This window comes from Kocuria tytonis (assembly GCF_003226895.2).
Classification (GTDB): domain Bacteria; phylum Actinomycetota; class Actinomycetes; order Actinomycetales; family Micrococcaceae; genus Kocuria; species Kocuria tytonis.
Map to the genome: position 1 here is coordinate 284,573 of NZ_PNJG02000002.1, position 56,255 is coordinate 340,827.

Consider the following 56,255-nt stretch of genomic DNA (forward strand, 5'->3'; position numbering starts at 1 on the left):
TACGGCCGGCGACCCAGCCAGACCTTCCTCACCGCCGCCGAGCAGATCCTTGTGGACCACGGCGGCCGCCCCCACTGGGGCACACTGCACACCCGCACCGCCGAGGAACTCGCGCCCCTCTACACACAGTGGAACGAGTTCCTCACTCTGCGCGCCGCCATGGACCCCCAGGGCACCCTGCTCAACCCCCACCTCCGGAGGCTGCTGGGACTCTAATGCCCGCTCGTTCCGCCCCTGCGCGGAGCCTGCACTGCTCAGAGCAGACCGTCGGCTTCGAGGAGGGGACGGACGCCTTCCCCGAACCAGTAGGCCTCTTCGAGGCACGGATATCCAGAGAGCACGAACTCGTCGATGCCCGCGGCAACATACTCCGCCATGAGGTCGGCCACCTCCCGGTGGGACCCCACCATGGCCGTCCCCGCTCCACCACGCAGTAGGCCCACTCCTGCCCACAGGCCGGGGTGGACCTGCAACTTGGTCGCGGAACCACCGTGCAGATCCAGCATCCGGCGCTGCCCCTCGGACTCGGAACGGCGCAGCGCTTCCTGCTGCTCCTGGATCATCCGTTCGTCCACGCCCGCGAGCATGCCCTCGGCCACCGCCCATGCCTGAGCCGACGTCTCCCGCGAAATGGTGTGCAGACGGATGCCAAAGCGCACGCCGCGTCCGCGTGCCCTGGCGAGTTCACGGATCCGGTCGATCTTCTCCTTTGCCTGTTGCGGTGGTTCGCCCCACGTGAGGAAGACATCCGCGTGCTCCGCAGCCACGGTGGCCGCAGCTGCGGAGGAACCCCCGAAGTACACCTGCGGACGGGGCGCAGGCGGGAAGTCCAGCCTGGCCTGCTCCACGGCGAGGTGCTCACCTCGGTAGTCGAAGGGTGGCTCGTGATCCCACAGACGGGACACGATGTCCAGGAACTCTCCGGTCCGTGCGTAGCGACCGTCTTTGTCCAAGAAGTCCCCGAAGGCGCGCTGCTCGGTGGACTCCCCGCCGGCCACCACGTTGACGTTGAGCCGTCCCCCCGTGAGGTCCTGGTACGTGGCCGCCATCTGGGCCGCCAGGGTGGGGGACATGGCTCCGGGACGCAACGCCACGAGGAACTTGAGTCTTTCCGTGTGCTGCGAGATGGCGGCCGTGGTCAACCAGGCATCCTGGCACCACAGGCCCGTGGGCGAGAGCACGGATTCGAAACCGTTGTATTCCGCCGCCTGCGCCACCTGCACCAAATAGGGCAGACGCGGTCCACGCAGGGTCTCCGTGGCCTGAATGCTCGCCCCGTGGCCTCCGCCCACAATGCCGCGGGAATCCGACGCGGTGGGGAGGAACCAGTGGAGGGAAATCGGGGCCATGGGAAACGCTCCTGTCGTAACTGTTCGGTCCAGGCCACGCTACGACTGACGGAGCTGAGGCTCACGCGTCACGTCACTCAAGGACACACAACCGATCCCACCCCGCGCCTGGGCAAGCGTCGGCCCAAGGGCGTGCAGGGGAGGGGAGGACGACCCGATGGGCGCTACTGCTGGACAGCTCCGCGGGAGACCGAGATCATCTCGTCCCGCTCCACCACCTTGACGCGCTCGCGGGGGTTGCCCTCGGCGTCGTGGGAGGACTGCCCCAGGTTCTGCTCGTACTCATCCAGGGCGAGCCAGCCGTCCCACGTGGTGTACTGCACGCCCTTGTCCTCGAGCAGCTCGATCACGGCCTGGGGATCCGGCTGGTCCGGGTCCGCGAGCGCGGCACGGTCCTCGACCAGGTGGTTCACCGTCTCCAGGGCGTCGGACTTGGTGGCTCCGATCAGGCCCACGGGCCCGCGCTTGATCCACCCGGTGGCGTACACCCCGGGGACGGGAGCGCCGTCGGCGTCCACCACGCGGCCCTCCCGGTTGAGGATCACACCGCGCTCCGGGTCGAAGGGCAGCTCGGGAAGCGGCGATCCCAGGTAGCCGATCGCGTGGTAGACGGCCTGCACGGGGTACTCGGTGTACTCGCCCGTGCCCGTGACGGAGGCGTCCCCGTTGAGGCGCGTGCGCTCCATGCGGATTGCACGGACCCTGCCGTTCTCGTCCCCGAGGATCTCGTCCGGGGTCTGCAGGAAGTGCAGGTGCAGCCGGCGGGAGGAGGTCTTGGGGGAGTCGTCCTCGCGCCATTTCTGCAGCGTCTTCATCATGACCTTGGTCTGGTTGTTCTCGGCCATGGCCTTCTCGGAGGCCTCGTCGAACTGGAAGTCCTCGTCGTAGACCACGATGTCCACGTCACGGGACTTGGCGAGCTCACGCAGTTCGAGCGGCGTGAACTTGATCTGAGCGGGACCGCGGCGGCCGAAGATGTGCACGTCCGTGACCGGTGATTCCCGCAGCCCCTGGTACACGTTGCCCGGGATCTCGGTCACGAGCATGTCGTCGGCGTGCTTGGACAGCACCCGCGCCACGTCCAGGGCCACGTTGCCGTTGCCGATCACCGCGATCTCCTTGGCGGTGAGCGGCCACGTGCGGGGGTAGTCCGGGTGGCCGTCGTACCAGGCCACGAAGCGGGCGGCACCGTAGGAGCCGTCCAGGTCCACGCCGGGGATGTCCAGGGGGGCGTCGTTGACCGCGCCCGTGGCGAAGATGACGGCGTCGTAGTGGGTGAGGAACTCCCCCAGCGTGATGTCCCTGCCGTACTCCACGTTGCCGAAGAACCGGATGTCGCCGCGGCCCAGGATGGAGCGCAGCGCGGTGATGATGCCCTTGATGCGCGGGTGGTCCGGGGCCACGCCGTAGCGGATCAGTCCGAACGGGGTGGGGTAGCGGTCGAACAGGTCCACGCTGACCTCGAGCTCACCCTCACGGACCGCATCGGTCTTGGTGAGCATGTCCGCGGCGTAGATGCCGGCCGGCCCGGCACCGATCACGGCCACGCGCATCGGACGCCGGGAGTTGGGGGTTGTCACGGTGGTGATTCCTTTCGACGCGCACGCGGATCTCGCGTGCTTGCGGGTCCGGGATCAACGGTAGTGACCTCGGGTCAGTCTTGCCTAACCACGGGTGGACGCCGGGGACGGCCGCGTTCCCCGCGGTGCCGGGGCCGCCGGGCCGGGGACGACGGCCACGCGGTCGCCGCGGCGCGCTGGCCCCGCGCGGGCGGGAGGCGGCGTCGGCGTAGTATTTCTACACAATCACCCCACCTGTTCCGCGCCGTCCCCGCGCGCACCCACCCGTGAGGATCTCCATGTCGTCATCCACCCCGCCCGCCACCCGCAGCGAGCCCCGAGGCGGGCTGGACCGCTTCTTCGCCATCACCCGGCGCGGCTCCACGGTGGGGCGCGAGATCCGCGGCGGCGTGGCCACGTTCATCGCCATGAGCTACATCGTGGTGCTGAACCCGCTGGTGCTGGGCTACGGCCCGGACGGCGCGGGCAACATCCTGGGCGGCGAGCGCGTGGCCGCCATGACGGCCCTGGTGGCCGGTGTGCTGACCATCCTCATGGGCGTGTGGGCCAAGTCCCCCTTCGGTGTGGCCACGGGGCTGGGCGTGAACGCGTTCCTGGCCGTGACCATCGCCACGACCCCTGGGCTCACATGGCCCGAGGTCATGGGCCTGGTGATCTGGGCCGGTGTGATCATGGTGGTCCTGGTTCTCACCGGGTTCCGCACCGCCGTGTTCAACGCCGTGCCGGACTCGCTGAAGACGGCCATCGTGGTGGGGATCGGGCTGTTCATCGCGCTCATCGGGTTTGTGAACGCGGGGTTCGTGCGCCGGATGCCGGACGCCGCCCACACCACCGTTCCCGTGCAGCTGGGCGCCGGTGGCGAGCTGTTCGGCTGGCCCACCCTCACGTTCGTGGTGGGGCTGCTGCTGACCGTCGCGTTCATGGTGCGCAACGTCAGGGGCGGGATCCTGATCGCGGTGGTGCTCACCACCGTCCTGGCGCACGTCCTGGAGGCGGTGGCGCCCGCGGGCTCCTCGGTGGAGAACTCCCACGGCTGGTCCCTGGTGGTCCCCACCACCCCCTCGGGTCTCTTCGCCGTCCCGGACCTGTCCCTGCTGGGCTCCGCCGCTCCCGTCGACGCGTTCAGGCAACTCGGTGTGATCGCGTGCGCGCTGCTGATCTTCACCATCCTGCTGTCCATCTTCTTCGACGCCATGGGCACCATGGTGGGGCTCTCCCAGCAGGCCGGACTGGTGCACGAGGACGGCCGGATCGAGAACGTGGACCGGGTGCTGCTCGTGGACGCCCTGGGTGCGGTGGCCGGCGGCGTGGGCTCCACGTCCTCCAACCAGATCTTCGTGGAGTCCTCCACGGGCATTGCCGACGGCGCCCGCACCGGCCTGGCCAACGTGGTCACCGGCGTGTTGTTCCTGGCCGCCATGTTCCTCACCCCGCTGGTCAACGTGGTGCCCTTCGAGGCCGTGGCTCCCGCCATGGTGGTGGTGGGCTTCCTCATGGCCAAGAACGTGGTGAACATCGACTGGGAGGACTGGGGCGTCTCCATCCCCGCGTTCCTCACCTTCGCGGTCATGCCGTTCACGTACTCGATCGCCAACGGCATCGGCGCCGGGTTCGTCTCCTACGTGTTCATCCGCCTGGTGCAGGGCCGCGCCAGGGACGTGCACCCGCTCATGTACGTGGTGGCGCTGGCCTTCGTGGCCTTTTTCGGGATCGGCGTGATCGAGGGCTGGGCGGGCTGACCCACCGCTCCTGACGACGCCGCTCGCCGCCTCCCCCGGGTCCGTTCCGTGAGGCGCGGGCGGCGTTCTTCGCGCGGTTCAGTGTGCTGATTGCTTCCGAGCAGCGGCCCGGTTCCACCACCCCTCGCGTCAGACCGGGTTCCTGTCCTGCGGGGCCGCAGCCTCCCCCGCCGGTGCCCCTGCGTCCGGACCCTCGGGAATCGGGTCCGCGGGCTTGTCGTGCCACGGGGCGGTGTCCGCCGCGAGCTCCCGGCACCACGCGGTGTCCTTGTACTGGGCCGGCAGGGAGCCGCCGAGCAGCTCGCGGGCCAGCGCGGCGGCGTCGGCGGAACCGGCCACGGGAAGCGGTGCGTGGGACGCGGCGAGCACCACGTTGCCGTAGCGGCGGCCCTTGAGCATCGCGGCGTCCGCGACCGCGGCAACGTGCTCGAAGACCTCCAGCAGCGCCGCGATCTCCGCGCGGGTGCCCTTGAGGTTGCGGGTGTCCCCCACGTTCAGCAGGTACAGCCCGCTCGGGGCGAGCACCCGGTCCACGTGCCGCGCGAACTCCAGTGTGCGCAGGTGGCCCGGGGTCTGCTCCCTGGCGAAGACGTCCCGGATCACCACGTCCCGCGAGGCCTGCGTGAGCGACTCCGTGACCGCGCGCGCCTCCCCCGGGCGGATCCGCAGTAGCGGCGCGCGGGGCAGGTCCAGCCACTCGCGCACCAGGGTGGCCAGGGCGGCGTCGAGCTCCACGACCACCTGGCGCGCCTGCGGGTAGCGCCACGCGAGGTAGCGGGCCATGGTGCACGCGCCGCCGCCCAGGTGCAGCACGCGCAGCGCGGTGGGGTCCAGGTGCGAGGAGACGTGCTCCTCCAGCACCGTGGAGAACCAGCGCATGTACTCGAACTCCAGCTGGTCCGGGCGGTCCGGCACGATGTGCGAGGACGGCACCCCGTTCACCCGCAGCACCCACGCGCCCGGCACGTAGCTGTCCTGCTGCAGCTCCACGGTGCCGGTGTCCGTGACCCAGGTGCGCTCCACGAGCCCCGGCGCGTCCGACGACGCCGCCCGCGAGGGTTCCGCGGCCTGCTTCCGGTTCTTTTTCTGGCCCTTCCTGCTCACGGAGCGCAGGGAGGGGTCACTGCTGGCCGCCCGCGGACGGCTCGTTGCGCGCGGCGGTGTCCCGGTCGGCCGCCTGTCCACCGCGCTGCCCTGCGGCGTCGTCGGACGCGCCGGACGTGATGCCGCGGCGCTCCTGCGAACGGCCGAGCTCGTGGTGGGACAGCGCGGACTCCAGACGCTCGAGCTTCCCGGTCAGCTCACCGGTGTGACCCGGGCGGATGTCCGCCTTGAGCACCAGGGACACGCGCGGACCGTACTCGGCCACCGCGGCGGTGGCCTCCTTGACCACGGCCATGCACTCGTCCCACTCACCCTCGATGGTGGTGAACATGGAATCGGTGCGGTTGGGCAGCCCGGACTCGCGCACCACGTGAACGGCGGCGGCCACGGCGTCGTGGACGGAGGCATCGGGATTGTCCCCACCGCTGGGGGAGACTGAGAAGGCGACCAGCATGTGACCAGTGTGGCACCGATCCCCGGTGTGCGTTACCCCTCATCCCCGACCGTGCGGGGAGTCCATAGACTTGGAGGCGCCACCGGTCGACCACGCAAGGGAGCACGTTCCATGACGCAGGGCATCTACATCTCCGCCATGACACCGCTGAGCGGCAAGACGCTGGTGGCCCTGGGGCTCACGGACACCATGTTCAAGCGCACGGACGCCCTGGGCTTCTTCCGCCCGGTGTTCGACGGCGCCACCCCCGAGGACGATTCCGTCCTGCAGCTCATGAAGCGCACCTTCGACCTCCCGGACTCCCGGTGCCGGGGTGCGGTGTCCCTGGAGCGCACCCGCGAGATCCTGGCCTCCGGTGAGCACGACGAGCTCGACTCCGCGGCCATGGCCGTGTACTCGGAGATGGCGCGGGAGTGCGACGTGATCCTGGTGGACGGCACGGATCTGGTGGCCCACAACGCGGTCACCGCGGAGTTCGACCTCAACGCCCGGCTGGCCAACAACATGGGCTGCTCCGTGGCCGCCGTGATCAGCGCCCACGACACCGGGCAGGTCAAGGACGTGCTGAACGCCATCGACGTGACCCGCACGGAGCTGCGCCAGGCCGGCTGCGACATCTACGCCGTGATCGTGAACCGTGCGGACCCGGAGCAGGTGGCGCAGATCCGGCGGGAGGCCAAGCCCGGCAACCACAACCTCCCCGCCTACGTGATCCCGGAGATCCCCGCAATCTCCAACCCCACCGTGGCCGAGCTGGTGGACGCCCAGGACTACGGCACGGACTTCAACTCCAGCTCCCTGGACCGCGACATCAAGGCCGTGAAGGTGGCCGCGATGACCGCGGGGAACTTCCTGGACCAGATCGCGGACGGGGACCTGGTGATCACCCCCGGGGACCGGACGGACGTGGTCTCGGCGACCCTGGCGTCGTCGTTGGCGCCCACGCTGCCGGCGCCCGCGGGCATGCTGCTGACCGGGGGTTTCCGGCCCGCCGGCGCGGTGGGTTCACTGCTGGGCGCGGCCCCGTTCCCCGTGCTGATCACCGGGAAGGACACCTTCTCCACCGCGCAGGCCGTGGCCGGAACGCGCGGCACCCTGGCGGGCGCGCACTCCCGCAAGATCGCCGCGGCGCGCGGCGCGTGGGCCGAGTACGTGGACAGCGAGGAGCTCTCCGGCCGCCTCACCCTGCCGCGGCCCGTCAAGCGCACACCGCTGCGCTTTCTTCACGAGCTCGTGGAGACCGCGCGCGGGGACCGCAAGCACATCGTGCTGCCCGAGGGGGACGACCCCCGCATCCTGCGCGCCGCCGAGCTCATCCACCGCCGCAACTTCTGCGACCTCACCGTGCTGGGCGAGCGCGAGGCCGTGCGTGCGCTCGCCCAGGCAGAGGGCATCGACCTCGACTTCGACGCCGACGGCCTGCACCTCGTGGACTTCCAGCACGACGACGCCCTGCGCGAGAAGTACGCGGACGAGTACGTCCGGCTGCGCGCCCACAAGAACGTGAGCAGGGGCCAGGCGCTGGAGCGCATGATGGACGGCTCATACTTCGGCACCATGATGGTGCAGCTGGGGGACGTGGACGGCATGGTCTCCGGCGCCGCACACACCACCGCGAACACCATCCGGCCCGCACTGGAGTTCGTGAAGACCCGCGAGGGCGTGAACATCGTCTCCTCAGTGTTCTTCATGCTGCTCGCGGACCGCGTGCTGGTCTACGGCGACTGCGCCGTGAACCCCAACCCGGACGAGCAGCAGCTCGCGGACATCGCCCTGGCCTCCGCGCAGACCGCCCGGGACTTCGGCGTGGACCCGCGCGTGGCCATGCTGTCCTACTCCACCGGCGGTTCCGGCTCCGGGGCGGACGTCGAGCGGGTGCGCGCCGCCACCGAGCTCGTGCGCTCCGCGGATCCGGACTTCGAGGTGGAGGGACCCATCCAGTACGACGCCGCCGTGGACGCCTCGATCGCCAAGTCCAAGCTCCCGGGTTCCCACGTGGCGGGACAGGCCACCGTGTTCGTGTTCCCGGACCTGAATACCGGCAACAACACCTACAAGGCCGTGCAGCAGTCCGCGGGCGCGGTGGCCGTGGGTCCCGTGCTGCAGGGGCTGCGCAAGCCCGTGAACGACCTTTCCCGCGGCTGCACCGTGGACGACATCGTGAACACCGTGGCCATCACGGCCATTCAGGCGCAGACGCTCTGAGCCCCCTGGTCGGGACGGGAGCGGGCAGGGACCGCGAGTAGCGGGACATGGCCGCGAGCGCCGTCGCCGTCCACCCGCCCCGCCCGCCCGCATCGAACCGGCTCCTCCACAACCCGCGGCCATCGCGCCGCTGAAGGGACACCACCATGCTCGTCCTCGTCGTGAACTGCGGCTCCTCCTCCATCAAGTACCAGGTGCGGGAGGTCACCCCGGAGGGTTCCGAGCCCAGCACGTACACCTCCTCCATGCCCGCGATCGACGAGAACGTGCCCCTGGCCACGGCCACGGCGGGAATGGCCGGCGGCGAAGTGGTCACCAAGGGGCTGATCGAGAACATCGGCACCTCGAACGTCGCGGACCACACCCAGGCCCTCGAGATCCTGGCCCGGCGCCTGGACGAGGAGCTCGGCGGGCGCACCATCGACGCCGCCGGGCACCGCGTGGTGCACGGCGGCGAGCGGTTCTCCGCCCCCGTGCTGGTGAACAACGAGATCATCCGGGCCATCGAGCGCCTCGCCCCGCTGGCACCGCTGCACAACCCCGCCCACGCGCTGGGGCTGCGGGCCATCCAGAAGACCTATCCGGGGATGCCCCAGGTGTGCGTGTTCGACACCGCCTTCCACCGCACGATGCCCGAGAAGGCCTGGCGCTACGCCGTCCCCGAGCAGTGGTACGAGCTACACGGGATGCGCCGCTACGGGTTCCACGGCACCTCGCACGACTTCGTGACCGGCAGGGCCTGCGAGTTCCTGGGCATCCCGCGGGAGCAGTTCAACGCCGTGGTGGCCCACCTGGGCAACGGTGCCTCGGCCACCGCCATCCGCGAGGGCCGCTCCTACGACACCTCCATGGGCTACACCCCCCTGGCCGGACTGGTCATGGGCACCCGCAGCGGGGACCTGGACCCCTCCGTGGTCACCGCCATGCTGGAGCGCAACCCCGGGATGAGCGCCCAGGACATGAACCGGATCCTCAACAACGAGTCCGGGCTGCAGGGCATCTGCGGGGACTCGGACATGCGCGCCGTGCAGCAGCGTGCGGACTCCGGCGACGAGCGCGCCCGGCTGGCCCTGGACATGGCCGCCTACCGCCTGGCCAAGTACATCGGCGGGTACCACGTGGCGGTGGGCGGCGCGCAGGCACTCGTCTTCACCGCGGGCATCGGGGAGAACTCCCCCGCCTTCCGGGCCAGGGTGTGCGATCAGCTGGGCGCGCTCGGCATCACCCTGGACCCCGAGCGCAACGCGCACCCGGAGGGGGACGTGGCGCGCATCAGCACCGCGGACTCGGCCATCGAGGTGCTCGTGGTGGGCACGGACGAGGAGCGCGCCATCGCGGAAGCCACCGCGGCACTGGTGTGGGAGCGCGTGAAGAACTGACGCCCGCCCGCGCGGCGGTGCGCCCGGTCAGCGGGACCTGGTGACCGGCTCCTGCGCGGACCACGGGAACACGATCCACTCGTCCGTGGACTTCCAGGAGAAGTCGGGGCGCACCTCGGAGCGGGGCTTCTCGTAGATCACCGCGGAGCGGCACTCGGCGCCGTAGCCGCGCAGCAGCTCGAGGACGAGGGACAGGGTGCGCCCGGAGTCCACGACGTCGTCCACCACCAGGACCTTCTTGTCGCTGATGGACTCGGTGTCCAGCATGGGGGCCAGCAGCACGGGGTCCGGCAGGGTCTCGTGGACGTCCGTGTAGAACTCGACGTTCACGGCGTCGGAGAGCTTCACGCCCATGGCGTAGGAGAGCGAACCGGCGGGCAGCAGGCCCCCGCGGGCCACCGCGATGATGATGTCGGGAACGAATTCCGAGTCCACGATCTGCTGGGCGAGTTCCCGGGTGGCGGTCCCGAACCCTTCCCAGGTGAGGATTTCCTTGTTGTCCAGTTCGGTGGAGTCCGCGTGAAAGGCCATTCCCGTAGATTAGTCGCTTTTGCCGACCCTCAGGTGAACCCATGGCTCGTCCGTGACCGGACGCCGGCGCCCACCGTTCCGGGCCCACAGGCACCCGGCCCCGCCTACACTTTCTGACGTCCCCTGCGTTCCGCCCCGATCGAGGATCCCCATGTCCAGCAGCGCATCACCCGTCCTGTCCCACGAGCGAGACCTGCGCCCCGAGGACGAACGGCTGGGCGCCGGGCGCACGGTGGTCTACGCGGTCCAGCACATCCTGACCATGTACGGCGGGCTCATCGCGGTGCCCCTGGTGGTCTCCAGTGCCGCGGGGTACGACGCCGCCACCACCGCCCTGCTCGTGGCGGCCGCCCTGTTCGTGGGCGGTTTCGCAACGTTCCTGCAGGCGTGGGGGCTGCCGCGGATCGGATCGCAGCTGCCGCTGGTGCAGGGGGTGTCCTTCACGGGTATCGCCACGATGCTCTCGGTGCTGGCCACCGGCGGCGGGATCCAGTCTGTGATGGGCTCCATCATGGTGGCCTCCGTTTTCGGGTTCCTGGTGGCCCCGTTCTTCGCCCGGGTGCTGCGGTTCTTCCCGCCCGTGGTCACGGGATCCATCATCACGACCATCGGCATCACCCTGGTGCCCGTGGCGGCGTCGTGGTCCATGGGCGGGGACGAGAAGGCACCCGGTTACGGTTCGCTGGGCAACATCGCCCTGGCCGCGGTCACCCTGCTCGCGGTGCTGCTGCTGTCCAAGTTCGGCGGCGCGGTGCTGTCCCGGCTGGCCATCCTGGTGGCCATCGTCTTCGGCACCGTGGTGGCATGGGCCACCGGGGCGGCGGACTTCTCCCACGTGGGTGACGGCCCATGGGTGGCGCTGCCCTCCCCGTTCCACTTCGGCGCACCCACGTTCCACCTGGCGGCAATCGCGGCCATGGCGATCGTGATCCTGGTGAACATGGCGGAGACCACCGCGGACATCCTCGCGCTGTCCGAGGTCACGGGCTCGCGGATCGACTCCGCACGCATCGCGGACGGACTGCGCGCGGACATGCTCTCCTCCGCCGTGGCCCCGGTGTTCAACTCCTTCACCCAGACCGCGTTCGTGCAGAACGTGGGCCTCGTGGCCATCACCAAGGTCAAGAGCCGCTACGTGGTGGCCCTGGGCGGGGTGTTCATGGTGCTGCTGGGCATGCTGCCCGTGCTGGGCCGGGTGATCGCCGCCATCCCGCTGCCCGTGATGGGCGGCGCCGGATTCGTGCTGTTCGGAACGGTGATGTCCTCGGGCATCCGCACCCTGGCACGGGTGGACTACCGCGGGGGCATGAACCTGATCATCGTGGCGGTGTCCCTGTCCTTCGGGATGGTCCCGATCGTGGCGCCGGACTTCTACGCGGCGTTCCCCTCCTGGGTGGGCATCATCTTCTCCTCCGGGATCTCCTCCGCCGCCGTGGCCGCGCTGGTGATGAACTTCTTCTTCAACGAGCTCAGCGCCCACAAGCGCTCCACGGAGGCCATGGGCATGGGCACCGTGGGGCTGCGCGTGCTCTCCCCGCGGGAGGCCGGGGCCCTGCAGGACGGCGACCAGTTCGTGGACGGCCGGCTGCTGGACGCCCAGGGGCGGGAGATCCCGTTCGCGTCCTCCCAGGAGCAGTACGAGTCCGTGCGGGAACGGATCAACGCGGGCGAACTGACCTCACTGGACGAGATCCGGCGGGCGATCGTCGAGTAGCATGTGAAACGGCTCACTTGATTCACTTTCGCACACGCGGGTGGCGCCTCGCGGAACGGTGCTTCGGGCACCCGCCCCGCGGTGCGCACACCCCGAGGCATTGGCCCCACGGGGCGGGGGTGTCGGTGGGCCGTGCTGAGGGGTCCCCTCCAGCGCCTCCTCGTGACACCCGGAGTCCTCGTGAACACCTCCCTGTTCCCTCGCACCGCACTGCATGCGGCCACGGGGCTGGGCCTCGCCCTGCTTCTCGGCGTGGGCGGCGTGCTGGGCACGGCCACGCCGGCCGATGCGTACGATCCGGGTCTGCTGCGCGGTGGCATCGGCGCCCACTACCGTTCCAGTCCCGCGGTCCAGAGATCCGTGGGCGACCCCGTGGCCCCTCAGGACTGCCGCCACCCCGGGGTGCATGCGTGCAGCGCTTCCAGCGCGGGGTCATCACGGCCGAACCCGGGGTGGGCAGCTTCGTGGTGCGCGGCGGCATGCACGGCTACTGGGCCGGGCACGTGAAGCAGACGGGCTTCCCGGTGAGCAACGAAGCGGTGGACGTCAGCGGCGTCGGCGTGCAGCGCTTCCGCAACGAGACCCTGGTGTGGAGTGCCGCGACGGGCACCCACCCGGTGCGCGGCGCCATTCGGGGTGCCTACGTCGCTGCGGGCGGTCCCGCCAACGTCGGCGCTCCCAGCGGCCCCGAGTACACGGTCACGGGAGGGGCGGCGCAGGACTTCCTGATTCCCGCCACCGGGTCCCGCTACACGTTCACGTGGCACGCGGCCACGGGGAGGACGTTCATGGTCCGCGGCGGGATCCGCACCGGCTGGACTCTGAGCAAACGCATCGGGGCGGCGGTGAGCGCCGAGCGCGGTGGGCTGCTCCGCGGCGGCAGCTGGCAGAACTTCAGTGCGGGCCGGGCGTACTGGTCCCCGCAGACCGGGGGTCACACGATCCGCGGCGCCATCCTGGGTGCCTGGCAGCGCGAGGGCCACGAACGCGGTCTGGGCTATCCCGTGGCCGAGGAACGCTCCGTGACAGGTGGCGCGGAGCAGCGCTTCGAGCGGGGGATCATGCGGTACTCCGCGGCCACCCGCACGGTGACCACGGTCCGCGCGGCTCCTCCGGCCCCCGAACCGTCGGACACCACCGCCTTCGACGCCGAGGCCGCGCGGTTCGGGCTGGGCGCCCCCTCCGGCGGGAAGGTCTCCGTGGCCGGGACCTCTGCCAGGCGCTACGCCCACGGCACCGTGTACCACTCCGCGAGCCACGGCTACGTCCTGGCCACTGCGAACGTGGCGGCCGTGTGGGAGAGGTCCCCGGCCATGCACGGACTGCCCCGGGCGGCGGCGTGGACAGGTGGCGCCCTGAGCACCCGGTTCGAAAAGGACTCGCTGGTGCTCGACGGCGCGATGGGGAAGGTCGTGCGCAGTGACCTCGCGCTGGGCGCCGGGGACGCCCTGGTGATCGGCGACTCCCAGGTGGCGGACACCTCGTGGGTGGGCAAGGGGATCGCCGCGAACGGCTACCACCTCACGGCCTACCGCTCCGGCGGGATCGGCTACGTGGCCGACAACCAGGGCAACAGGTACGGCTCGTACGGCACGGGTGTGCTGGACAACCAGTGGGCGCTGCCCAGGGGCACCCCGGGCATGATCTTCGTGGGCGGCTCCGGCAACGACCGCGGGTCCTCCTCCGCCGTGATCACCAGCCGCTCCACCGCCGTGATCCGGGAGCTGCAGCGCCTGTACCCCACGTCCACCATCGTGATGACCGGCGTCATCTCGCGGTCCGACGTGCTCTACGCCGAACGGCAGCGCGTGGAGGAGGCGCTGCGCGTCACCGCCGAAACCACCGGCGCCCATTTCATCCCCCTGCGCGGCTGGATCGACACCTACAACGCGCGCGGCTACATGTACGACGCCTACCACTTCAACGAGGCCGGGCAGGTCCACATGGGCGCGATCTTCGCCCCCGAGCTCAAGCGGGCGCTCGCCCGCACCTCCTGACCGCGCGTCGCGAGGGCACGACGCCGCCCGGCACCCTCGGCCGCCCCGGTCGCCACAGCTCCGCCCGCCGGTGCCGCTGCTCCGCTGCAGATCTCGACCCCCGCATCTGCCACAACGGAGCAGGTGCACCGGGGATGGTGCCCCCGGGAGGGGCAGCCGCGGGTTCCCGTCAGCGCCGCACGCGGTGGTAGGCCGCCGCCACGTCCTGCGCGCGCGGCAGGGCGAGGTGGCCCGGGTGGCCGCGGTGGTGGGCCAGCGCGTCCAGGCCGTCACGGGCCACCCGGTCCAGCGCGGCGTCCACGAGCTCGGTGAGTGGTGTGCGGCCGTCCGCCGCGCGGTCGATCTCCTCCAGCAGCCGCGCCACGGCCTCCGTCTGGGAGGGATCCACGAGCTGGCTCAGGGCGGAGACGTCCACGTCCTCGCGGCCCAGCTGGATGGTCTCCAGCCCGCGGGCCCGCGCCGGCCTGTCCCGCCCGCCGCGCTCCGGCCCGCCCGGGTCACGACGCCCGCCGCGGTGGCTGTGCCCTCCGCCCGAATGGCGCCCGCCGCTGTGGTCGTCCCCTCCATCCAAATGGCGCCCACCTCCGTGGCCGCCCCCTCCGCCCGGGTCGCTCCCACCGGCGTGGTGCGTGGCCGTCGCCCGCTCCTCGGCGCGCGCCTCCGCCCGGGCCCCGCGGCCCCCGGAACGGGAGCGGGCGGCGTCGTACCCCGGGCTGCCGGCCACCGCGGGGGCCGACCCCGGGACGTGCGGGCGGATGCTCCCGAAGGTTTCCGCCGGGCGCATGTCCTCGCGGCGCGGGAACTGCCGCACCACCTGGGCGGCGCGGTCCGTGACGTCCAGGGCGCGGTAGGCATCCATGGCGATCACGAGGTCCGCGACGTCCAGGAACGCCCCGGAACCGCCCGTGACCAGGATCGAGGACACCCCACGCTCCGCGTAGAGGGCGCCCACCCGGTCCACGAACGGGGTGATGGGCTCGCGCTCGCCGGGGACCATGGCGCGCATCCGCTCGTCCCGGACCATGAGGTTGGTGGCGCACGTGTCCTCGTCCAGCAGCAGCACCCCGGTCCCGGCCTCGAACGCCTCCACCGTGGCCGCGGCCTGGGACGTGGAGCCGGACGCGTTGGACGTGCTGAAGTCGCGGGTGTCCGCGCCCGTGGGCAGGTTGGTGATGAACGGGGAGACGTCCGTGCGGGACACCGCCCGGCCGTCCTCCGCGCGCACGGACACCGCGCTCGGCAGGGTCACCACGTGCTCGCGCCCGTCTCCGGGAACGTGGCTGTACACCCCGCGTTCCAGCGCCTGCAGCAGCGTGGACTTGCCGTGGTAGCCGCCGCCCACGATCACCGTGACGCCCTCCGGGATGCCCATGCCGCTCACGGTGGAGCCGTCCTCGAGTTCGAGCTCCACGCGCAGGCTCGCAGGGGCCTCGAACGGGACGGCGCCGCGGGTGAGCGGCTCGTCCCGGTGACCGGAGGCGCGGGGCAGCACGGCGCCGTCGGCCACGAACGCCACGAGACCGCGCTGGGGCAGCTGCGCGCGCAGATGCTGGGCGTCCAGGTGGGCGGTGACGTGGGCCGCGAAGGCGCGGGCGTCCAGGTTCTCGTACCGCAGGGCGCACTCGACGACGCCCGGCAGCACCTCCGTGAGCAGCCGGTCCGCGGCGTGGCCCCTGATGCGCCGGCCCGCGGCGGGCAGGGCGATCTCGCAGCGCACCTCCACAGCGGCCTCCGACGACGCCGCACGGCCGACCCCGTGACGCCGGTCCCCCGTGACGACGTCCCCCGCCCCGTGCAGTCCGGACTCACGTGCCGGGGTCGGGCGCGCCACGTTCCCGGGGTCCGGGACGAGCACGGAGGAGCGCTCCAGGATCTCCTGCCCCGTGCGCTGGATGAAGATCCCGCCCGAGTCCTTGCCGCCGCGGGGGCCCAGCTCACGGGCGGCCCGGGCGAACTCCCGGGTGAGGAGGTCCCCGGCGGCCACGCGCCGGTCCTTGGTCGCCATCAGTTCCCGCGGGATCCCAGTGCGTTCCAGGGGGATCCGCACGCGCGCCAGCGAGGGCGGTGCGTACGGGTCCGACTGCACCCGGTCCAGGACAAGCTCTGCATCCCCGATCCGCCACGAGCCCTTGAGCTGCTTGTACGCGCCGTAGCTGCTGCCGTCCAGTCGGCGGAGGGTCTGGGAGAGGTCCGGGCGAGGTGTGCTCATGGGTCCATGGCATCACATGTGCAGGGCGGGTGGCACGGCGGGTGAACCGCGTGGAGGGTGCGGCCGGCCCTGGAAGGGGGGCGGGGCGCGGCGGCGCCTGGACCCGTGCCTGGCCGCCAGCGGGCAGTGATCGGGGCCATCGGGTCGGCTGCCCGGCGGGCAGGGGCCGGAACCCTCGGGGCGGCTGCCCGGCGGGCAGGGGCCGGAACCCTCGGGGCGGCTGCTCAGCGGACAGGAACCGGGGCCCTCGCGCCGTCGGGCCACGCACACGCCCGCCGGTTCAGGTCCCCCGGCGGCCCGACGCCTGCACCTGCCCCAGCACCACCGCCGCGCCGAAGCACAGCACGTAGGCGGCGGCCACGCCGCTCCACCCGGCGGTGAACGCGCCCGTGAGGTCCACCAGCTGGCCCACCACCACCGGGCCCAGCGCGAACCCCAGGTACATCCCGGTGGCCACCAGCCCGGAGGCCACACCGATCCGCTCCCGGGGCACCACGGCCACGATGCCCGAGTTGATCACCACGTTCGCCGCCAGCGGCAGCGCCGCGTGGAACGCGACCCCCAGCCACATGAGCCAGTGCTGCTGCGTGGTCTCCGCGAGCACCAGCAGCATGAGCCCCGCGATCCCGCCCAGGCTCATCACCTGGATCAGCGGCGCGGGCCTGCCCAGCCGCCCGGTGACACGGCCCCACCCGATCCGGCTCACGATCCCGATCACGCCCATCACCCCGAGCAGCAGCCCCGCCACGGTGATCGTGTACCCCATGGCGTGCACCGCGAACAGGGACGCGTACACGTTCACGCCCTGGGTGCCCACGGCATTGAGGAACGAGGTGATCGTGAACAGCCACACGGCCGCGGGCAGCCTGGTCTTCTCCGCCGGCGACGCCGCGGCGCCCTTTCCGGCCGATGCTCCCGCCGCCTCGGGGCGAACCCCGCCCGTGACCCCGGACGGGGCCGTGCGGGGCGGCGTCGTCGCGTCCCGGGCCTGCGCGCGGCGGCGCAGCCGCGTGATGACCAGCCACCCCACCAGCAGGGCGGGGACGCACAGTGCGGCGCCGAAGACCGCGGCCCCGCGCCAGCCGGACGCCGCGCCCACCACCGGGAACGTGAGCCCGGCGACCAGCAGACCCACCTGCACCCCGGACTGCTTCCACCCCATCCAGGCGGAGCGCTGGGCCAGCGGCACGCTCTGCGCCACGATCCGGTTGGTCACCGGGTTGGAGAAGGACTGCGCGAGACCCGCGATCAGCGCGGCGACCACCAGCGCGGTGTAGGACTGCCACGCGGCGCTGAGCAGGAACGCCGCCACGGTGCCGCCGAAGATCAGCACGAGCTGCACGCGGGTGTCCATGCGGTCCGCGAGCACCCCGAGCAGCGGCGCGGCCAGGCCCGCCATCACGAACACCGCCGTGATGATGAACCCGTACTGGCCCTCCGTGATCCCGTAGCTCGCCACGATCGTGGCGCTCAGCGCCCCCACCCCGTAGTTGAACACCGGGCCCGCCGCCATCGCGGCCATGAGGACCACCAGCAGGATGCCGGGGGCCCTGCGCGGGGACGCGGTCGTGGAGTGGGTCATAGCGGCTCACCCTAGCGGCGCGCCTGCCCCGCCACCCCTCGGAGACGTCCCACGACACTGCACCGGCGGCGCCTCCCACACCCCGACGGGTCCGGCCGGGGGGAGCGCCGCGGCGGTTCTTGACACCGCCCCGCCGTCGCCGCGGCACGCCCGTGGTGATGCCGCCGCGCCGTTACTGGGTGCCCGCGCGGACGACTCACGTAGGCTCGTGGCAGCGAACACGCACCACCACGGAAGGCGGCCGTCATGAGCGACTCACTGGATCCAGACCTCGCACGGGCACTGCAGCAACCCGCACGATCGGTGCGCGCGGACCCCGCACTGGTGGATGCCGTGCGCGCCGCCGGCGCCCCCGCGCAGTCCCGCCTGCTCGCCCTGACGTCGGACGCGGACACCCCGGAGGACCGCTACGCCGCGGCGGCCGTGCTCGCCGCCGCGTTCCACGACCGCGGCCCCCTGGACCAGGCCGCACGCGGGTACGGAAGCACCCCGCCGCTCGAGCTCTTGGCACTGGCCGATGTTCCCGCACTGCGTCCCGTGCTGCGGGGTGCCCTGTCCTCCCCGATCCGCACCGGGCTGCTCGAGTGGGCCACCACGGCGGACCCTTCGCGGCCGCCCCTCGAGCTCGCCATCGCCGCGCGGGACCTCGGGGTTTCCGACGCCGCCGTCCTGCGCTCCGTGGCCGACCGAGCAGACCGGGTGGCCCAGCAGGGCGCCGCGCGCGACCAGCAGAGCCCGCTGACGCGCTTCGCGCAGGTGCTGCGCCAGGCGGCGGACGCGGGGACGGGCGACGCGGCGTCGTCGTCCGCCGGTGCCTCCCGGCCCTCACCGCAGGAACCCGTGGGAACGGACGGGTTCGCGGTCACGACCACCGGCATCCCCGCGTCCGAGATGCTGAGCGAGGACGAACAGCGCGAGACCCGCCCCCCCGGCCAGACGTTCCCGGGAGACGGTGTGCCCGTGCGGGACTCGATCGCCGGCCCCCGCCCGGAGGCCCCGGAGGGCGAGCGGCGCGGCAGGGACAAGATCTTCGACGCGGACCGCTTCTGGCCCATGGGTCCCCGGCGGACCGACGGCCCGGCCGCACCCCGCGGGGACCACGACGACGCCGCCCGCCCCGGTGGTGCGCCGCGCGCCCCCGAGCAGGACGGCCCGCCCGCGGCCCCGCGCGAGCCCTCCACCACGGAGCTGTACTACGGGGTGGGCAGCGACCGGTACTCGGACCGGGACCCGAACAGCGAGGAGACCCGGTCCGAGGAACGCAGCGTGGCCAAGACGTGGGGCGTGGTGTTCGCGGTGATCGTGCTGATCATCGTGGTCCTGGTGCTGCTGCTGTAGGAGCCCGTGCCAGACCGAGGCCCGGGGAACTCACCGTTTGTCGGAAGAGTTCTTGCCCCCGCGGAATGCGGCTCCCGCACCCAGCGCCGCACCCACGGCGGTCCATGTCGGCAGCCATCCGACGGTGAAGTCGATGTCCTCCACGCCTCCCGACGGCGTCCGTTTGGACAGGGTGATGTTGAACTCGGCCCGCAGCCAGTACAGCAGGGCTCCGAGCAGCGCGAAGCCGATGATCAAGAGTGCTTTCCTCATCTGCGCACCCTCTCACACCCGCACCGGCCACCGGCCTGACCCCCGGCTTTCACGTGGGACTCGCCGGGTAGTGTGGCGGCGTGAGTATCGAGCAGACGGACAGCGGTTCCTGGCACGAGGGCGTCATCGTCAGGGGTGCCCGGCAGAACAACCTCAAGGACGTGTCCCTGGACCTGCCCCGGGACGCCATCGTGGTGTTCACGGGGGTGTCCGGATCGGGGAAGTCGTCCCTCGCGTTCGGCACGCTGTTCGCGGAGTCGCAGCGGCGCTACCTGGAGTCCGTGGCGCCGTACGCGCGGCGGCTCATCGACCAGGCGGGCGTCCCGGACGTGGACGTGATCGAGGGGCTGCCGCCTGCCGTCGCCCTCCAGCAGCAGCGCGGCGGGGGCGGAGCGCGCTCGGACGTGGCCACCGTGACCACGCTGTCGAGCCTGGTCCGGATGCTGTACTCGCGCGCCGGGTGGTACCCCCCGGGGCAGGGGATGCTCTACGCGGAGGACTTCTCCGCGAACACCGTGCAGGGCGCCTGCCCCACCTGCCACGGCATCGGGCAGGTGTACGAGGTCACCGAGGACTCCATGGTCCCGGACCCGTCCCTGACCATCCGCGAGCGCGCCGTCGCCTCCTGGCCCGTGGCGTGGGCGGGACAGAACCAGAGGGACATCCTCGTGTCCCTGGGCTACGACGTGGACACCCCCTGGAAGGACCTCCCGCAGAAGGACCGCGACTGGATCCTCTACACCGAAGAGCGCCCCACGGTGGGCGTGTACCGCGGGCTCAGCCCCAACCAGACGCGCAAGGCCCAGCAAGAGGGTGTGGAGCCCACCTACCAGGGCACGTTCATCGGGGCGCGGCGCTACGTGCTGGACACCTTCGCGAACGCCAAGAGCCCCAGCACCAAGAAGCGCGCGGCCCAGTACCTCACCAGCGAGCTGTGCCCGGAGTGCCACGGCAAGAAGATCAAGAAGGAGGCCCTGTCGGTCACGTTCGAGGGCCTGGACATCGCCGCGTTCTCGCACCTCCCACTCGCGCGCCTCGCGGAGATTGCACGCGCCGTGGCCGCGGACGGCTGGACCCCGAGCGAGGCCGGTCACCTGCCGGACCACGTGCTGGACACCGAGTCCCGCGCGGCCTCCACCGCCTCGCGGGTGGCGCAGGGAGGGGCCTCGCACGACGCCGCCCCGGACGTCCGGCGCACCCCGAACCTCTCGGTGGAGAAGCGTGCCGCCGCCCAGCGCCTGGCCGCGGACCTCGTGGCGCGGCTGGAGCCCATGATCGACCTGGGCCTGGGCTACCTCTCCCTGGACCGCACCACACCCACGCTCTCCGGGGGTGAGCGGCAGCGGCTGCGGCTGGCCACGCAGCTGTCCTCGCAGCTCTTCGGGGTGGTCTACGTCCTCGACGAGCCCTCCGCGGGCCTGCACCCCCGGGACCTGGACGCGCTCATCGGGATCCTGCACGGGCTCAAGGATCGCGGCAACAGTCTGTTCATCGTGGAGCACTCCCTGACCGTGATCCACGAGGCGGACTGGCTCGTGGACATTGGCCCGGACGCCGGCGAGCGCGGCGGGCGGGTGCTCTACAGCGGTAAGCCGAACGGTCTCGCGGACGTTCCCGAGTCCGCGACACGCCGCTACCTCTTCGCTGAGCATGCGCCGTCGGCCGAGGCGCGAGAGCCCCGCACGCCGCAGGGGTGGCTGCAGCTCGAAGGCGTCACGCGCAACAACCTGCGCGGCCTGGGCGTGAGCCTCCCCGCGGGGTGCCTCACCGCCGTCACCGGCATCTCCGGCTCGGGCAAGTCCAGCCTGGTCAGTCAGGCGCTGCCGGTGCTGGTGCGCGAGCGGCTGGGCCACGGCGGCCAGGAGGACACGGAGATCACCGGGGACCCGGAGGCGGATCTGTTGACCGCCGACGACGCCGCGGACGAGGTGCGCGGGCACGTCGTCTCCCTGCCGGGGAGCGTGCGGCGCGTCGTCGTGATCGACCAGAAGCCCATCGGGCGCACCCCGCGCTCCAACGTGGCCACCTACACCGGGCTGTTCGACGCCGTCCGCAAGCTCTACGCGGCAACCGACGAGGCGAAACGGCGCGGCTACAAGGCCGGGCGGTTCTCGTTCAACGTGGCCGGCGGTCGCTGCCCCACGTGCGAGGGCGAGGGCAGCGTGATGGTGGAGCTGCTGTTCCTGCCGAGCATCTACGCACCCTGCCCGGACTGCCACGGCACCCGCTACAAGGCCGAGACCCTGGAGGTGCTGTGGCGGGAGCGCTCCGTGGCGGATGTGCTGGCCATGAGCGTGGACGAGGCGCACACGTTCTTCGAGGGCGAGGACGCCGTCCACCACACCCTGGGCGTGCTGCAGGACGTGGGACTCGGCTACCTCCGGCTGGGCCAGCCCGCCACGGAGCTCTCCGGCGGTGAGGCGCAGCGGGTCAAGCTCGCCTCCGAGCTGCAGCGGGCCTCGCGCGGGGACACCCTCTACGTGCTGGACGAGCCCACCGCCGGGCTGCATCCCTCGGACAGCGACCGGCTCATGAACCATCTGCAGGGCCTGGCGGACGCCGGCAACACCGTGGTCATGGCCGAGTTGGACATGCGCGTGGTTGCCCAGGCGGACCACGTGGTGGACATGGGCCCCGGTGCGGGAGCCGACGGCGGCCATGTGGTCGCGGCGGGCACGCCGCACGACGTCGCCGCGCACGCGGACAGCGCCACGGCACCGTACCTGAAGGCCGTCATGGCCTGACGGAGACCTTCTCAAGCAGCGACGAGCCCCACCGTGAGTGCCGTACGGTGGGGCTCGTCGTCGTCCGCGGTTCCTCCGTCTGTCCGGACTCGGTCCGGTCAGACGGTGGCTGCTCAGGCCTTGATCATGCCGTGCGGGTCGATGATGAGCTTGTCATCCGAGCCGGCATCGAAGGCCGCGTAGGCCTCAGGCACCTCGTCGAGGCTGATGACCTTGGTGTTGAGCATCTTGCTCAGGTACGGCATGCGGTCCCAGAGGATCGACATCATGAGCTCACGGTTGTAGTGCATGATGGGCGCCTGGCCAGCAGAGATGCGCGGGGACTTGATCCATGCCTTGCCGAAGTCGATGGGGTACGTACCCTCCTGCTCCGCCTTCGAGGACGCCAGCGGATCCGGGCCGTAGACGCCGATGATACCCGTGGCACCGCCCGCGCGGGTGGCGTCCAGGACCTGGTTCACGGCGTACGCGGGATCCATGTTCTCCGCCTCGGAGCCGATGCCGTGGGCCTCGGTGCCCACGTAGTCCACCGCGCAGTCGACCATGGGCTCGCCCAGGATCGCCTCGATCTGCTCGGTCAGCGGGACGTCTTCGGAGAGGTCGATGGTCTCGCAGCCGTTCTGCCGCACGAGATCCAGCCGCTCCTTGCTGTAGTCGCCCACAATGATGCAGGACGCCCCGAGCAGCCGTGCCGCGGCGGCCCCGCAACGGCCCACGGGCCCGGCGCCCGCGATGTAGACCGTAGAACCGGGCTTGGCGCCCGCCTCCATGAGGCCGTGGAATGCGGTGGGCAGGATGTCGGAGAGCAGAGCGAGGTCCCGGATCTTCTCCATGGCCTGGTCCCGGTCCGGGAAGCGCAGCAGCTGGAAGTCCGCGTACGGCACGAACATGTACTCAGACTGTCCGCCGTCCCAGTTGCCCAGGTTGAACCCGTACGCGGCGCACGCGGTGTCCGGGTTGGTGGTCTCGCACACTTCGGTGCGTCCGGCACGACAGTTACGGCAACGGCCGCACGCCACGTTGAACGGCACGGAGACGAGGTCTCCCTCGCTCAAGAACTCGACGTCCGAGCCTACTTCCACGACCTCCCCGGTCATCTCGTGGCCCATGCGCATGCCCTCAGGCACGGGGAACGAGCCGCGGTAGATGTGCAGGTCGCTACCGCAAATGTTCGTGGCCACGATCCTGAGGATGACGCCGTGCGGGGCCTTCTTCCCGTTCGGCATGACGAGCTTTGGGTACTCCACCGTGTCCACCTGCATGTTGCCGGTGCCGTGGAAGACTACTGCGCGATTGCCGTCTGCCATCTTCACCACTCCTTCGGACCCGCCGCACGCGGGGCGCGGGGCCATGGGGACGGTGCCGTCGGTTGGCGGCACCGTGGCCCATCCTTGCCGATGTCCTGGGGAAATGCCAGAAATTTCCCTGAACTGGGCCTTGCTGAGAAACGTTCTCCGTTGCGCTGTGAACCGTTCTCATCTCCTCCGGCGGCACTCGCGACAGGCCCGGTTGCCGCTGCGGGCACAATGACCGCATGAGCCTCCAGCTGCGCCCCGAGCACCCCAACGACGCCGCGGCCGTCCACGCGCTAGCCGCCCGCGCCTTCGAGTCCGCCCCGTGGCCGTGGACCCGGCCCGGCAGGGCGAGGGCATCGGCTCACGGCTCATGACCGCCCTGGTCCAGCGCGCCGCCGAGGCCGGGCAGGCGGTCCTGGTGCTGCTGGGCGACCCGGAATTCTACTCACGCTTCGAGTTCGTCCCGGCCTCCCGGATCGGCATCACCGGGGAGCCCAAGTGGGGCGAGTTCTTCCAGGCCGCGCCGCTGGGGGACGGCGGCGTCGTCGACCCGGGCGAGTACCGCGGCCCGCGCGGCTGCTACGAGTACGCCGAACCGTTCGCACGTCTCGGCTGAGTCGGGCTCCGCCCGGTGTGACCTGCGACACCGTAGGGTGGATCCCGGAAGGGACGTCGGGGCGTGGCAGCACCCCGGCACGGGGGTCCTGCCACGGCTGCCGCGTGCGGGGGCGCGCCGGGGGTGACCGTTCGACGTCGTCCACCGGGGTCCCGCGCCGGACGGGGGAACACCGAGATGACCGAGCCCGAGAAGCAGCGCGGCCACGCCGCCCACCGAGCCGAGCGTCGAGGCCCGAGCAGGGCCCTGCTGTGGATCGCCCTCGCCGTGCTGGCGATCATCGGCTCCACCGTGTTCGCGCTCTCCCGCCTGGCCCCGGACGACGACGCCGCCCCCGGCGGTTCCGAGGCGAGCGGCCCCGCCGGTGCCGCGAGCGTGGGAGGCGAGGAGCCCGTCGTCGTGGGCCCGTCGAAGACCACGGCGGGAACGTGGGCCGCAGTGCTGCAGGACCCCGCCGTGGAGCTGGGCGCCCCGGGCGAGGACACCGGGACCCGCGAGCTGATCTCCCGTGCGCTGGGCGAGGCGCGGGACGGTCAGGCGGAGCGCGCGGCCACCGAGCAGGCCATGAAGCGGCGCGCCCGCACGGAGGGGGACGCCGCCCCCGTGCAGGACGCGGCGCGGCGCCTGCAGCAGGTCGCCGAGGACCCCGCACCGAGCACTGCGCCCGCGGCGGACCCGAGCGCCCCCGCGTATGCCGCGGGGGCGCAGCACCCCGCAGCCACCGTGGTCACGCGCGGCGAGTGGGAGGACTACCGCTCCCGGCACGCGGACACGACGCTCGTGGCCAGCACCCCGGGCAACCGCCCCGCCTCCGAGGCACCCACCGCGGACGACGCCGCCCTGACGCGGGCCCTCGGGCAGTGGCAGCACCTCGCGGAGCCGTTCCACGCGCTCGTGGCCATCGACGTCTCCGGGTCCATGGGCACGAAGGCCCTGCCGGACGGCTCCACGCGCATGGACCTCACCAAGGCGGCGGCCACCACTGCCGTGGGGCTGTTCCCCGAGCACGACGCCCTCGGGCTGTGGACGTTCGAGCGGCACCTGGACGGGGACAAGGACTACCGCAGCGTGACCCCGGTGCGCGAGCTCTCCGCTTCCGTGGACGGCGGCACCCAGCGGGACCAGCTCTCCCAGGACGTCCAGTCCCTGACGTTCTCCCCGGACGGCTACACAGGCCTGTACGACACCACCCTGGCCGCCTACCGCCAGGTGCTCCACGACGACGCCCCCGGTCACCTGCGCACGGTCATCGTGCTCTCCGACGGCATGAACCACGACCCCGACTCGATTGCGCTGGACGAGCTGCTCTCCATGCTGAAGGCCGAGCAGGACGCCGAGAACCCGGTGCGGATCATCACCGTGGGGGTCTCGAAAGACGCGGACGCCACGGTGCTGCGGCAGATCGCGGAGGCCACCGGCGGCTCGTCCCACGTGGCGCGCACGCCGCAGGACATCCAGAAGGTGTTCGTGGACGCGCTGACGGGGGCCTGAGGGGCGCCCGTCGCAGACGCGGGCGCGGTCTCGGGCGGCGACGCGTGAGGTGCGGTTCTGCCAAGGATTTTCGCGACGAGGCGGGCAGAAATGCACCTCACGCGCTTCGGGCACTGAGAACACCTCGGATCTAGCGGTAGACCTCCCGACGGTGTCCGATCCTCAGCACCAGGATCACCAGCTCCCCATCGAGGATCTCGTAGATGACGCGATGGTCGCCCACCCAGATACGCATCTCCCCCGCGCCGCCCTTCAACTGGATGAAGCCCGGTGGGCGTGGGGCCCGGGCAAGTTTCCCGATTGCTTCCCGAAGACGCCGCGCAGTGCCCTGGCCCAGCTTGCGCAGCGTCGTCGCCGCCGAGGCCGCATAGCTGATCGCGTAGGCCATGGCAGGGTCTCAGATGCCGAGTTCTCGCCGCAGGTCCTCGTGGGAGACCCGTGGCTCCTGCTCGGCGCGCGCTTCTGCCGCCGCCCGGGCATCGGCCACGTCCTCGAGGGCCGCCACCGCACGGTCGTAGAACTCGGGCGAGACCACGACGGCACGTCGTCCCGCGCCCCTCGAGGTGATCTCGACTGGCTCGCGTTGGGCAGTTGCGATGTAGTCGCTCTGCTGGTTGCGGAACTGGGAAAGCGTCACGGAGACCATATCGAAAGCGTGCAACTTGTACGTTTGTGCCGCTGCTGATGGGGGGGGTAGTGATGTGCGAACAGATATTCAATTGGTGCTTTGGCTTTGTCCCCACGGACTAGTATGCGGACATGATTGAGACCAGTCGTCTCCTACTTCGCCGACCCTTCCCCGCTGACATCGATGCCGTCTATGCATACCGGTCCCGAGCAGATGTCGCCCGCTACTTGAGTGCAGGAACGTGGACCCGCCAGAAAACTGGCGAGGAAATCGATACCTATGCCGATGCACAGCTGAATAGACCCGGCGACGAATTGGTGCTCCTGGCCGAGCTCCGCACCACCCGGGAAGTCGTCGGCGAGGTGGGACTGAAGTGGACCGACGCGGACAACGCCGCCGAAATCGGGTACGTGTTCAACCCTGCTTACATGGGGAGGGGCCTGGCCTCCGAAGCTGTCTCCGGTGTTCTCTCCGCAGCCCTCGGCGCATGGGCTTCACCCGGGTCAGTGCGCGAACCGATGCTGACGACCGGGCCTCCCGTTTGCTGTGTGAGCGGGTGGGAATGACGCTCGCCTCCCGCTCTCTGAGCGCAGATGGGCGCGACGTGGAAGAAGCAACCTACATCAAATCCCGCGCGTAGTGATCTCTGTACGGGATCAGGACACCATCAAGCCCCCGCAGCCACAAGTTCCGCTGTGAATCCTGCAGAATTCTCCAGCCAGCCAGCATAGTGCTCAGGGCCACCGGCACGGGGATAGCGCTCCTGGTACAGCGGGCACCAGCCATGCTCGGGGGCAGCTCGCATGATCTCATCCACACGTGCGGATCGGCCCGCGGTGAATGCGAGATGGTTTACCCCCGGGGCTCAACGGTCGTGGACAGCACCGGAAAGATTCGGCGACGTGGTCAGCGTGAGATAAGCGCCCCCTCCTGACCAGTACTCGCCCTCAACCTACTTACCCGACTGGCTGAACCCAAGTTCCTCGAGGAGCCAACCCCACTCGGACCGCGCCTGAGCCAGATCAGCCACCCATACTTCGACATGATGAAATCCCGTCATGGATCCCTGGTGCCACCCTCGAAAAGACTGGCCGTTCGACCATGGTGTCGCCTCCCCGGTCGCACCTACCGTGGTGGGATGGCTACCACCACTTCGTCCCGAGCCCCCTGGCTCCTCGTTCTCGGCGTCCTGCTGGCCGTCGCGGCCGCGGCACTGATCACGTTCACCGACCTCGCCTGGCGCGGCCTCATCGGCTGGCCGCTGCTGGTGGTGGCACTGCTCCTGGTGGTGACCGGCGGCATCCGTCGCGGTCAGCGGCGGAGGGACACCCACCGAGCCTGAGACCCTCGAAGCGGCCCGCGCTTCGCGGGGTCGCACCGCCCCACCGCACCCGGGCATGACACGAGCCGCGCCCCCGGTCTCCCGGGAGCGCGGCTCGCGTTCGCTCCGATCCCAGACCTCGAATGTCCGGGGCCAGCAGCCGGTCGGCCTGCGGGCGCCCGGCCCCCGGGACCCGCAGGCCGCCGAGCGCCGGGCGTCAGGCATGACGCCGCCGGGTCAGCGCACCAGCTCGTCCACCACCCGCTGCATGGACTGGCTGTGGTTGCCGAAGCGGTGCATGGTGATGGACACGGCCTGCTCGGCCAGCATGTACATCATCTCCACGCGCCCGGTGCCCACCACGTCCTCGGTGATCAGGGCGATGTCCGGGTGCTCGGCGCGCACCGCGTAGAGGTCCTTGAGGTCCTCCTCGGAGCTGCCCCACGGGGAGATCACGCGGACGCGGGCGCCGTGGCGGACGTCGAGGGCGTCGTCGTCCAGAGCGCGCAGGTCCGAGAGCTGACCCAGCGGGCCCAGGGAACCGGTGCCCAGGGCGTGCGCGAACCCGGCGTCGGACGCCGGGTTCAGTACCGTGGCGAACAGCCCGTTCACGGCTGCGGGCAGCGAGTCCGCGGCGCTGAGGACCACCTGCGAACCCGAGCGCACGGCCGCGAGGCCCACGCGCAGGACGTCCGTGAGGGACGCACCCTCCTGGGCGCGCACTACCACGGTGCGGGGGCGGTAGCGGAACAGGTTGGCCTCGCTGCGCAGGGCGGTGGGGTCCTTGACCTGGCCGAACTCGCGCTGCCACTCGGACTGGTCCGACTGCGCGGCGCGGCGCAGCCACACGAGGTCCTCGTCCGAGATCAGCGGGGTCACGGCGTCCAGCGCGCGGTGCACGCGCGGATCCAGGACCCACGCACCGGCCGCACCGCGGTCCGTGCTGGAGTCCGAGAACCCGGCGCGCTTCCAGCGGCCCAGCGATGCCAGGTAGTTGGGGCCGCCGGCCTTCGCACCCAGGCCCACGGAGGAGCGCTTCCAGCCGCCGAACGGCTGACGCTGCACGATCGCGCCGGTAATCCCGCGGTTCACGTAGAGGTTGCCGGCCTGCACGGAGTCCACCCAGCGCAGGATCTCGTCCGCGTCCAGGGAGTGGATGCCCGCGGTGAGCCCGTAGTCCGTGGCGTTCTGCAGCTCCACGGCCTCCTCGAGGCTGTCCGCGGCCATGAGTCCCAGGACGGGGCCGAAGCACTCGGTGAGGTGGAAGAAGGATCCGGGCTTCACGCCCGTGCGGATCCCGGGACGCCACAGCCGCCCGGAGTCGTCCAGCTGCTTCGGCTCGATGAGCCACTCCTCGCCCGGCTCCAGCTTGGTGAGCCCGCGCAGGAGCTTGTCCGAGGGCTGCTCCACGGTGGGGCCCACGGTGGCCTGCAGGTTCACGGGCCAGTCCACCACCATGGAGGAGGCGGCGTCCACGAGCTGGCGGCGGAACCTCTCGGACGTGGCCACGGAGCCCACCAGGATGCCGAGCGACGCCGCGGAGCACTTCTGCCCCGCGTGCCCGAAGGCGCTGGAGACGAGGTCCCACACCGCCTGGTCCCGGTCCGCGCTGGGGGTGATCACCAGGGCGTTCTTGCCGGAGGTCTCCGCGGTGAGCGGGCGCTGCGGATCCCACGAGGCGAACAGCTGCGCGGTCTCGTACGCGCCGGTGAGCACCACGCGCTCCACGTCCGGGTGGGAGATCAGCGTCTTGCCGGCCTCGCCCTCCACGGCGTCCACGAGCTGCAGCACGTCGCGCGGCACACCGGCCTCCCACAGCGCCTCGCACACCGCGGTGGAGCAGCGGCGGGACTCGGGGGACGGCTTGTGGATCACGGCCGAGCCGGTGGCCAGGGGCGCCACGGTGGTGCCCGTGGGGATGGCCAGCGGGAAGTTCCACGGCGGGGTCACCACGGTCACGGCGTGCGGCACGAAGTCGCCGCCGTCCACGAACTCCAGCTCCAGCGCGCGGCGGGCGTAGTAGCGGCAGAAGTCCACGGCCTCGGAGACCTCGGGGTCCGCCTGCTCCAGCACCTTGCCGGTCTCGGCACCCGCCACGGCCATGAGGTGGCCGCGGCGCGCGGCGAGGATGTCCGCGGCGCGGTTGAGGATCTCGGCGCGCTCACGGGCGGGGGTGTCCGCCCAGCGCTTGCCTGCGGCCTTGGCGGTGGCCACGACGTCGTTCACGGCCTGCACGGCCTCGTCCGAGTCCTGGTCCATGTCCTTCAGCAGCTCGGGCACGGCCACGGAGGCGTACCACTCGCTGCTGCCGATCTTCTCGGCCAGGGTCTCGGCCCAGCGCTGGTTGGCGGGCACGGAGACGTCCGTGTCCGGCTCGTTGCGGAACGGCTCGTCCAGCGGGATGGTGGGGGTCTCCCCCACGGTCTCCGCGCTGCGGTCCTGCACGCGGCGCGGTGAGGGCACCTGCGGGTCCTGCTCGAGGTCCGCGAGGGCGGCGCGGAAGCGGCCCTCCTCGCGCTGGAACACCCAGTTGTCCGGGCCCAGGTCGAAGATCCCGGACATGAAGTTCTCGCTCGCGGAGTTCTCCTCGAGCCGGCGCACCAGGTAGGACACGGCGACGTCGAACTCCGCGGGCTTCACGGCCGGAACGTAGAGCAGCAGCTGGCCCACGTCCGTAGCTACGGCCTCGCTCTGCGCGGTGGCCATGCCCTGCAGCATCTCGAACTCGATGCGGTCGGTCACGCCGCGCTGCTCCGCGAGCAGGTGCGCGAAGGCGATGTCGAACAGGTTGTGCCCGGCCACGCCCAGGCGCATGCCCTTCATGCGCTCAGGGTGGAACAGCCAGGCCAGCACCCGCTTGTAGTTGGTGTCCGTGGCCTGCTTGGACTCCATGGTGGCCAGCGGCCAGCCGTGCGTCTCGGCGTCCACGTTCTCCATGGCCAGGTTGGCGCCCTTGACCAGGCGCACCTTGATCTGGGCGCCTCCGTCCGCCACGCGCTGCGCGGACCACTCGGAGAGCCGCTCCACGGCGCTGAGCGCGTCCGGGAGGTAGGCCTGGACCACGATGCCGGCCTCGAGGTTCTTCAGCTGCGGCTTGTCGAGCAGCCGCTTGAACACCTCGATGGTCAGCTCCAGGTCCGAGTAGACCTCCATGTCCAGGTTGATGAACATCTTCCCGGTGCCCTTGGTGGCCGCGGTCTCGTACAGCGGCAGCAGCCGCTCCACCACGCGCTCGGCGGTGCGCTCGAAGCCCCAGTGGGACAGCTGCGGCACCACGGAGGAGACCTTCAGGGAGACGTAGTCCACGTCGTCGCGGCGCAGCAGGCCCTCGGCGTCCGCGAGGTGCTTCTTGGCCTCGTCCTCGCCCAGCACCTCCTCGCCCAGGAGGTTGATGTTGAGCCGGTGGCCCTGCTGCTTGATGTTCTTCACGGACTTGCCGAACGGCCCGGGGCGGGCGTCCACGACCATGTGGCCCACCATCTGGCGCAGCCGGGTGCGCGCGGCGGGGACCACCACGGAGGGCAGCGCTCCGGAGAGCACGGTGCCCGCCTGGATCTGCGCGCGGTCCGCCACGGACATGGACTGCGGGGTCAGCTTGGTGATGTCCTGCAGCGCCTTTGCCGCAGCCTTCGTGTCCTCCGTGCGGATCACGCGGTCCACGAAGCCCACCGTGAACTCCAGCCCGTTCGGGTCCTGGAGCACGGCGGCCAGACGGTCCTCCGCGGGGTTCTTCTGCTTGTTCCTGCGCTGATTCTCCTGCGCCCGCTGCAGCCAGGTGCGCACGAGTTCCACGGCGGAGTCGGCGAGGGCGTGGGGATCAGTCACGGTATTGACGGTGCGTGCCATTGCAGCGCCTCCAAGGTCTCGGCCCGGCGACGGTGCCGAGGCACTCCCTCGGCCACCAGCCGAGTCACACCGGGCCCGGCGTAGCTGGTGCGCTCACGCTACCGTGCGCCTCTGGGTCGCCAGTAATCGGTTCCGCCCCGAATCCGGCACATGACGCCCCGCACCGTCGTCCGCCTCGCACGGGGGTCACGACGACGCCGCACGGCCGCCTCCCGCGCGCCCCGCACCCGGCTGCCGGCGGCCGTGCACGGCTCCCCGGGCGGCGTCGTGGCCCGTTGCGTCAGGAGGCGTCCGGGGCGGTCTCCGCCTGCAGGATGTCGAGCACGCGGATCAGGCGAAGGTGCGCCTCCACCTGGGGGAAGTTGCCCGTGGCGCGGTGCTGGGTGGGCGAGTACGTGGAGGGCAGCAGACCCAGCTCGTTGGCGGTGCCCAGGGCCACGTCCGTGAGGCGCACCGCGTCCTGCGTGTGCCCGCACAGCGCGAGCTGCTCGGCCAGCTGCAGCGTGGCGGAGACGGACGGCGCGGACTGGCCCGCGAAGCCGTCCTGGCCGATCGAGGACGCGAACGCCTCGACGTCGTCCAGGTCCGTGAGCTGCGGCAGGTTGCGGTAGCGGTGCAGCAGCCCGGAGCTGTCCGTGAGCTCGGTACGGATGCGCTGGACGGTGCCGAGCATGCGCTCGTCGTCGTAGGCCACGAAGCCCACCATGGGCAGGTGCAGCAGGGAGGCGTCCACGTCCGTGGAGCCGTAGTACTGCACGAACGATCCCACCTGGGGGTCGTAGCCGCTGGTCCAGATCTCGTGCGCGAGCTGGTCCCGGTGCTCCTCCCACGTCTCCACGTCACCGGGCAGGCCGTGGATGCGCACCGCGTCCACACCCGCCTGCATGGCGGCCCACATCATCACGCGCGAGTGCGTGTAGTACTGGGGCTCGCCGCGCATCTCCCAGATGCCCTGGTCCTTCTCCTCGTAGTTGGCCACCACGGCGCGCAGCAGCGCCTGCTGCAGCGGCCACGAGAGGTGGTCCTCCTGCACACCGCGCCGGCGCAGCATCTCGAACACGCGCAGCACGTGCCCGGCCACGTCCGACTGGTAGTGGCTGCCGGAGGAGTTGCCGTCCCGCACGGGCCGCGAGCGCTCGTAGCCCGGCAGGTCCACCAGGCGCTCGCGGATCTGGGGGGAGCCGTCCAGCGTGTAGATGTTCGAGGGGTTGTTGACGTCCCCGGCCACCGCGCGCAGCAGCCAGTTGCGCAGCTGGGCGGCCTCACGGTCGTGGCCGTGGTCCAGCATGACCTCCAGCGCGGACGCGGCATCCCGGGGCCACGAGAGCCGGTGGTCCCAGTTGCGCTCCGCGCCCACGACCTCCGGCAGGGACGTGGTGGGGGCACCGATCAGCCCGCCCGTGGCCTGATGCATCAGTCCGCGCACCACCAACAGGCTGCGCCGGACGAGGTCCGCGGGCTCGTCGTCCATGGCCGTGAGCGTGAACCCGCCCAGGGCGGCGCCCTCGTGGTGGGGGCGGTCCCCGTGACGGCCCACGTCCCGTGCCGAGGGGCGCTCGGAGGTGTCGAGGTCCCCGGCGCCCGCACCGGAGGCGTGCAGCGCGGGCGGCTGCTCGTCCGGGTCCGTGTGGTTCATGGCCGCGGGATCCGTGAGGGGGTCGTAGGGCTCGTAGCGCTCCGTCCACTCCTGCCACAGGTTCACGGTGGCCGTCAGCGTCTCGTTCACGTCCACCGCCTCCGGGGGCACGCCGTGGGACGGGAACCACGTGAGCGTGAAGTCCCGGGTCTGCCCGGCCGCCACCGTGAAGGATCCCGCGTGGCGGCGCTTGGACCGGTCAGGGTCCGCCTCGGGCAGCGGGTCCCCGTGGAAGACCACGGAGTCCGGCCCGGCCATCCCCACCAGAACCGATTCGGCGGCCGCGTCCTCCGACTCGTCCTCCAGGACGTCGAAGCGGCTCAGCCACGGGACCGAGGAGCCGTAGTTGAAGCGCAGCCGGATGTCCTGGAACATCTCCACCTCACCCGTGAGACCCTCCACCCGGCGGATCAGCTCGGTGCGTGCGTTCAGGGGCATGAAGTCCGTGACGCGCACGGTGCCGGTGTCCGTGGACCACACCGTGTGCAGCACGAAGGTGTTCTCCGCGTAGAAGCGCTCCACCGCGATGACGCCGGGCAGGGACATGTCCACCGCGGCGTCGTCGTCCACCGCGCAGTACGGCGCGAGCAGCCAGCGACCGTGGTCCGGGGTGCCCAGCAGGGCCGCGAACAGCGCCGGGGAGTCGTAGCGCGGAACGCACCACCAGTCCACCGAGCCGTGCCGGGAGACCAGGGGCCCGCTGCGCATGTTGGACAGCAGGGCGTAGTCCTCGATCTTGGAAGCCATGCCCCCAGAATCTCACGAACGCGCGGGCGGCTCACGCAGCTCGCAGGTCTGGCCGAACGGCCGATGCCCCGTGAGCGGCGCCTCGATACGGTGGATGGTTCACCGGTTTCCGGCCGGGCCCGTTCGGGGCCGGCCGGTGGACCGCACGCACCCGCGAGACCCGCAGGAGAACACCTTCATGACTCTGCCCCGCCAGCCCGCACCCCAGCCCACCCAGCCCGGTGAGCCGGTGGGACCGGTCAAGGCGATCGGCAACTTCGTCCGCAAGGGGTTCCAGTTCTCAGGCAGGGCATCCCGCTCCGAATACTGGTGGATCGCGCTGTACTCGTTCCTGTTGTCCGGCGCAGCCGAGTACGCGACGTCCCAGAACGAGCACTGGGTGGAAGACTCCGGCGTTTTCGGCGGCGCCGCAGGACTGGTCATCGCCCTGGTCGTCCTGGCTGCGGCGATTCTCGTGGCCATCTTCAGCAGTGCCCTCACCGTGCGTCGGCTGCACGACATCAACTGTTCCGGATGGTGGTGGCTGCTGAATCTGTTCCTTTTCCTGGGGTCCCTCGCGCTGCTCATCATGGCTGCCCTGTCGCCGGACCCCCGCGGTGCGCGCTTCGACAACCCGAATCCCCGCAGGCCGCAGAACGGTGTGACCGCCTGAGAACCGTCCATGCTTTCTTCGTGGTAGCGGCGATCACACCGCGCCGGTTCGGCCACCACCACCCCCGCTCCTCCGTGAGCCCATGACCAGACAGAGGAACACCATGGCATTGCCCATCCAGTCCATGCTCCGCACCAGCCAGCCCGGCGAGCCCGTGGGGCCACTGGCAGCGGTCAGCACGTGTCTCCGCAAGGGGTTCCAGTTCTCCGGGCGGGCCTCCCGCTCCGAGTACTGGTGGATCACGCTGTATGTGATCCTCCTTTCAGCCGCCCAGCAGCTGTTGGAGAGCCGGTTGGCGAGGAGAAAGCCGAAACCGACGGAGCACCAGCGCGATGCCCGGCTGCTCCCCGTTCTCGGTGCGCTCGCGGGTGTCACCGCGCTGGTCACCTGCAACGTCTCGCTGTCCGTCCGCAGGCTGCACGACGTGAACCGCTCCGGCTGGTGGTTCCTGCTGACCTTCATCCCGGGGCCGGGCACCATCGCACTGCTGGTCATGGCGGCGCTGCCCTCTAACCCCCGCGGAGCACGGTTCGACCGGCGCCGATCCTGACACTCGAAGAACGACGGCGCAGCCCGTCCCGTGCGCACCGCACCTCACCAGGCCCATCCCCTTACGGGGTGCGCACCCGCCACTCACTCCACACTTTCAACTCACTCAGGAGCGGCATCATGACCCTGCCCCACCAACCGGTCTACTACGACACCCAGCCCGGCGAGCACGTGGGGCCGGTCAAGGCGATCGGCAACTTCCTGCGGAAGGGCACCACGTTCTCCGGGCGGGCCTCACGCTCCGAATACTGGTGGATCGCGCTCTGCATGGCCCTGCTGTCGGGGGCCTCCAGGCTCGCGGAGGACCGCGGGTACCTCGAGTGGCCGGACGTGGCCGGCGGGCTCGCCATCGTCCTGGCCGTGCTCGCATTGGTGATGCTGCTGGCCGTGGCGCTGCTGTGCATCTTCTTCACGGCGCTGTCCGTCCGCCGCCTGCATGACTGCAACCTGTCCGGGCTGTGGTTCCTGCTGGTCCTTCTCCCGGGGCCGGGCCACATTGCGCTGCTCGTCATGGCGCTGCTGCCGCCGGATCCGCGCGGCATGCGCTTCGACCCGCAGCCGCGGCCCGCCCCCGCACTCGTCTCCCGGTTCTGACACGCACACGCTCCCGGGCCGCACTCGCCGCAGTTGCACCGCCCGGGTGCGCACTCCCCCACGACGCGCCCCGGCCCGGATGCTTGCCCCACCCGCCCTCCCGTCCTAAAGTTCGGTATACCGAACTATTGGATTCACCGTGGCGAAGGAGCAGATGTGGCGGGACTCGTACGGGCATGGCGAGCGGCAGTTGTGGCAGTGGCGGGAGCGCTCGCCCTGAGCGGCTGCGGGGCCGGGCCCCTCAAAGATGCGGCCTCCGACAGGCCCACCGTGCTGACCACCTTCACCGTGCTCGCGGACATGACCTCCGCGGTGGCCGGGGACCACGTGAACGTGGAGTCCATCACCAAGCCGGGCGCGGAGATCCACGACTACGAGCCCACCCCGATGGACGTCACCAAGGCCGCCAAGGCGCAGCTGGTCCTGGACAACGGCCTGCACCTGGAGCAGTGGCTGGAACAGTTCACGTCCTCCGCGAACGTGCCCCACACGGTGGTCTCCGAGGACGTGGATCCCATGGACATCGCCGACGCCCCCGGGACCCCCAACCCGCACGCCTGGATGAGCCCCACCAACGGGCAGCGCTACGTGGACAACATCGTCACCGCGCTGAGCGATCTGGACCCCGAGCACGCCGAGCAGTTCCGCGAGAACGGGGAGACGTACAAGGCGCAGCTCCACCAGATCGGCGCCGACCTGAAGAAGAAGCTGGACGCCCTGCCGCGCAACGAGCGCGCCCTGGTCACGTGCGAGGGGGCCTTCTCCTACCTGGCACGGGACGCCGGACTGAGCGAGAAGTACATCTGGCCGGTCAACGCGGAGCAGGAGGCCACCCCGCAGCAGGTGAGCTCCGCCATCGAGTTCGTGGACCGGCACAGGGTGCCCGCCGTGTTCTGCGAGTCCACGGTCTCGGACAAGCCCATGAAACAGGTGGCGGAGGCCACCGGTGCCCACTACGGCGGAACGCTCTACGTGGACTCCCTCTCGGAGCCGGACGGTCCCGTCCCCACCTACCTGGACCTGCTGCGCCACGACGCGGACACCATTGCCCGCGGCCTGTCCCGGGAGGAGCGGTGACGCCGGCGATCCGGGCGCGCGGCGTCGTCGTCGACTACGGCAGCGTGCGCGCCCTGGACGGCGTGGACCTGGAGATCACGGCCGGGCACGTGACGGGGCTCGTGGGGATGAACGGTTCCGGGAAGTCCACGCTGTTCAAGGCGCTCATGGGAACGGTTCGGCTCGACGCCGGCGAGGTGCGGCTGCACGGGATGGACCCGAGGTCGGCCCGGAAGCAGGGCGTGGTGGGGTACGTGCCGCAGAGCGAGGACGTGGACTGGGCGTTCCCGCTGTCCGTGCGGGACGTGGTCATGACCGGGCGCTACGGACACATGGGGTTCACCCGTCGGGCGCGCCCCGTGGACCGGGACGCCGTGGCCGACGCCCTGGACCGCGTGGAGCTCACCGAGCTGGCCGGGCGGCAGATCGGGCAGCTCTCCGGCGGGCAGCGCAAGCGCGTGTTCGTGGCGCGGGCGATCGCCCAGGGTGCGCGGATCATGCTCCTGGACGAGCCGTTCGCGGGCGTTGACAAGCGCAGCGAGGCGACCATCGTGCGGCTGCTGCACGAGCTCGCCGCGCAGGGCTGCGCCGTGGTGGTGGCCACCCACGACCTGCAGGCGCTGCCGTCGCTCGCGCGGGACGTGGTGCTGCTGCGCCGGCACGTGCTGTTCCACGGTCCGGTCGCGGAGGGGCTCGCCCCGGAGCACCTGGCGCGCACCTTCGGGCTGGACGTCCTCTCCCGTCCCGCGGACCCGTCCGACGGCTCCGCACGGGACGACGACGACGCCGCCCCCGCGGACCGCACGCCGCTCACCACCGACACCCCGCACCGAGGAGGCCGCCCATGAGCATGCTGGATCTGCTCGCCCAGCCGCTGGAGTACGAGTTCATGCTGCGCGCGCTGGTCACCACCGTGGCGGCGGCGTCCGTGTGCGCGGTGCTCTCGTGCTGGCTGGTGCTCGTGGGGTGGTCGCTCATGGGGGACGCCGTGTCCCACGCGGTGCTGCCCGGCGTGGTGCTCGCCTACATCCTGGGCATCCCGTTCACCGTGGGGGCGCTGATTGCGGGCGTGCTCGCGGTGGTGCTGATCGGCGGGCTGCGCGGGACCAGCAGGATCAAGGAGGACGCATCGATCGGGATCGTGTTCACGTCCCTGTTCGCGCTCGGTCTGGTGCTCATCTCGGTCACGCCCAGCCAGACGAACCTCTCCCACATCATCTTCGGCAACGTGCTGGGCATTTCCGCGGCGGAGCAGCTGCAGATCTGCGCGCTGGCGGTCGTGGCGCTGGTGATCATGGTGCTCAAGCGCCGCGACCTCACCCTCTACGCGTTCGACCCGCAGCACGCCCACGCGATCGGGCTGTCCCCCCGGCTGCTGGGTGCGCTGCTGCTCGGGCTGCTCGCGGTGACCTCGGTGGCCGCCCTGCAGGTGGTGGGGGTGGTGCTCGTGGTGGCCATGCTCATCATCCCCGGAGCCACCGCGCACCTGCTCACCGACCGGTTCGGCGCCATGCTGGTGATCGCGCCCTGCATCTCGGCCGCCGCCGCGGTGCTGGGGATCTACCTCAGCTACTGGCTCAACGCCTCACCGGGCGGACTGGTGGTGCTGGTGCACGCGGCGGTCTTCGCGCTCGCGTACCTGCTCAGCCCCGCGCACGGGGTGCTGGGCAGCAGACTCGCCGCACGACGTCGCCGGCGGGCGTTGGTGGGGTAGGGCGCCTCCGCGCTCGGGCGGAGTTCGGGCCGGTCCAGCGGTGTCCCGCGCCCTCCCCCTGCGCCGCGAGACCCGCTTGCGCGCGTCGAGCAGGCGTCGATTCCGGTCGCTCCACGGACCCCGAGCGGCAGCGCTATGAACTTCGGCCCTGCCCCTGGGCGGCACGTTTCCGTTCCTGCTGCCGGGCGTAGTAGGCACGGGACCGGTTCCGGTCCCCGCAGTCGCTGGTGACGCACCAGCGCCGGTTCCGCCGGGGTGACGTGTCGAGGTACACCCACCCGCAGGTGGCGTCCTCGCACTGGTGGAGCCGGTCGAGGTCGTCGCGGCTCATGAGATCCATCAGGCCGCGCGTGATGCGGTGGCGGGCAGTCGCCATCGTGAGCTCGTTGTCGGACCAGCGCCAGCCGGCGCCGTGGCGGGACAGGTGGGAGTGCCCCAGGGTGGTCCGGTAGGCGGTGGCAATGGCCTCCGCCGCGTACTCGTCACCGTGGAACAGTGCCTCGTAGACCCGCTCGCGCAGCGCGACGACCCGATCCAGTTCAGCGGCGGCGGTGCGCGGATCCTCTCCGGCAAGAGCCTGGAGCTGTTCCTGCTCAGTCGCATCGAGCAGCCCGGACTCCCGGCACCACGTAAGCACGCGGTCGTAGGAGGTCAGATCCTCCTCCCGCCCGGGGCCGCCGAGCCGCCACTCCACGGTGTTGACCAAATCGAGCATCCGGTCGCCCGCGATGTGGCTGAACTCCGTCATGCACCCTCCTCACAGACACGTCAAGTCTTGCATGTGAGGGTGATCCGGGCTTGACTCTCACAGGTAAGCGCTTTTTCACCCGTGAGAAATACTCTCGGCCACCGCCGTCCACCGGCGCACCACCCCGCCGCACGAGAAAGAGACCCCCTCATGTCGCTACGCCTGTCGCACACCACCTGGGACGCCATCGACCCGCACACCGTCGCCGAGTTCTGGCGCGAGCTCACGAACTGGGCGATCCACGAACCCGGCTGCTACCACCCGGGCTCCGACGAGTGCTACCTGGTGACCCCCGAGGGCTACATCGTGCTCTTCTTCAGGGTGCCGGACGCCAAGAAGGTGAAGAACCGGGCCCACATGGACCTCGTCCCCCAGGGAGCCTCCCAGGAGGCGGAGATCGCGCGGGCCCTCCGCCTGGGAGCGGTCATGGTCGACGACCGCCGCCACGACCTGGGCTGGGCCGTCATGGCGGATCCCGAGGGCAACGAGTTCTGCATCCTCTGACCCGGGGTCGGTGCCGAGGGGTGCCCGACGTCCACGGGGAAGCGGGTCTCAGCGCCCGTTCCCTCAGACCTGTCCACCGAAGACCAATTCGTAATACGCTTATGCCATGGAGACGGTGAACGGCGTCCCGGTGACGGACGAGATGATCCAGGAGTGGGCAGACGAGGCGGAGCGCGGCTACGACGTGGAGACACTGCGCAAGCGTGGCCGCAAACCCCTGGGAGACGGCCCGGCACGGGTGGTCCCGGTGCGTCTCGACAACTCGTTGCTGGCTGCGCTGGACGCGCGGGCCGAAGAAGAGCACCTCAGCCGCTCCAGTGTCATCCGCGCGGCACTGCGCTCCTACGTGGCGTAGAGATCAACGGAACGGCGCTCAAGCACGGCATCTCTGAAGAGGACATCCTCCACGCTGCGACCAACAAGGTCTTCGAGAGCGATCTGGACGAGGGCCGTGGCCGAACTGGTGTGCACATCCCTTGAACGTTCCGGGGGCACTTCCGACCCCCTCCTGTCAGGGCCCAGTCCCCGCCAGCGAGACCCACACCGCGTCGGTGGCGGTCTGGCCGAGCGCGACGCTGTGGGCGCCGTCGTCGAGCACTGCCTCGACCGACCCGGAGTACGGGCCGCCCGAGCGGATGTCCAGGGGCACGCCCACGCCGATGCCGTTGTCCTCGAAGAACCGCAGCAGCTGCGAGTCCCGGTCCGAGATCCGCTCCACCCGCACGCGGGCGCCGTGAGGAACCGTGGAGAGGGACACGGCGTCGGGCGCGGTGATGCTGCCGTCCCTGGCGGGGATGGGGTCCCCGTGGGGGTCGCGGGCGGGGTGGCCCAGGAGGTCGTCCAGGCGGTCGATCATGAAGTCCGACGCCGCGTGCTCCAGATGCTCCGCCTCGGCGTGGACCTGGTCCCAGCGGTAGCCGAGCATCTCCACCAGGAATGTCTCGATCAGCCGGTGCCGGCGGACCATCTCCACGGCGAGAGCGCGGCCCCGCTCCGTGAGTTCAATGGCCCCGTACGGGCTGTGCGCCACGAGCCCCTGCTCGGTGAGCTTCTTCAGCGCATCCGAGACGGTGGACGCGCGCAGTCTCACTGTCTGGGCGACCGCGGACGTGGTGACGGGTTCGGCGGACCACTCCCCCAGGTTCCAGATGGCCCTCAGGTAGTTCTGCTGGCTCACCGAGAGCTTCGCGACGGACATGACTGGGAGACTAACAAAGCTCCGTTGCCCCGGATTGCCGACCGGTGGACCGCGGAGCAGCACCGACAGCGGAACGGTCCAGGGAGAACTGCCGGTAGTGCGTGGGGCGGCCGAGGTAGGTCGACGGCGCACCACGCCCGGTCTCGACCATTCCCAGCCGCTGCAGGATCCGCACCGAAGCGACGTTCGCGTCCAGCGCCTCCGCCCAGACCGTCTCCAGCCCCATGATCTCGAACATGTGGTGGACACCGGCCTGCGCGGCCGCCAGGCCCAGCCCCTTGCCCCATGCGGCGCTCGGGCCGATGACGTATCCCAGCTCACGCCGGGTGGGCTCAGTGCCCTGAACATCTGCGTAGCCCACGAGCACCCCGTCGCACCAGGCGCTCAACCGCAGGAGATCCGCGGGTGGAGCCGTGTTCAGCCGCCGCAGGAAGGCGGCGCGTTCGGCCACCGGGACTCCTTCGGACCATTCTGCGGCGCGGCAGAAGAGGTCGTCGGATCCCCAGCGAGCGCAGAGCTCCGCGTCCGCCGCCGTGGCGGTTCGCAGCTCCACGAGGGGTGGCGTGGGCGTCATGTCCCCATGATGCTCGCCTAGACCGCCTGAGCGCGGAAAAGTCGCAATGTGCTTCCTACGGCAGCACCGGAGGTCCCGAAGATTCGGGAGGCGGTACCGTGGGCATCCGGGCGGTCCCCGCCGCCTGAGTCTCGGCCCTGGAAGGTGGAATCGCAATGTCGCACGAACGCACCACGCCCCCCCCCGCCCCCGGGAAACACCGGATACATCCCGCAGTCCCCTGGGCCCTGTTTGTCGTTGCCCTGGCCATCCTGATCGTGGGGACAGTGTTGGACAGTCCCGTCTGGACACTGTCCGCTCCCGTAGCAGCGGGCGGAGCCATTACCGGGGGCCTCTCCCAGGACTATCTGCCCATGGTCCTCTGCATCCTGGTGGCGTCCGTGTTCGTCTTGGGCATGCTGATCTTCGCGCCCTAGCTGCTACGGGCACAAGGGGTCTCCCCCCTTCTCACCACTGATGGGCGACGATTCCCACCTGGCCACACCGGCGGAACGGGGCACACCGCGCATCACCGGGTCGGCTCACTCACCGGGCGGCAGTGCCATTGGCGGCTGCGTTACGCCGTCGATCATCCGGCGCAGGAAGTTCGCCACCACGTCGCGCTCGGTCGCGGACATGTCGTTGACCACGGCCATCATGCGCCCGTGCATGTCCCGCAGCGTGGCGCGCACCTCGTGCTTGCCGTGCTCGGTGGGCACCACGGCCACAGAGCGCCGGTCCTCGGGGTGCGGCACACGCTCCGCGTACCCGTCCCGCACGAGCCGGTCCACCAGGATGCTCGTGGACGCGTTGGTGATTCCCAGCATGGCGGCGATGTCCTTCTGCCGCAGCACGGTGCTCTTGCCGCCCGCGGAGATCAGGTAGCGCAGGGCCAGGATGTCCTTCTCCCCCATGTCCATGTCCGCCCGCACACGTGTGCGCATGGTGGTCTCGGCCTCGCGGTACCTGCGCAGCAGGTTCAGCACGTCGACGCCGCTCGCGGACTCCGGGGAGTCGTCGTACCAAAAGTGCCGCATCCGTTGCGCCTCCGCCGCCATGCTCACGTCCTCCCGGTGGGTCACGGAGAGACCTCGTGTCCCGCCCGTCGCGTCGTCATGTAGAGTAACTAACTGTTAGACGACACATCAACCTGCGGCAGTTCGAAATCCCGGGCTCACGCAGAGCGAAGGACCCCCATGCTGCTCGCACCGCATCCGGCCCCGGCCACCACGGTGGTGCCGGTCGTCGACACGGCACCCACCGGCGTCGCGCCCGCCCGCTCCGTGTCCCTGTCCTCCGTCGCCCGCGCCGCCACCCTGGGTGTCCAGGTGTACCCGTCGGTGGCCTCTGCCGAATTCCGCATCACCGGCGATCTCGAGGGCATGCACCTCGCGGTGACCCTCGTGCTCACTCCCAGCCCCGAGAACCAGCGCATCAAGGACGAGATCAGCACCGAGCTCATCCCCGGTCTGGAGATCATCCTGGGCGCCTCCTTCGCCCGCACCACCCTGGACTACTCGGTCGCGGAGCCCGCCCTCGCCGCGGTCCCGGCCGTCGCCGCCTGAGCACCCCCGGACGACGCCGCCGCCCGCCGGCGGGTGCCCGACACTCCCCTGCCTGCGGCATTCAGGGGTTAGGAGCGGCCCGAGGCGCACTGCCACTTCCCGGTGCGTCCGCAGATGCGCCGTGCTGGCCCGCATGACGTTCATGGCCCTGTTTTCACGGAGTTCCCGTTCTGCTGCGAGGCCGTCACGCGAACACCCACAGCGCTCCGGAACCAGCAACCGCACGACACACGATCGCCCCAGCACAGCGGCTCCGTTGTGCTGGGGCGATCGTGTGCCGGGGGTTTTCGTGCCCGGCCGGGGAGCTGCGATCAGACCGACGCCGCCGCCGCGGCGGCCGCGGTGTTCGCCTCTTCCCGCTCGCTCAGCGCGGCGAAGAGGTGACGCCGCTTCTGGCGCAGGGTCCCGAACACCGCCAGTGCGATACCACCGGCGATCCACGCCAGCATGATCAGCACCGGGGTCACGAGCGAGACGTCCTGGAAGTACACGGCGTCCCGGATGGCGCCGACCCCCTGCGGCGCATACAGCCAGGTGTGCACCCACCCGTAGAAGCCGCCCACCATGTCCAGGGGCGAGGTCAGTCCGGAGGCACCGAGCCCCAGCAGGGGCATGAGGAAGATGCACAGTGGCATGGCCAGGGGCCCTATCACCAGCATGAGCCCCGTGGTCACGGTGACGCAGGACAGGCACAGCAGGTACAGCATGCACCAGGGCATGAAGGCGCTGCCGCTGAAGATCCCGAACACGGCCCACCCGTAGATGACCATGCCCGTGGCGACCACCGCCGGCATGAGGAACCAGAGCAGCACGCGCAGCTTGGTTCCCGCGGGCATGAGACTGCTGACGATGCCCGTCATGAACCCGCCGAGGATGGCACCGAGCGCCAGGTACGTGATGGTGCTGGCGTTGGGATCGTTCTCCACCGCGGCGGCGATGTCCTCGGTCGTGAGCTGCTTCTGGGCCTTCTGCGCCACCGGTGTGAACAACTGGGTGACGGCGGCGGTCACCTGTCGACCGTTCGCCCCGGCGACGTAGAGCTTGCCGCTGGCGGGGTCGTAGGCCGCCCGGGAGTCATGGGTTTTGATCTCGTCCCGGGCGTCGTCCGCGGAGTCCACGTGGTGGACGTCGAACTTGCCCGCGGAGCCGTCCGTGAGCTGCTGGGCGAGATCCGACGTCTGCGCGCCCGTGCCGATCACCGCCACCTTCATGTCATGGGGCGTGACGTTCGTGCTCGTGCCCACCAGGAGCATGGGCATGACGAACATCATGAAGAGCGGGAGCAGCATCCCCACGGTGATCATGCGCTTCTGCGTGAGCTTGGCGTCGACCTTCCGCCGGGGCGGAGCGGTGGGGTTCTGCATGGCCCCGATGGCCGATGCCGGGGGCATCTGCGCCATCCGGTTCATGAAGCCGTCCTCCAACGGCCGCTCGGACTCGGGGACGGCCGAGGAGCCCGCGGGGAGATCCTCGTCCCGTGCGCTGGGGCGGATCACGTTCTGGTCGCTCATGCGTGCTTCACTTCCTGGGCCCGGTGGCGCCCGCGCTGGGAAGCCGAGGGGGCGTCGTCGTCGGAGTCGTCGGAGTCGTAGGCGGCGAGCAGGGGCTCGTCGGGATGCTTGCGGGCGTGTTCCACCTGGTCCGCGATCGCGCCCCGGTCCTCGCCGGAGTGGGGGCTGCGCAGGGAGGCGAGCCAGAGCAGTCCCGCGCCCAGCAGCAGCCACGTGGCCAGCAGCAGGATCCAGGGGCCCGCACCGTGGCCGTCGAAGTAGATGACGCGCTGCAGCAGCTCACCGATGGCCCCGGTGGGCAGCATGCGGTGCAGGACCTGGAAGAAACCGGGCATGAGATCCGGGCTCGCGGCCACACCCGAGGCGGGGATGCCCAGGATCACGAACACGGTGATGCCCACGATGGTCGCCGCCTGCCCCAGGAGTCCGCCCACGCCGAGCTGGAAGACGGCCGCCGTGATGTAGGCCCCCATGGCCACGAGACCGGCGGGCACCAGGTGGGAGTCGTACACGCCGTAGAAACCCCAGGTGACGCCCATGGTCAGCACCGCGGCCACCACGGACAGCAGCCCGATCAGCCCCAGCTTGGACCGCAGGCGCATCCCCTTGCCCAGGTTCCCGAGCATGGTGGAGGTGACGTAGCCGGCCGTGACGCACGCGGTCATGATGTACATGTACGCGATGCCCAGGGTGTCCTTGGCCGCGGGCTTCTTGAGGTCGTTCACCTTCAGGGGTGTCCCGGTCTGGGCGGCCACCTGCTGGAACACGCCCTGGGCCGTGGCCGCGGCCTGGCGGCCACCCGCGGTGGCCACGAACAGGTCGCCGGTGGCGGGGTCGAACGCGGCGCGGGTCTCCCGGTCCATGACGTCCTCGCGGGCGGCGGCCGCGTCCGGCACGGTGCTCACGTCCAGTGCGTCACCGCCCTTGGCCGCCACCTGGCGAGCCACCTGCTGCGCGGCGTCGGCCGTCCCGATCACCTCTACCTTCATCTCGTGGGGTGCCGGTTGATGCATGGCGGAGACGTATGAGGCCGGGTACGCGAAGGCCATGAACAGCGGGAAAAGCATGGCCACGAGAATGATCGTGGTCGGAATCCGGGTGCCGGTTCCGGGTAGCTGAGGTGAGGACATAACCCGCAACCTTACACCTGTAAATGTCATTTTCAAATGTAAGATAGGTGTTCACAACTGCTATCCTGGCCCCATGGACGCCGCGGCCACCGACCCCCCTCGCACCACCTCACTGGACGTCAGGGTGGCCCACACGCTGACCGCCGTCCGCACGGCCTGCCTGGAACTGCTGGAGGTCCAGAACGCCCGGGACATCACGATCTCCCAGCTGTGCAAGAAGGCCGCCATCTCCCGCCCCACCTTCTACCAGCACTACGCGGGGCTCGACGACGTCTACGCGGACATCGTGCGCCAGGAGCTGTCCCGCACCGCGCACGAGCTGGAGTCCTTCGACCGCACACCCGGCCAGAACCCCCTGGAGCGCCTGCTGTCCTTCGTGCACGCGCACGGCGTGGGGGCCCTCGCCACGGTGGGCAACCGTCAGCTCGCGTCCCGCGCGCGTCCCATCGTGGAGCTGTGGCTCGCCGAGCGGGTGGCGCGAGCGGCCTTCGACGCGGACCTCGACGACCTCGACGCACCCCTGCGGACGCAGACGTACTTCGCCGCGGGCGGCCTGGTCACCGTCCTGACGCAGCAGGCGAAAGCCTCTTCCGGGGACGGGGCCAGCACGGAGGACATGGCGCACATCCTGCGCAGCGTCATGCGGGCCGTTCTGCGCGCCGAGCACTGACCCGCCCGCCGTTCCCGCCGTGCACGCGGCAGCCCCGTAGGAGCCGCGCACTCAAGCCCTCTGCGGGGATCCCGTTGTCACATACCCCCCTTGGGTATATTGTGGGGGCATGGACACCCACGAGACCGCCGTGCGCGGCTACACACAGGACAAGGCGTCGTACGCCCGGCGCCTCAAACGCATCGAGGGTCAGGTCCGCGGCATCCAGCGGATGGTGGACGAGGACGCCTACTGCATCGACGTCCTCACCCAGATTTCCGCCATCCAGTCCGCCCTGAAGTCCGTGAGCCTGGGCCTCGTGGAGGAGCACCTGGGCCACTGCGTCCGGCACGCGGTGGAACAGGCCCACGACACCGGGGACACCTCCGAGATGGACGCCAAGCTCGCGGAGGCCAACGCCGCGATCGCGCGCCTGGTCAAGAGCTGACGCGTCCCCATGCTTCGCGCCCCCTGCGGGCCACCACGATCGAAGGAGAAAGCCATGACCACCACCGTGAACGTTTCCGGCATGACCTGTGAACACTGCACCGCCTCCGTGACGGAGGAACTCACCGAGCTCCCCGGCGTCACCTCCGTGACCGTGGATCTGCACCCGGGCGAGGTCTCCCCGGTGACCATCGAGAGCTCCCGGGAGCTCTCGATGCAGGAGATCTCCGAAGCCGTGACGGAAGCGGGCTACACCGTTGAGTGAGCCTTCCCCGTCCACCGAGACCCTCGACACCGAGGTCCACGGCCCCCTGCGGGAGCTGGAGCTGCAGATCACGGGGATGACGTGCGCCTCGTGCGTGGGCCGGATCGAGCGCAAGCTGCGCAAGCTCGACGGCGTGGAGCCCGCGGTCAACCTGGCCCTGGAGTCCGCCACCGTGAAGGTCCCGCGGAACGTCTCCGACGAGCAGATCGTGGACACCGTCCACCGCGCCGGGTACGAGGCCCGCATCACGGGCGGCGCACAGGAATCCGCCGCCACACCGCAGGAGGGGACCGGGCCCGACCGTCGCACTGCGCCCGTTTCCCACGAGCTTTCCCCCGCCCACCGGGCCGCCCGCGGGGGTGACGCCGCGGCAGGGACGGCGGGTACGACGTCGTCTTCACCGGTTGATCCCGCCGCGCACCGGGGTGCAGGCACAGCCGCGGAGTCCGTCGCGGACCCGCGGGCTCGCGACACCCCAGCCGGGGAGTCGAGGCCGGCGGATCGCCCCGAGAAGAACGAGCACCGCGATCCGGCGCTCGAGACCACCCCCGCACAGCGGCGCATGACCGACCTGAAGAGGCGCTTCTGGGTCGCGGCCGCGTTCTCCGTGCCCGTGTTCGTGATCTCCATGGTCCCGGGGGCGCAGTTCCCGCACTGGGGCTGGGTGGCCGCACTGCTCGCGCTGCCGGTGGTCACGTGGGCCGCGTGGCCGTTCCACCGGGCCACCGCGGTGAACGCGCGGCACCTGTCCACCACCATGGACACACTCGTGTCCCTGGGCGTGGCCGCCGCCTACCTGTTCTCGCTGTGGCACCTGATCGCGGACCCCACCATGACGGCCCACGCGCACCCCGGCACCAGTATGGACATGTCCGCGCACCAGCTGTACTTCGAGTCCGCCGCCCTGGTGACCACGTTCCTGCTGCTGGGCCGCTGGCTCGAGGCGCGTGCGAAGTCCCGTTCCGGTGAGGCGCTGAAGGCCCTGCTGGACCTGGGCGCCCAGCAGGCCACCGTGCTGGACGCCCACGGCGCGGAACGCACCGTCCCCGTCACGGAGCTGCGCGTGGGGGACACGTTCGTGGTCCGTCCGGGCGAGAAGATCGCCACGGACGCCACCGTCCTGGAGGGCGAGTCCGCCGTGGACGCGTCCATGCTCACCGGGGAATCCGTTCCCGTGGACGTGGCCCCGGGGGACGAGCTGACCGGCGCCACCGTGAACACCACCGGCCGACTGCTGGCCCGTGCCACCCGCGTGGGGGCGGACACCGTGCTCGCCTCCATGGGCCGGACCGTGGCCCGCGCCCAGGCCACCAAGGCCCCGGTGGCGCGGCTCGCGGACCGGATCTCCTCCGTGTTCGTGCCCGTGGTCATGGGGATTGCCCTGCTGACCCTGGTGGGGTGGCTGCTCGTGACCGGGGACCTCAACCGGGCATTCGTGGCGGCGGTGTCCGTGCTGGTCATCGCGTGCCCGTGCGCGCTGGGGCTGGCCACCCCCACCGCGATGCTCACGGGAACCGGGCGGGGCGCGCAGCTGGGCATCCTCATCACGTCCGCAGAGGTCCTCGAGGACACCCGCTCCGTGGACACCGTGGTGCTGGACAAGACCGGCACCGTGACCCACGGGAGCATGGCCGTGAGTGCGGTGACCCCGCTGAACTCGTGGTCCAGGGACCAGGTCCTGGACCTGGCCGCCGCAGTGGAACGCTACTCCGAGCACCCGATCGCCCGGGCCATTGCCGACGCCACCCCGCACCGCTTCGACGTGTCCCGGTTCGAGTCCGCACCGGGCGGCGGCGTGAAGGGGTATGTCCCCGACGGCATGAATGCCCGGTTCGTGGTGGTGGGCCGCGAGTCCTGGTTGCACGAGAACGGCGTGCGCCTGAACCCGGAGGAGGCCGACGCCCTGGAACTGGCTCGCGCGGACGGCTCCACCACCATCCTGGTGGCCGTGGACGGCCGGCTCGCGGGGTTCATCGACCTCGCGGACACCGTGCGGGACGAGGCGCCGGCGGCCATCGCACAGCTGCGGCGGCTGGGGCTGCGCCCCATGCTGCTGACCGGGGACAACGCCGCCGTGGCCCGCTCCGTGGCGGAACAGGTGGGCATGGCCCCGGAGGACGTGATCGCGGACGTCACCCCGGACGGCAAGGTGGGCGCCGTCGAGGAGCTCCAGGCGCAGGGGCACGTGGTGGCCATGGTGGGCGACGGCGTCAACGACGCTCCCGCGCTCACCACCGCCGATCTCGGGATGGCCATGGGCTCCGGCACGGACGCCGCCATGCAGGCCGCGGACATCACCGTGGTGCGCAGCGACCTCACGGCCGTCCCGCTGGCCATCCGGCTGTCCCGCGCCACGCTGGGGACCATCAGGTCCAACCTGTTCTGGGCGTTCGCGTACAACACCGTGGCCGTCCCGGTGGCAGCCCTGGGGCTGCTGAACCCCGTGGTCGCCGGTGCCGCCATGGCGTTCAGCTCCGTGTTCGTGGTGCTCAACTCGCTGCGGCTGAGAGGCTTCGCGCGCTGAGCGCGAGCTCCCGGGATGCTGCTGCCGGGGTGCTGCTGCGACGAAGCCCCGGAGATCACGTGGTCTCCGGGGCTTCGTCCCATGCCGGGGTCGTCTCCCGGCGGCGGCGTCAGCGGACGCTGGAGCCCGGCTCCTCGCCCTTGGTGTCGGTGTGGACGCGCTGGCCGAACTCGGGCCCGTCGGAGGCGGCGGTGGACGCGCCGCCCTGCTGCCCGGCCTGGCGGGCGCGCTCGGCGTCCCGGCGGGCCTTGTTCTCGGCGAAGATCTTGGCGGAGGACCGGTTCACCCCGGTTCCCTGCCCCAGCTCCTCGGCGTTGGGCTTCTCGAGGAGCATCAGGGTGGCGCACACCACCACGGAGGCGATGAACGCGATGCCCGCGGCGATCAGGCCCAGGCCCACGCGCGCGGCGTTGTCGGTCCCACCGGCCGCCGCCACCGAGACCACCACGAAGGCCACGACCGCCAGAACGGCAGAGATGATCAAGGGGCCCTTGATGTCGGTTCTGCGCCGGCCGGTGTGCTCAGTGCGCTGGGCCACGTGATTCCTCCTGGCAATGATCGGGTGCGTGAGATCGGGGGCGAGGGGCGGGTTCCGCCCGTCGGTTCAGCCTGTCAGTCTACGCCGTCAGGCCCCTCGGGCCGGAGGGGATGCGGCACTGTCCGCTACCCGCGCATCGTGCCGCAGGCTCAGCGCGGCAATGAGCTGGGTGACGCCGATGAGGATGGCAGCGCCTCCCACCACGCCGAGCTCAGCCTTGGCCCCGAGCGTCTCCACGAGCACCATGCCCATGGCCGCGAACACGGTGATCACGCCGCACAGGGTCCAGTCGCGTCCCAGCGGGAACTGCCCGCGGAACCGCATGCCCAGGACCAGTTCGGTGAGCCCGCACAGGCCCAGGATCATGGCGGAGAGCAGGACGAACAGCCAGTTGCTCGTGGCCACCACCGCCGTGAGGGCACCGCCCAGGACGTACAGCACGCCGTAGGACTGGGGAATGCTGCGACTCGCACCGAGGTCCACGGTCTCGTTGCGGTTGATCCTGACCTGCAGGAAGATCGCGGAGAGGCCGGTGCCCACCAGGAACAGCGCCATGACCCAGCGCCCCGCTTCGAGGGAGGGCTGCTGCCAGAACACGGTGACCGCCGCGAAGACCAGTGCCACCAGAGCACGCAGCAGGGTGGGCGCCCAGAGGTCGTGGCGCACGTCCACCCCGCGGGAGGCCGGGCGGTTCTCACCGTTGTGCGGTGCGGGAATGTGCTGGGGCACGCGGGGACTCCTGGGATCGCGGCGGGTGTTTCGGCCAGTCTATCGAGCCACCCTGACGGGATCCCCGGCGCATCGCGGGATCGTCCTTCCCGCGGGGCGCGCCACCGCGCGGCATCCCGGGCACCGCTCCCCGGCCCGCCGCCGGCCCTCAGCACCCCAGCACGTCCCGGAGCACGCGGGTGCCGCGCGTGAGGTCCTCGTCCCGCGCCGTGAGTCCCAGCACCAGTCCCTCCCCGGGCGACGACGCCGCACCCCGCCGTCCCGGGGCCCCCGCCCCTTCCCCACCGGTCCAGTACTCCCGCAGACCGCTCACCAGGACCCCGCGCTCACGGGCGCGGGCCACCGTGGCGGCCTCGTCCGGGACCTCGACCACCGCGTGGGCACCCCCGGCCATCGGCACCACGAGCACCCCGGGAAGGTGCGCGAGGGCCTCGGAGACGAGCGAGCGGCGTCGACGGAAGGAACGGCGCATGCGGGCGGTGTGGCGCTGGAACTCACCGGCGGCCATGAACCGGGCGAGGGCGTCCTGGGCCACGAGCGAGACCGGCGATCCGAGGTCCGCCCGCGCGCGGAGCAGCTCCGGCAGGAGGGATGCGGGGGCCACCAGGTGGCCCATGCCCACGGAGCCCCCCAGGACCTTGGCGAAGCTGCCGAGGGTCACCACGGTGTCCGCGGCGGTGTCCAGTGCGCCGAGAGCCGGCAGGGGCTGGCCGGTGTGGCGCAGCTCGGAGTCGTAGTCGTCCTCGATCACCACGGCACCGTGCTCGCGCGCCCACGCCAGCAGCTCCGCCCGCCGGCTCACGGGCATGGTCCCGCCCAGCGGGTACTGGTGGCCGGGGGTGACCACCAGGACGTCCGGGGGTGCGCTCACGTCCCACCGGCTGACCCCGCCCCAGCGCCCGGCGGGCAGGGCCGCGGGGTCAAGACCGTTGTGGTCCACGGCCACGGGCAGGGCGGTGTGCCCGGTGGCCTCCACCACCCGGCGCAGCGCGGGGTACCCGGGGTTCTCCACGGCCACCCGCAGGGTCCGACGCCGCGCGACCCCCAGGACCCGCAGCACCAGCTGCAGCCCGTCCCGGACGCCGGCCGTGACCAGGACGTCCTCCGGGGCCCGCACGATGCCGCGGCTGAGCCGCAGGTACGCCGAGAGGTGCTCCTGGAGGGACGCCCCCGCCGTCTCCCCCCGTGCGGTGGCGCCCGCGGCGTCCCGCCACGCACCGCGCCAGGCGGGGGTGTCCAGGGCGGTGACGGGACCCGCACCCGGGCGCAGGTCGAGGACCCGACCCCCGCCCCCGGTGGTCACGCTCGGACGCGGGGTCTCTGGTGGTGCTGCAGCAGATCCGGGACGCCGCGCGGCGCCCGGGCGGCCGAGCGGCGTCGCGCGGGACGGGGGCGGAACTGGGAGGGACCGGGGCGGCGTCGTGCGGGCTGGGAGCGGAGTAGTGGGGAACGGGGGCGCCGTCGTCGCCCGCGCGGGCGCTCGGCCCAGGTGCAGGGATGGCGTGATCCGCGTGGCGCCGCGGTCCGCCACGAGGTAGCCCTCCCCGGTGAGCACGTCCCACGCGGCGGTCACCGTTCCGCGGGAGACGCCCAGCCGGCCCGCGAGCGCCCGGGAGGACGGGAGGGGATCCCCGGGGCGGAGCACGCCGCACGCCACCAGCTCCCGCACCCGGCGGACGAGCTGCTCACCCAGGGGCACCCCGGAGGTGCGGTCCACGGCCAGGGGCAGGTCGATGTCACGGGGGTGTCTCATGCCGCGGACTGGCGAGCAATGTATCCGGCCATACCAGGCACGGTGAAAGCCACCTTGCCGTGGTCAGGAGCGTAGATCATGCCCTTGTGGAGCAGCTGCGCGCGGGTGGGGCCGAGCGTGCTGGCGGTGACACCGAGGCGTGCCGCCAGATCGCCGGTGCTCGACGGCCCGTCGCCGTCCTGCGCCATGGCGCTCATGTACTCGCGCTCCCTGCGAGTTGCCCGCCCCCACCGTGCAGGGAAGAAACCCGCATCCAGCTGCGCCCACCCCCTCTGAATGGCCAGATCGGCATCTTCGGCGGTGAAAGGGGTGGATGGGGCCACCTCCCACATGGCCTGGCCGAACTCCTGGATGAAGTAGGGGTAGCCGCCCGTGGCGGAGACGAGCGCCTCGAGAGCCTCGGGCTCGAAGGCTGCCCCGACCTCCTTTGCGGGTCTGGCCAGGGCATCACCCGCCGCCTCTCGGCTCAGCGGTCCGATGCTCCGGTAGTCGAAGAGGCGCTCTGCGGAGCTGCGTGCGGCGCTGAGGGTCGCGGGCAGGTTGGGCAGTCCAGCGCAGATGAGGTAGAACGGCCACTCCCGCTGCCCGGCGATGTGCTGCACCGTGATGATGGCACTCATCAGATCCGGATCCAGGTCCTGCATCTCGTCGATGAACAGTCCGAAGGCACTCTCCTCAGCCCCGAGGGGTTCGCTGAGGTCCGCCACGAGTTCTTCCAGGTCGACATCCAGACGCCCGGAATTGGCCCGCCCACCCTGCAGATCCACCCCTGCGGACACCCCACCGGGCCCCACCGGGACACTGAAGGACTGGATGGTGGACAGGGCTTCCGCGAATCGGGGTCCCGGGTGACGCCCATGGTGCCGCCGGGCGGCAACAATGAGCTCACGGGAGAGCCTGTCCCGCACTTCTTCCCGTCCCCGCCCTTCCGGGCGCCCCTCCAACTGGACCGTGAGCCAGCCGTGGTGATCCGCCTGGGCCCGGAGAACATTCAGAAGCACGGTCTTGCCCACACCACGCAGCCCGGTGAGGACCATTCCCCGGTTGGGGCGGCGCAACGTGGTACGGGCGATCATGAGGTGGAAGGCCTCCAGTTCCGCTCTGCGGCCGCTGAGGACTTTGGGGCGCAGGCCCGATCCGGGACTGTAGGGATTGGCAGCGAGGTCCATGCAGTAAATTCTAGGCAGGTATAGCAAATTTTATATACTTGTCATTATTTTCCTAGTTTTCGGCATCACCACGCCCACGAGGTGACTGGACCAGCCATTCCCGCCAATTATGGCTCTGTCCCTGGGCCACTTGGGCCGCCAGGATGGACGCATGACTGAGACTTCACAGCCTTTCGCCCAAAACCCCACCCCCGTGACCGGCTCGCCCCTGGTGAAGCGCGGTCTCGCGGACATGCTCAAGGGCGGTGTGATCATGGACGTGGTCACCCCGGAGCAGGCCCGGATCGCGGAGGATGCCGGCGCGGTGGCCGTGATGGCGCTGGAGCGCGTGCCCGCGGACATCCGCTCCCAGGGTGGCGTGGCCCGCATGAGCGATCCCGATCTGATCGAGCAGATCATCGAGACCGTCTCCATCCCCGTGATGGCCAAGGCGCGCATCGGGCACTTCGTGGAGGCCCAGGTGCTGCAGCACCTCAAGGTGGATTACATCGACGAGTCCGAGGTGCTTTCGCCGGCGGACTACGTCAACCACATCGACAAGCACCGCTTCGACGTCCCCTTCGTGTGCGGGGCCACCAACCTGGGCGAGGCGCTGCGCCGGATCACCGAGGGCGCGGCCATGATCCGCTCCAAGGGCGAGGCCGGCACGGGCGACGTCTCCGAGGCCACCAAGCACATCCGCACCATCCGCGCGCAGATCGCGGAGCTGCAGGCCACCTATGCCGCGGCCCCGGATGCCCTGTACGTCAAGGCCAAGGAGCTGCAGGCACCGTACGACCTCGTGGCCGAGGTGGCCCGCACCGGCTCCCTCCCGGTGGTGCTGTTCACCGCGGGCGGCGTGGCCACCCCCGCGGACGCCGCCATGATGATGCAGCTCGGCGCGGACGGCGTGTTCGTGGGCTCGGGCATCTTCAAATCCGGCAACCCCGCCGAGCGCGCCCGCGCCATCGTGGCCGCCACCGCCTACTACGACGATCCCGCCCGCATCGCGGACGCCTCCCGCGGTCTCGGCGAGGCCATGGTGGGCATCAACGTGTCGGACCTTCCCGCCCCGCACCGTCTCGCGGAGCGCGGTTGGTGAGCGAGCCCCGCTCACCGCACTCCATGCCCGGCGACGCCGCCCTCCCGGATTCCGCAGCCCTCCCCACCTCGGGCGCACGGACCGGGGGTGCGGCGTCGTCGTCCCTTCAGGGCACCGACCGCGGCGGCGCCGCCGTGCCGGAGCAGCGCAGCGGTGCCCACTCCGATCGGGCCGTGACGACACCCGTGGTGGGCGTGCTCGCCCTGCAGGGCGGGGTGATCGAGCACATGCGCGCCGTGGAGTCCCTGGGCGCCCGCGCCGTGAAGGTGCGTGCGGCCGAGGATCTTGTGGACGCCGCGGGGCACCCGCGGATCAACGCCCTCATCCTGCCCGGCGGCGAGTCCTCCACCGTGGACCGGCTGTGCCGCACCTTCGGGCTGTTCGAGCCCCTGCGGGACGCGATCCGCGGTGGACTGCCCACCCTGGGCACGTGCGCCGGGCTCATCATGCTGTCCTCGCGGATCCAGGACCCGGCGCCCGGTCAGCGGTCGCTCGGCGTGCTGGACGTGACCGTGAACCGCAACGCGTTCGGCTCGCAGGTGGCGTCCGCGGAGGTGGACCTGCCGTGGCTGGGCCCGGCGAACGACGTCGTGGGCCCCGACGACCACCTCAGGGCCGCGTTCATCCGCGCACCCGAGGTCACACGGGCCGGCCAGGACGTGGAGGTCCTGGCGAAGCACGGGGACGCCGTGGTGGCGGTGCGCCAGGGCAACGTCCTGGGCATCAGCTTCCACCCCGAGCTCATGGGGGACACCACGCTGCACCGGCTGCTGCTGGATGACGCGGCGCGACATCTGACGCAACACGGGTAGCGCCCGCCCGGCGACACGGTGTAGACCGGACTCCCCTGACCACTTCGACGGAGGATCTCTTGGCCGGCTTCACCACTCGCACCATCCACGCGCTGCACGACGTCGCCCTGGGCGCCGTGGTGCCCCCGATCCACACGGCCTCCACGTTCCTGCAGCCCACCGAGGGCGGGGAGGGCCCGTTCGAGTACCAGCGCGGGTCCAACCCCACCCGCACCGATGCCGAGACCACCCTGGCCGCGCTGGAGGGCGCGCAGCACTCCTTCGCGTTCGCCACCGGCATGGCCGCCACGGGCGCCGTGCTGGGCACCCTGCACTCCGGTGACTCGATCATCATGGGCCTGCCCGTGTACGGCGGGAACTACCGCTGGGCCACCATCGAGCTGCCCAAGCGCGGCGTGACCACGCACTTCCACGACGACCTCAACCAGCTCAGCGACGAGGACTTCACCGAGAACACCCGCATGGTGTTCCTGGAGACCCCGACCAACCCCACGCTGCGGGTGACCGACATCCGCCGCGTCGTGGAGCTGGCCCACCGTCACGGCGCCCAGGTGGTCGTGGACAACACGTTCCTCACCCCGTACCTGCAGCGCCCCCTGGAACTCGGTGCCGACGTCACCGTGCAGTCCGCCACCAAGTACCTGGGCGGGCACGGGGACCTGCTGGGCGGCGTCGTGAGCACGAACGACGACGAGCTGGCCGAGCAGGTGCACCTGGCCCAGATGGTCTCCGGCGGGGTGCTCTCCCCCATCGACTC

50 protein-coding genes and 3 pseudogenes (2 of these 53 running past the window's edge) are annotated in these 56,255 nt (G+C 71.0%); 29 read left to right on the plus strand and 24 right to left on the minus strand.

All coding sequences use genetic code 11. The annotated features are described in order from the left end of the window. Positions 1-216 carry the end of a D-arabinono-1,4-lactone oxidase gene (locus C1C97_RS07185; protein ID WP_233542800.1) on the plus strand. Its footprint begins 1,149 nt before the window's first position, so the window shows 216 of its 1,365 coding nt (coding positions 1,150-1,365); the start codon falls outside the window, past its left edge; its stop codon occupies positions 214-216. 38 nt (positions 217-254) lie between these two features. Here C1C97_RS07185 and C1C97_RS07190 read toward each other — a convergent pair whose 3' ends face one another. Further along, the gene (locus C1C97_RS07190) at positions 255-1,349 is read right to left on the minus strand and encodes an LLM class flavin-dependent oxidoreductase (RefSeq protein ID WP_110920377.1); all 1,095 of its coding nucleotides are present in this window, start codon (positions 1,347-1,349) and stop codon (positions 255-257) included. Between the two features lie 164 nt (positions 1,350-1,513). Next, a complete protein-coding gene (locus tag C1C97_RS07195) occupies positions 1,514-2,902 on the minus strand; it encodes an FAD-dependent oxidoreductase (RefSeq protein WP_121031434.1) in 1,389 nt (462 codons plus the stop codon). A gap of 305 nt (positions 2,903-3,207) precedes the next feature. On the opposite strand from C1C97_RS07195, the gene C1C97_RS07200 reads away from it, so the two are divergent. Next, the gene (locus C1C97_RS07200) at positions 3,208-4,668 is read left to right on the plus strand and encodes an NCS2 family permease (RefSeq protein ID WP_199712212.1); all 1,461 of its coding nucleotides are present in this window, start codon (positions 3,208-3,210) and stop codon (positions 4,666-4,668) included. A gap of 129 nt (positions 4,669-4,797) precedes the next feature. Here C1C97_RS07200 and C1C97_RS07205 read toward each other — a convergent pair whose 3' ends face one another. Together C1C97_RS07205 and C1C97_RS07210 are read right to left on the minus strand one after the other, a co-directional pair. Next, complete coding sequence (locus C1C97_RS07205; protein ID WP_121030899.1) at positions 4,798-5,772, minus strand: spermidine synthase; 975 nt, start codon at positions 5,770-5,772, stop codon at positions 4,798-4,800. Positions 5,773-5,917: 145 nt separating this feature from the next. Continuing rightward, positions 5,918-6,226: pseudogene (locus C1C97_RS07210) on the minus strand (thiamine-binding protein); the annotation flags it as partial. 111 nt (positions 6,227-6,337) lie between these two features. Between C1C97_RS07210 and pta the strand changes: the two are divergent. Together pta and C1C97_RS07220 are read left to right on the plus strand one after the other, a co-directional pair. After that, the gene (gene pta, locus C1C97_RS07215; RefSeq protein ID WP_121030901.1) at positions 6,338-8,431 is read left to right on the plus strand and encodes a phosphate acetyltransferase; all 2,094 of its coding nucleotides are present in this window, start codon (positions 6,338-6,340) and stop codon (positions 8,429-8,431) included. Positions 8,432-8,577: 146 nt separating this feature from the next. Beyond that, a complete protein-coding gene (locus tag C1C97_RS07220) occupies positions 8,578-9,810 on the plus strand; it encodes an acetate/propionate family kinase (RefSeq protein ID WP_121030903.1) in 1,233 nt (410 codons plus the stop codon). Between the two features lie 27 nt (positions 9,811-9,837). Here C1C97_RS07220 and C1C97_RS07225 read toward each other — a convergent pair whose 3' ends face one another. After that, positions 9,838-10,341, minus strand: a complete 504-nt coding sequence (locus C1C97_RS07225) for a phosphoribosyltransferase (protein WP_110920808.1) — start codon at positions 10,339-10,341, stop codon at positions 9,838-9,840. Between the two features lie 151 nt (positions 10,342-10,492). Here C1C97_RS07225 and C1C97_RS07230 point away from each other — a divergent pair, with 151 nt between their 5' ends. Beyond that, on the plus strand, positions 10,493-12,055 hold the full coding sequence (locus tag C1C97_RS07230) for a nucleobase:cation symporter-2 family protein (RefSeq protein WP_121030905.1): 1,563 nt from the start codon (positions 10,493-10,495) through the stop codon (positions 12,053-12,055). 410 nt (positions 12,056-12,465) lie between these two features. After that, entirely contained in the window at positions 12,466-14,052 is a 1,587-nt protein-coding gene (locus C1C97_RS07235; RefSeq protein WP_121030907.1) for a GDSL-type esterase/lipase family protein, read from the plus strand. A 169-nt stretch (positions 14,053-14,221) separates the two neighbouring features. Here C1C97_RS07235 and C1C97_RS07240 read toward each other — a convergent pair whose 3' ends face one another. Then, positions 14,222-16,261 carry an ABC-ATPase domain-containing protein gene (locus C1C97_RS07240; protein ID WP_121030909.1) on the minus strand — a complete coding sequence of 680 codons (2,040 nt, stop codon included), beginning with the start codon at positions 16,259-16,261 and terminating at the stop codon, positions 14,222-14,224. Between the two features lie 280 nt (positions 16,262-16,541). Continuing rightward, the gene (locus C1C97_RS07245) at positions 16,542-17,843 is read right to left on the minus strand and encodes an MFS transporter (RefSeq protein ID WP_121030911.1); all 1,302 of its coding nucleotides are present in this window, start codon (positions 17,841-17,843) and stop codon (positions 16,542-16,544) included. Positions 17,844-18,089: 246 nt separating this feature from the next. On the opposite strand from C1C97_RS07245, the gene C1C97_RS07250 reads away from it, so the two are divergent. After that, the gene (locus tag C1C97_RS07250; RefSeq protein WP_121030913.1) at positions 18,090-19,181 is read left to right on the plus strand and encodes a hypothetical protein; all 1,092 of its coding nucleotides are present in this window, start codon (positions 18,090-18,092) and stop codon (positions 19,179-19,181) included. A gap of 30 nt (positions 19,182-19,211) precedes the next feature. Here the strand turns inward: C1C97_RS07250 and C1C97_RS07255 are convergent, their stop codons facing one another. Further along, on the minus strand, positions 19,212-19,433 hold the full coding sequence (locus tag C1C97_RS07255) for a hypothetical protein (protein ID WP_147406059.1): 222 nt from the start codon (positions 19,431-19,433) through the stop codon (positions 19,212-19,214). Between the two features lie 80 nt (positions 19,434-19,513). Here C1C97_RS07255 and C1C97_RS07260 point away from each other — a divergent pair, with 80 nt between their 5' ends. Further along, on the plus strand, positions 19,514-22,177 hold the full coding sequence (locus C1C97_RS07260; RefSeq protein ID WP_121030915.1) for an excinuclease ABC subunit UvrA: 2,664 nt from the start codon (positions 19,514-19,516) through the stop codon (positions 22,175-22,177). Between the two features lie 113 nt (positions 22,178-22,290). Here the strand turns inward: C1C97_RS07260 and C1C97_RS07265 are convergent, their stop codons facing one another. Beyond that, the gene (locus tag C1C97_RS07265; RefSeq protein WP_121031436.1) at positions 22,291-23,484 is read right to left on the minus strand and encodes a glutathione-independent formaldehyde dehydrogenase; all 1,194 of its coding nucleotides are present in this window, start codon (positions 23,482-23,484) and stop codon (positions 22,291-22,293) included. Positions 23,485-23,782: 298 nt separating this feature from the next. On the opposite strand from C1C97_RS07265, the pseudogene C1C97_RS07270 reads away from it, so the two are divergent. Next, a pseudogene (locus C1C97_RS07270) lies at positions 23,783-24,088 on the plus strand (GNAT family N-acetyltransferase); the annotation flags it as partial. A 177-nt stretch (positions 24,089-24,265) separates the two neighbouring features. Then, positions 24,266-25,579: a VWA domain-containing protein gene (locus C1C97_RS07275; RefSeq protein WP_121030919.1), complete on the plus strand. Its 1,314-nt coding sequence runs from the start codon at positions 24,266-24,268 to the stop codon at positions 25,577-25,579. A 130-nt stretch (positions 25,580-25,709) separates the two neighbouring features. Here the strand turns inward: C1C97_RS07275 and C1C97_RS07280 are convergent, their stop codons facing one another. Beyond that, a complete protein-coding gene (locus tag C1C97_RS07280) occupies positions 25,710-25,967 on the minus strand; it encodes a type II toxin-antitoxin system RelE family toxin (RefSeq protein ID WP_121030921.1) in 258 nt (85 codons plus the stop codon). 9 nt (positions 25,968-25,976) lie between these two features. Then, on the minus strand, positions 25,977-26,225 hold the full coding sequence (locus C1C97_RS07285) for a type II toxin-antitoxin system prevent-host-death family antitoxin (RefSeq protein ID WP_110919586.1): 249 nt from the start codon (positions 26,223-26,225) through the stop codon (positions 25,977-25,979). Between the two features lie 113 nt (positions 26,226-26,338). On the opposite strand from C1C97_RS07285, the gene C1C97_RS07290 reads away from it, so the two are divergent. Continuing rightward, positions 26,339-26,773, plus strand: a complete 435-nt coding sequence (locus C1C97_RS07290) for a GNAT family N-acetyltransferase (protein WP_233542802.1) — start codon at positions 26,339-26,341, stop codon at positions 26,771-26,773. A gap of 101 nt (positions 26,774-26,874) precedes the next feature. Here the strand turns inward: C1C97_RS07290 and C1C97_RS12515 are convergent. Beyond that, positions 26,875-27,267 (minus strand): annotated as a pseudogene (locus C1C97_RS12515) (VOC family protein). A 78-nt stretch (positions 27,268-27,345) separates the two neighbouring features. On the opposite strand from C1C97_RS12515, the gene C1C97_RS07300 reads away from it, so the two are divergent. Further along, entirely contained in the window at positions 27,346-27,549 is a 204-nt protein-coding gene (locus tag C1C97_RS07300) for a hypothetical protein (RefSeq protein ID WP_058955505.1), read from the plus strand. A 216-nt stretch (positions 27,550-27,765) separates the two neighbouring features. Here the strand turns inward: C1C97_RS07300 and C1C97_RS07305 are convergent, their stop codons facing one another. Then, a complete protein-coding gene (locus tag C1C97_RS07305; RefSeq protein ID WP_121030923.1) occupies positions 27,766-31,374 on the minus strand; it encodes a bifunctional proline dehydrogenase/L-glutamate gamma-semialdehyde dehydrogenase in 3,609 nt (1,202 codons plus the stop codon). A 280-nt stretch (positions 31,375-31,654) separates the two neighbouring features. Beyond that, a complete protein-coding gene (locus C1C97_RS07310; RefSeq protein WP_121030925.1) occupies positions 31,655-33,757 on the minus strand; it encodes a glycoside hydrolase family 15 protein in 2,103 nt (700 codons plus the stop codon). Between the two features lie 178 nt (positions 33,758-33,935). Here C1C97_RS07310 and C1C97_RS07315 point away from each other — a divergent pair, with 178 nt between their 5' ends. The 6 genes from C1C97_RS07315 to C1C97_RS07340 all read left to right on the plus strand — a co-directional run bounded on the left by C1C97_RS07315 (position 33,936) and on the right by C1C97_RS07340 (position 38,322). Continuing rightward, complete coding sequence (locus C1C97_RS07315; RefSeq protein WP_121030927.1) at positions 33,936-34,409, plus strand: DUF805 domain-containing protein; 474 nt, start codon at positions 33,936-33,938, stop codon at positions 34,407-34,409. Positions 34,410-34,512: 103 nt separating this feature from the next. Then, positions 34,513-34,959: a DUF805 domain-containing protein gene (locus C1C97_RS07320; protein ID WP_233542803.1), complete on the plus strand. Its 447-nt coding sequence runs from the start codon at positions 34,513-34,515 to the stop codon at positions 34,957-34,959. A gap of 119 nt (positions 34,960-35,078) precedes the next feature. Continuing rightward, positions 35,079-35,552, plus strand: coding sequence for a DUF805 domain-containing protein (locus C1C97_RS07325; RefSeq protein WP_121030929.1), 474 nt, complete (start codon positions 35,079-35,081; stop codon positions 35,550-35,552). 156 nt (positions 35,553-35,708) lie between these two features. Continuing rightward, the gene (locus C1C97_RS07330) at positions 35,709-36,629 is read left to right on the plus strand and encodes a metal ABC transporter substrate-binding protein (RefSeq protein ID WP_121030931.1); all 921 of its coding nucleotides are present in this window, start codon (positions 35,709-35,711) and stop codon (positions 36,627-36,629) included. Then, positions 36,626-37,456 carry a metal ABC transporter ATP-binding protein gene (locus C1C97_RS07335; RefSeq protein WP_121030933.1) on the plus strand — a complete coding sequence of 277 codons (831 nt, stop codon included), beginning with the start codon at positions 36,626-36,628 and terminating at the stop codon, positions 37,454-37,456. The genes C1C97_RS07330 and C1C97_RS07335 overlap by 4 nt, the downstream gene beginning before the upstream one ends. After that, positions 37,453-38,322 carry a metal ABC transporter permease gene (locus C1C97_RS07340; RefSeq protein WP_121030935.1) on the plus strand — a complete coding sequence of 290 codons (870 nt, stop codon included), beginning with the start codon at positions 37,453-37,455 and terminating at the stop codon, positions 38,320-38,322. Before C1C97_RS07335 ends, C1C97_RS07340 begins: the two co-directional genes overlap by 4 nt. A gap of 133 nt (positions 38,323-38,455) precedes the next feature. Here C1C97_RS07340 and C1C97_RS07345 read toward each other — a convergent pair whose 3' ends face one another. Then, positions 38,456-39,070, minus strand: coding sequence for a CGNR zinc finger domain-containing protein (locus C1C97_RS07345; RefSeq protein WP_121030937.1), 615 nt, complete (start codon positions 39,068-39,070; stop codon positions 38,456-38,458). A gap of 150 nt (positions 39,071-39,220) precedes the next feature. Between C1C97_RS07345 and C1C97_RS07350 the strand changes: the two genes are divergently transcribed. Beyond that, complete coding sequence (locus C1C97_RS07350; protein WP_121030939.1) at positions 39,221-39,574, plus strand: VOC family protein; 354 nt, start codon at positions 39,221-39,223, stop codon at positions 39,572-39,574. Positions 39,575-39,680: 106 nt separating this feature from the next. Beyond that, positions 39,681-39,929 carry a ribbon-helix-helix domain-containing protein gene (locus tag C1C97_RS07355; RefSeq protein WP_121030941.1) on the plus strand — a complete coding sequence of 83 codons (249 nt, stop codon included), beginning with the start codon at positions 39,681-39,683 and terminating at the stop codon, positions 39,927-39,929. A gap of 156 nt (positions 39,930-40,085) precedes the next feature. On the opposite strand, the gene C1C97_RS07360 is transcribed toward C1C97_RS07355, so the two are convergent. Together C1C97_RS07360 and C1C97_RS07365 are read right to left on the minus strand one after the other, a co-directional pair. Then, positions 40,086-40,772 (minus strand): metal-dependent transcriptional regulator, encoded by a 687-nt coding sequence (locus C1C97_RS07360; protein WP_121030942.1) that lies wholly within the window; start codon positions 40,770-40,772, stop codon positions 40,086-40,088. Between the two features lie 10 nt (positions 40,773-40,782). After that, positions 40,783-41,346 carry a GNAT family N-acetyltransferase gene (locus C1C97_RS07365; protein ID WP_121030944.1) on the minus strand — a complete coding sequence of 188 codons (564 nt, stop codon included), beginning with the start codon at positions 41,344-41,346 and terminating at the stop codon, positions 40,783-40,785. A 266-nt stretch (positions 41,347-41,612) separates the two neighbouring features. Between C1C97_RS07365 and C1C97_RS12335 the strand changes: the two genes are divergently transcribed. Further along, positions 41,613-41,762: a hypothetical protein gene (locus C1C97_RS12335; RefSeq protein WP_158591137.1), complete on the plus strand. Its 150-nt coding sequence runs from the start codon at positions 41,613-41,615 to the stop codon at positions 41,760-41,762. 105 nt (positions 41,763-41,867) lie between these two features. On the opposite strand, the gene C1C97_RS07375 is transcribed toward C1C97_RS12335, so the two are convergent. Further along, positions 41,868-42,407, minus strand: a complete 540-nt coding sequence (locus C1C97_RS07375; protein ID WP_233542804.1) for a MarR family winged helix-turn-helix transcriptional regulator — start codon at positions 42,405-42,407, stop codon at positions 41,868-41,870. Between the two features lie 114 nt (positions 42,408-42,521). Here C1C97_RS07375 and C1C97_RS07380 point away from each other — a divergent pair, with 114 nt between their 5' ends. After that, complete coding sequence (locus tag C1C97_RS07380; RefSeq protein WP_110919575.1) at positions 42,522-42,890, plus strand: hypothetical protein; 369 nt, start codon at positions 42,522-42,524, stop codon at positions 42,888-42,890. A gap of 311 nt (positions 42,891-43,201) precedes the next feature. Here the strand turns inward: C1C97_RS07380 and C1C97_RS07385 are convergent, their stop codons facing one another. Both C1C97_RS07385 and C1C97_RS07390 read right to left on the minus strand, forming a co-directional pair. Further along, entirely contained in the window at positions 43,202-44,401 is a 1,200-nt protein-coding gene (locus tag C1C97_RS07385; protein WP_110919574.1) for an ABC transporter permease, read from the minus strand. Next, positions 44,398-45,468: an ABC transporter permease gene (locus tag C1C97_RS07390; RefSeq protein ID WP_325048972.1), complete on the minus strand. Its 1,071-nt coding sequence runs from the start codon at positions 45,466-45,468 to the stop codon at positions 44,398-44,400. The genes C1C97_RS07385 and C1C97_RS07390 overlap by 4 nt, the downstream gene beginning before the upstream one ends. A 136-nt stretch (positions 45,469-45,604) precedes the next feature. Between C1C97_RS07390 and C1C97_RS07395 the strand changes: the two genes are divergently transcribed. The 4 genes from C1C97_RS07395 (at position 45,605) to C1C97_RS07410 (ending at position 49,416) form a co-directional block, all read left to right on the plus strand. Further along, positions 45,605-46,201 (plus strand): TetR/AcrR family transcriptional regulator, encoded by a 597-nt coding sequence (locus C1C97_RS07395; RefSeq protein ID WP_110919572.1) that lies wholly within the window; start codon positions 45,605-45,607, stop codon positions 46,199-46,201. Positions 46,202-46,310: 109 nt separating this feature from the next. Beyond that, positions 46,311-46,628 carry a metal-sensitive transcriptional regulator gene (locus tag C1C97_RS07400; protein ID WP_110919571.1) on the plus strand — a complete coding sequence of 106 codons (318 nt, stop codon included), beginning with the start codon at positions 46,311-46,313 and terminating at the stop codon, positions 46,626-46,628. Between the two features lie 54 nt (positions 46,629-46,682). After that, positions 46,683-46,892, plus strand: a complete 210-nt coding sequence (locus C1C97_RS07405) for a heavy-metal-associated domain-containing protein (protein WP_110919570.1) — start codon at positions 46,683-46,685, stop codon at positions 46,890-46,892. Further along, entirely contained in the window at positions 46,885-49,416 is a 2,532-nt protein-coding gene (locus C1C97_RS07410; RefSeq protein WP_121030950.1) for a heavy metal translocating P-type ATPase, read from the plus strand. The genes C1C97_RS07405 and C1C97_RS07410 overlap by 8 nt, the downstream gene beginning before the upstream one ends. Positions 49,417-49,525: 109 nt before the next feature. Here C1C97_RS07410 and C1C97_RS07415 read toward each other — a convergent pair whose 3' ends face one another. From C1C97_RS07415 to C1C97_RS07430, 4 genes are all read right to left on the minus strand, one after another. Continuing rightward, entirely contained in the window at positions 49,526-49,954 is a 429-nt protein-coding gene (locus C1C97_RS07415) for a hypothetical protein (protein ID WP_121030951.1), read from the minus strand. Between the two features lie 87 nt (positions 49,955-50,041). Further along, positions 50,042-50,683: a hypothetical protein gene (locus tag C1C97_RS07420; RefSeq protein WP_233542805.1), complete on the minus strand. Its 642-nt coding sequence runs from the start codon at positions 50,681-50,683 to the stop codon at positions 50,042-50,044. Positions 50,684-50,831: 148 nt separating this feature from the next. After that, on the minus strand, positions 50,832-52,436 hold the full coding sequence (gene pdxR / locus C1C97_RS07425; protein ID WP_121030953.1) for a MocR-like pyridoxine biosynthesis transcription factor PdxR: 1,605 nt from the start codon (positions 52,434-52,436) through the stop codon (positions 50,832-50,834). Then, positions 52,433-53,605, minus strand: coding sequence for an ATP-binding protein (locus C1C97_RS07430; RefSeq protein WP_121030955.1), 1,173 nt, complete (start codon positions 53,603-53,605; stop codon positions 52,433-52,435). Before C1C97_RS07430 ends, pdxR begins: the two co-directional genes overlap by 4 nt. A gap of 151 nt (positions 53,606-53,756) precedes the next feature. Here C1C97_RS07430 and pdxS point away from each other — a divergent pair, with 151 nt between their 5' ends. The 3 genes from pdxS to C1C97_RS07445 form a co-directional block, all read left to right on the plus strand. Then, entirely contained in the window at positions 53,757-54,686 is a 930-nt protein-coding gene (gene pdxS / locus C1C97_RS07435; protein ID WP_110920820.1) for a pyridoxal 5'-phosphate synthase lyase subunit PdxS, read from the plus strand. 173 nt (positions 54,687-54,859) lie between these two features. Further along, a complete protein-coding gene (gene pdxT, locus C1C97_RS07440) occupies positions 54,860-55,498 on the plus strand; it encodes a pyridoxal 5'-phosphate synthase glutaminase subunit PdxT (protein WP_267897594.1) in 639 nt (212 codons plus the stop codon). 59 nt (positions 55,499-55,557) lie between these two features. After that, positions 55,558-56,255 carry the 5' portion of a trans-sulfuration enzyme family protein gene (locus C1C97_RS07445; protein ID WP_121030957.1) on the plus strand. The gene runs 436 nt beyond the window's last position, so the window shows 698 of its 1,134 coding nt (coding positions 1-698); the start codon lies at positions 55,558-55,560; its stop codon lies beyond the right edge, outside the window.

Excerpts from the sequence above, each read along its gene's own strand:
- C1C97_RS07190 (WP_110920377.1), bottom strand. The coding sequence starts at position 1,349 with ATGGCCCCGATTTCCCTCCACTGGTTCCTCCCCACCGCGTCGGATTCC.
- C1C97_RS07195 (WP_121031434.1), bottom strand. The coding sequence starts at position 2,902 with ATGCGCGTGGCCGTGATCGGTGCCGGGCCGGCCGGCATCTACGCCGCG.
- C1C97_RS07200 (WP_199712212.1), top strand. The coding sequence starts at position 3,208 with ATGTCGTCATCCACCCCGCCCGCCACCCGCAGCGAGCCCCGAGGCGGG.
- pta (WP_121030901.1), top strand. The coding sequence starts at position 6,338 with ATGACGCAGGGCATCTACATCTCCGCCATGACACCGCTGAGCGGCAAG.
- C1C97_RS07220 (WP_121030903.1), top strand. The coding sequence starts at position 8,578 with ATGCTCGTCCTCGTCGTGAACTGCGGCTCCTCCTCCATCAAGTACCAG.
- C1C97_RS07225 (WP_110920808.1), bottom strand. The coding sequence starts at position 10,341 with ATGGCCTTTCACGCGGACTCCACCGAACTGGACAACAAGGAAATCCTC.
- C1C97_RS07230 (WP_121030905.1), top strand. The coding sequence starts at position 10,493 with ATGTCCAGCAGCGCATCACCCGTCCTGTCCCACGAGCGAGACCTGCGC.
- C1C97_RS07240 (WP_121030909.1), bottom strand. The coding sequence starts at position 16,261 with ATGAGCACACCTCGCCCGGACCTCTCCCAGACCCTCCGCCGACTGGAC.
- C1C97_RS07245 (WP_121030911.1), bottom strand. The coding sequence starts at position 17,843 with ATGACCCACTCCACGACCGCGTCCCCGCGCAGGGCCCCCGGCATCCTG.
- C1C97_RS07250 (WP_121030913.1), top strand. The coding sequence starts at position 18,090 with ATGAGCGACTCACTGGATCCAGACCTCGCACGGGCACTGCAGCAACCC.
- C1C97_RS07255 (WP_147406059.1), bottom strand. The coding sequence starts at position 19,433 with ATGAGGAAAGCACTCTTGATCATCGGCTTCGCGCTGCTCGGAGCCCTG.
- C1C97_RS07265 (WP_121031436.1), bottom strand. The coding sequence starts at position 23,484 with ATGGCAGACGGCAATCGCGCAGTAGTCTTCCACGGCACCGGCAACATG.
- C1C97_RS07275 (WP_121030919.1), top strand. The coding sequence starts at position 24,266 with ATGACCGAGCCCGAGAAGCAGCGCGGCCACGCCGCCCACCGAGCCGAG.
- C1C97_RS07280 (WP_121030921.1), bottom strand. The coding sequence starts at position 25,967 with ATGGCCTACGCGATCAGCTATGCGGCCTCGGCGGCGACGACGCTGCGC.
- C1C97_RS07285 (WP_110919586.1), bottom strand. The coding sequence starts at position 26,225 with ATGGTCTCCGTGACGCTTTCCCAGTTCCGCAACCAGCAGAGCGACTAC.
- C1C97_RS07290 (WP_233542802.1), top strand. The coding sequence starts at position 26,339 with ATGATTGAGACCAGTCGTCTCCTACTTCGCCGACCCTTCCCCGCTGAC.
- C1C97_RS07300 (WP_058955505.1), top strand. The coding sequence starts at position 27,346 with ATGGCTACCACCACTTCGTCCCGAGCCCCCTGGCTCCTCGTTCTCGGC.
- C1C97_RS07305 (WP_121030923.1), bottom strand. The coding sequence starts at position 31,374 with ATGGCACGCACCGTCAATACCGTGACTGATCCCCACGCCCTCGCCGAC.
- C1C97_RS07310 (WP_121030925.1), bottom strand. The coding sequence starts at position 33,757 with ATGGCTTCCAAGATCGAGGACTACGCCCTGCTGTCCAACATGCGCAGC.
- C1C97_RS07315 (WP_121030927.1), top strand. The coding sequence starts at position 33,936 with ATGACTCTGCCCCGCCAGCCCGCACCCCAGCCCACCCAGCCCGGTGAG.
- C1C97_RS07320 (WP_233542803.1), top strand. The coding sequence starts at position 34,513 with ATGGCATTGCCCATCCAGTCCATGCTCCGCACCAGCCAGCCCGGCGAG.
- C1C97_RS07325 (WP_121030929.1), top strand. The coding sequence starts at position 35,079 with ATGACCCTGCCCCACCAACCGGTCTACTACGACACCCAGCCCGGCGAG.
- C1C97_RS07340 (WP_121030935.1), top strand. The coding sequence starts at position 37,453 with ATGAGCATGCTGGATCTGCTCGCCCAGCCGCTGGAGTACGAGTTCATG.
- C1C97_RS07345 (WP_121030937.1), bottom strand. The coding sequence starts at position 39,070 with ATGACGGAGTTCAGCCACATCGCGGGCGACCGGATGCTCGATTTGGTC.
- C1C97_RS07350 (WP_121030939.1), top strand. The coding sequence starts at position 39,221 with ATGTCGCTACGCCTGTCGCACACCACCTGGGACGCCATCGACCCGCAC.
- C1C97_RS07355 (WP_121030941.1), top strand. The coding sequence starts at position 39,681 with ATGGAGACGGTGAACGGCGTCCCGGTGACGGACGAGATGATCCAGGAG.
- C1C97_RS07360 (WP_121030942.1), bottom strand. The coding sequence starts at position 40,772 with ATGTCCGTCGCGAAGCTCTCGGTGAGCCAGCAGAACTACCTGAGGGCC.
- C1C97_RS07365 (WP_121030944.1), bottom strand. The coding sequence starts at position 41,346 with ATGACGCCCACGCCACCCCTCGTGGAGCTGCGAACCGCCACGGCGGCG.
- C1C97_RS07380 (WP_110919575.1), top strand. The coding sequence starts at position 42,522 with ATGCTGCTCGCACCGCATCCGGCCCCGGCCACCACGGTGGTGCCGGTC.
- C1C97_RS07385 (WP_110919574.1), bottom strand. The coding sequence starts at position 44,401 with ATGAGCGACCAGAACGTGATCCGCCCCAGCGCACGGGACGAGGATCTC.
- C1C97_RS07390 (WP_325048972.1), bottom strand. The coding sequence starts at position 45,468 with ATGCTTTTCCCGCTGTTCATGGCCTTCGCGTACCCGGCCTCATACGTC.
- C1C97_RS07395 (WP_110919572.1), top strand. The coding sequence starts at position 45,605 with ATGGACGCCGCGGCCACCGACCCCCCTCGCACCACCTCACTGGACGTC.
- C1C97_RS07400 (WP_110919571.1), top strand. The coding sequence starts at position 46,311 with ATGGACACCCACGAGACCGCCGTGCGCGGCTACACACAGGACAAGGCG.
- C1C97_RS07405 (WP_110919570.1), top strand. The coding sequence starts at position 46,683 with ATGACCACCACCGTGAACGTTTCCGGCATGACCTGTGAACACTGCACC.
- pdxR (WP_121030953.1), bottom strand. The coding sequence starts at position 52,436 with ATGAGACACCCCCGTGACATCGACCTGCCCCTGGCCGTGGACCGCACC.
- C1C97_RS07430 (WP_121030955.1), bottom strand. The coding sequence starts at position 53,605 with ATGGACCTCGCTGCCAATCCCTACAGTCCCGGATCGGGCCTGCGCCCC.
- pdxS (WP_110920820.1), top strand. The coding sequence starts at position 53,757 with ATGACTGAGACTTCACAGCCTTTCGCCCAAAACCCCACCCCCGTGACC.